53 protein-coding genes (2 of these 53 cut by a window edge) are annotated in these 57,671 nt (G+C 64.4%); 21 read left to right on the forward strand and 32 right to left on the reverse strand.

The features are described 5' to 3' along the window. From X728_RS150935 to X728_RS150925, 3 genes are all read left to right on the forward strand, one after another. Nucleotides 1-440 carry the 3' portion of a PspA/IM30 family protein gene (locus X728_RS150935; protein ID WP_023831826.1) on the forward strand. 247 nt of this gene lie to the left of the window's left edge, so the window shows 440 of its 687 coding nt (coding positions 248-687); the start codon falls outside the window, past its left edge; the stop codon is at nucleotides 438-440. Nucleotides 441-551: 111 nt separating this feature from the next. Continuing rightward, complete coding sequence (locus tag X728_RS150930) at nucleotides 552-839, forward strand: YiaA/YiaB family inner membrane protein (RefSeq protein WP_023668598.1); 288 nt, start codon at nucleotides 552-554, stop codon at nucleotides 837-839. 130 nt (nucleotides 840-969) lie between these two features. Beyond that, entirely contained in the window at nucleotides 970-4,353 is a 3,384-nt protein-coding gene (locus X728_RS150925; protein ID WP_032897890.1) for an acyl-[ACP]--phospholipid O-acyltransferase, read from the forward strand. 48 nt (nucleotides 4,354-4,401) lie between these two features. Here X728_RS150925 and X728_RS150920 read toward each other — a convergent pair whose 3' ends face one another. From X728_RS150920 to exbB, 12 genes are all read right to left on the reverse strand, one after another. Then, nucleotides 4,402-5,613 (reverse strand): hypothetical protein, encoded by a 1,212-nt coding sequence (locus tag X728_RS150920; RefSeq protein ID WP_023730197.1) that lies wholly within the window; start codon nucleotides 5,611-5,613, stop codon nucleotides 4,402-4,404. Between the two features lie 49 nt (nucleotides 5,614-5,662). Continuing rightward, complete coding sequence (locus X728_RS150915) at nucleotides 5,663-6,613, reverse strand: hypothetical protein (protein WP_031195590.1); 951 nt, start codon at nucleotides 6,611-6,613, stop codon at nucleotides 5,663-5,665. A gap of 128 nt (nucleotides 6,614-6,741) precedes the next feature. Beyond that, nucleotides 6,742-8,523: an ABC transporter ATP-binding protein gene (locus X728_RS150910; protein ID WP_023831829.1), complete on the reverse strand. Its 1,782-nt coding sequence runs from the start codon at nucleotides 8,521-8,523 to the stop codon at nucleotides 6,742-6,744. A gap of 187 nt (nucleotides 8,524-8,710) precedes the next feature. Continuing rightward, on the reverse strand, nucleotides 8,711-9,655 hold the full coding sequence (locus tag X728_RS150905; protein WP_023831830.1) for an acetamidase/formamidase family protein: 945 nt from the start codon (nucleotides 9,653-9,655) through the stop codon (nucleotides 8,711-8,713). Beyond that, nucleotides 9,645-11,288, reverse strand: a complete 1,644-nt coding sequence (locus X728_RS150900) for an ABC transporter substrate-binding protein (protein ID WP_023688825.1) — start codon at nucleotides 11,286-11,288, stop codon at nucleotides 9,645-9,647. The genes X728_RS150905 and X728_RS150900 overlap by 11 nt, the downstream gene beginning before the upstream one ends. Before the next feature lie 27 nt (nucleotides 11,289-11,315). Beyond that, nucleotides 11,316-12,236 (reverse strand): ABC transporter permease, encoded by a 921-nt coding sequence (locus X728_RS150895; protein ID WP_023815305.1) that lies wholly within the window; start codon nucleotides 12,234-12,236, stop codon nucleotides 11,316-11,318. 13 nt (nucleotides 12,237-12,249) lie between these two features. Beyond that, the gene (locus X728_RS150890; RefSeq protein ID WP_023668590.1) at nucleotides 12,250-13,152 is read right to left on the reverse strand and encodes an ABC transporter permease; all 903 of its coding nucleotides are present in this window, start codon (nucleotides 13,150-13,152) and stop codon (nucleotides 12,250-12,252) included. After that, nucleotides 13,130-13,744: an ANTAR domain-containing protein gene (locus X728_RS150885; RefSeq protein ID WP_023668589.1), complete on the reverse strand. Its 615-nt coding sequence runs from the start codon at nucleotides 13,742-13,744 to the stop codon at nucleotides 13,130-13,132. Before X728_RS150885 ends, X728_RS150890 begins: the two co-directional genes overlap by 23 nt. After that, entirely contained in the window at nucleotides 13,741-14,835 is a 1,095-nt protein-coding gene (locus tag X728_RS150880) for a transporter substrate-binding protein (RefSeq protein WP_023831831.1), read from the reverse strand. The genes X728_RS150885 and X728_RS150880 overlap by 4 nt, the downstream gene beginning before the upstream one ends. Nucleotides 14,836-15,006: 171 nt before the next feature. Beyond that, complete coding sequence (locus X728_RS150875) at nucleotides 15,007-15,969, reverse strand: energy transducer TonB (RefSeq protein ID WP_023831832.1); 963 nt, start codon at nucleotides 15,967-15,969, stop codon at nucleotides 15,007-15,009. After that, a complete protein-coding gene (exbD, locus tag X728_RS150870) occupies nucleotides 15,966-16,424 on the reverse strand; it encodes a TonB system transport protein ExbD (protein WP_023831833.1) in 459 nt (152 codons plus the stop codon). The genes X728_RS150875 and exbD overlap by 4 nt, the downstream gene beginning before the upstream one ends. Nucleotides 16,425-16,430: 6 nt before the next feature. Next, nucleotides 16,431-17,408, reverse strand: a complete 978-nt coding sequence (exbB, locus tag X728_RS150865; RefSeq protein WP_023824331.1) for a tonB-system energizer ExbB — start codon at nucleotides 17,406-17,408, stop codon at nucleotides 16,431-16,433. Between the two features lie 344 nt (nucleotides 17,409-17,752). Between exbB and X728_RS150860 the strand changes: the two genes are divergently transcribed. Then, complete coding sequence (locus X728_RS150860) at nucleotides 17,753-18,421, forward strand: isochorismatase family cysteine hydrolase (RefSeq protein ID WP_023831834.1); 669 nt, start codon at nucleotides 17,753-17,755, stop codon at nucleotides 18,419-18,421. A gap of 88 nt (nucleotides 18,422-18,509) precedes the next feature. Here X728_RS150860 and X728_RS150855 read toward each other — a convergent pair whose 3' ends face one another. Next, nucleotides 18,510-19,466, reverse strand: a complete 957-nt coding sequence (locus X728_RS150855; RefSeq protein ID WP_023726079.1) for an LLM class flavin-dependent oxidoreductase — start codon at nucleotides 19,464-19,466, stop codon at nucleotides 18,510-18,512. Between the two features lie 158 nt (nucleotides 19,467-19,624). Beyond that, nucleotides 19,625-19,780, reverse strand: a complete 156-nt coding sequence (locus tag X728_RS1000000169000; protein WP_023831835.1) for a hypothetical protein — start codon at nucleotides 19,778-19,780, stop codon at nucleotides 19,625-19,627. Between the two features lie 233 nt (nucleotides 19,781-20,013). On the opposite strand from X728_RS1000000169000, the gene X728_RS150850 reads away from it, so the two are divergent. Further along, complete coding sequence (locus X728_RS150850) at nucleotides 20,014-20,781, forward strand: SDR family oxidoreductase (RefSeq protein ID WP_023686096.1); 768 nt, start codon at nucleotides 20,014-20,016, stop codon at nucleotides 20,779-20,781. A 209-nt stretch (nucleotides 20,782-20,990) separates the two neighbouring features. Here X728_RS150850 and X728_RS150845 read toward each other — a convergent pair whose 3' ends face one another. The 8 genes from X728_RS150845 to X728_RS150810 all read right to left on the reverse strand — a co-directional run bounded on the left by X728_RS150845 (nucleotide 20,991) and on the right by X728_RS150810 (nucleotide 30,600). Further along, complete coding sequence (locus X728_RS150845) at nucleotides 20,991-21,935, reverse strand: ABC transporter permease (protein WP_023687753.1); 945 nt, start codon at nucleotides 21,933-21,935, stop codon at nucleotides 20,991-20,993. After that, nucleotides 21,932-22,987, reverse strand: coding sequence for an ABC transporter permease (locus X728_RS150840; RefSeq protein ID WP_023831836.1), 1,056 nt, complete (start codon nucleotides 22,985-22,987; stop codon nucleotides 21,932-21,934). The genes X728_RS150845 and X728_RS150840 overlap by 4 nt, the downstream gene beginning before the upstream one ends. A 272-nt stretch (nucleotides 22,988-23,259) precedes the next feature. After that, entirely contained in the window at nucleotides 23,260-24,771 is a 1,512-nt protein-coding gene (locus X728_RS150835) for an ABC transporter ATP-binding protein (RefSeq protein WP_023831837.1), read from the reverse strand. A gap of 172 nt (nucleotides 24,772-24,943) precedes the next feature. Then, nucleotides 24,944-25,969, reverse strand: coding sequence for a BMP family protein (locus X728_RS150830; RefSeq protein ID WP_023694458.1), 1,026 nt, complete (start codon nucleotides 25,967-25,969; stop codon nucleotides 24,944-24,946). A 128-nt stretch (nucleotides 25,970-26,097) separates the two neighbouring features. Beyond that, nucleotides 26,098-27,045: an ABC transporter permease gene (locus tag X728_RS150825; RefSeq protein WP_023704993.1), complete on the reverse strand. Its 948-nt coding sequence runs from the start codon at nucleotides 27,043-27,045 to the stop codon at nucleotides 26,098-26,100. A gap of 2 nt (nucleotides 27,046-27,047) precedes the next feature. Further along, the gene (locus X728_RS150820) at nucleotides 27,048-28,019 is read right to left on the reverse strand and encodes an ABC transporter permease (protein WP_023831838.1); all 972 of its coding nucleotides are present in this window, start codon (nucleotides 28,017-28,019) and stop codon (nucleotides 27,048-27,050) included. A 1-nt stretch (nucleotide 28,020) separates the two neighbouring features. Beyond that, nucleotides 28,021-29,538 (reverse strand): sugar ABC transporter ATP-binding protein, encoded by a 1,518-nt coding sequence (locus X728_RS150815; protein WP_023831839.1) that lies wholly within the window; start codon nucleotides 29,536-29,538, stop codon nucleotides 28,021-28,023. A gap of 48 nt (nucleotides 29,539-29,586) precedes the next feature. Further along, complete coding sequence (locus X728_RS150810) at nucleotides 29,587-30,600, reverse strand: ABC transporter substrate-binding protein (protein WP_023670464.1); 1,014 nt, start codon at nucleotides 30,598-30,600, stop codon at nucleotides 29,587-29,589. A gap of 213 nt (nucleotides 30,601-30,813) precedes the next feature. Between X728_RS150810 and X728_RS150805 the strand changes: the two genes are divergently transcribed. From X728_RS150805 to X728_RS150765, 9 genes are all read left to right on the forward strand, one after another. Further along, nucleotides 30,814-33,225, forward strand: a complete 2,412-nt coding sequence (locus X728_RS150805) for a glucan 1,4-alpha-glucosidase (RefSeq protein ID WP_023831840.1) — start codon at nucleotides 30,814-30,816, stop codon at nucleotides 33,223-33,225. 41 nt (nucleotides 33,226-33,266) lie between these two features. Continuing rightward, a complete protein-coding gene (gene gnd, locus X728_RS150800) occupies nucleotides 33,267-34,280 on the forward strand; it encodes a phosphogluconate dehydrogenase (NAD(+)-dependent, decarboxylating) (protein WP_023831841.1) in 1,014 nt (337 codons plus the stop codon). A 23-nt stretch (nucleotides 34,281-34,303) separates the two neighbouring features. Further along, a complete protein-coding gene (gene zwf, locus X728_RS150795; RefSeq protein WP_023831842.1) occupies nucleotides 34,304-35,677 on the forward strand; it encodes a glucose-6-phosphate dehydrogenase in 1,374 nt (457 codons plus the stop codon). 119 nt (nucleotides 35,678-35,796) lie between these two features. Continuing rightward, nucleotides 35,797-36,501, forward strand: a complete 705-nt coding sequence (locus X728_RS150790) for an ROK family protein (protein WP_023831843.1) — start codon at nucleotides 35,797-35,799, stop codon at nucleotides 36,499-36,501. Nucleotides 36,502-36,715: 214 nt separating this feature from the next. Beyond that, a complete protein-coding gene (locus X728_RS150785; RefSeq protein WP_023687743.1) occupies nucleotides 36,716-37,180 on the forward strand; it encodes a MucR family transcriptional regulator in 465 nt (154 codons plus the stop codon). A 133-nt stretch (nucleotides 37,181-37,313) separates the two neighbouring features. Beyond that, a complete protein-coding gene (locus X728_RS150780; protein WP_023745387.1) occupies nucleotides 37,314-38,414 on the forward strand; it encodes a pyridoxal phosphate-dependent aminotransferase in 1,101 nt (366 codons plus the stop codon). Between the two features lie 158 nt (nucleotides 38,415-38,572). Continuing rightward, nucleotides 38,573-39,814: an MFS transporter gene (locus X728_RS150775; RefSeq protein ID WP_023670472.1), complete on the forward strand. Its 1,242-nt coding sequence runs from the start codon at nucleotides 38,573-38,575 to the stop codon at nucleotides 39,812-39,814. Nucleotides 39,815-40,175: 361 nt separating this feature from the next. After that, nucleotides 40,176-41,282 (forward strand): efflux RND transporter periplasmic adaptor subunit, encoded by a 1,107-nt coding sequence (locus X728_RS150770; protein WP_023687741.1) that lies wholly within the window; start codon nucleotides 40,176-40,178, stop codon nucleotides 41,280-41,282. Then, nucleotides 41,279-44,482: a multidrug efflux RND transporter permease subunit gene (locus tag X728_RS150765; protein ID WP_023752682.1), complete on the forward strand. Its 3,204-nt coding sequence runs from the start codon at nucleotides 41,279-41,281 to the stop codon at nucleotides 44,480-44,482. The genes X728_RS150770 and X728_RS150765 overlap by 4 nt, the downstream gene beginning before the upstream one ends. A gap of 30 nt (nucleotides 44,483-44,512) precedes the next feature. On the opposite strand, the gene X728_RS150760 is transcribed toward X728_RS150765, so the two are convergent. The 8 genes from X728_RS150760 to hemC all read right to left on the reverse strand — a co-directional run bounded on the left by X728_RS150760 (nucleotide 44,513) and on the right by hemC (nucleotide 51,793). Further along, a complete protein-coding gene (locus tag X728_RS150760; RefSeq protein WP_023687739.1) occupies nucleotides 44,513-45,148 on the reverse strand; it encodes an outer membrane lipoprotein carrier protein LolA in 636 nt (211 codons plus the stop codon). 56 nt (nucleotides 45,149-45,204) lie between these two features. Then, nucleotides 45,205-45,468 carry a YMGG-like glycine zipper-containing protein gene (locus X728_RS150755; protein ID WP_023670477.1) on the reverse strand — a complete coding sequence of 88 codons (264 nt, stop codon included), beginning with the start codon at nucleotides 45,466-45,468 and terminating at the stop codon, nucleotides 45,205-45,207. Between the two features lie 188 nt (nucleotides 45,469-45,656). Further along, entirely contained in the window at nucleotides 45,657-46,373 is a 717-nt protein-coding gene (locus tag X728_RS150750) for a glutamine amidotransferase (protein WP_023831844.1), read from the reverse strand. Between the two features lie 14 nt (nucleotides 46,374-46,387). Beyond that, nucleotides 46,388-46,867, reverse strand: coding sequence for a TerB family tellurite resistance protein (locus X728_RS150745; RefSeq protein WP_023702389.1), 480 nt, complete (start codon nucleotides 46,865-46,867; stop codon nucleotides 46,388-46,390). 75 nt (nucleotides 46,868-46,942) lie between these two features. Beyond that, complete coding sequence (locus tag X728_RS150740; RefSeq protein WP_023831845.1) at nucleotides 46,943-48,541, reverse strand: heme biosynthesis protein HemY; 1,599 nt, start codon at nucleotides 48,539-48,541, stop codon at nucleotides 46,943-46,945. Between the two features lie 10 nt (nucleotides 48,542-48,551). After that, nucleotides 48,552-50,042: a COG4223 family protein gene (locus tag X728_RS150735; protein WP_023821973.1), complete on the reverse strand. Its 1,491-nt coding sequence runs from the start codon at nucleotides 50,040-50,042 to the stop codon at nucleotides 48,552-48,554. Nucleotides 50,043-50,154: 112 nt separating this feature from the next. After that, a complete protein-coding gene (locus X728_RS150730) occupies nucleotides 50,155-50,868 on the reverse strand; it encodes a uroporphyrinogen-III synthase (protein ID WP_023710201.1) in 714 nt (237 codons plus the stop codon). A gap of 1 nt (nucleotide 50,869) precedes the next feature. Continuing rightward, on the reverse strand, nucleotides 50,870-51,793 hold the full coding sequence (gene hemC / locus X728_RS150725) for a hydroxymethylbilane synthase (protein ID WP_023710202.1): 924 nt from the start codon (nucleotides 51,791-51,793) through the stop codon (nucleotides 50,870-50,872). Nucleotides 51,794-51,894: 101 nt separating this feature from the next. Here hemC and tsaD point away from each other — a divergent pair, with 101 nt between their 5' ends. From tsaD to X728_RS150695, 6 genes are all read left to right on the forward strand, one after another. After that, nucleotides 51,895-52,980, forward strand: coding sequence for a tRNA (adenosine(37)-N6)-threonylcarbamoyltransferase complex transferase subunit TsaD (gene tsaD, locus X728_RS150720; protein WP_196813837.1), 1,086 nt, complete (start codon nucleotides 51,895-51,897; stop codon nucleotides 52,978-52,980). Beyond that, a complete protein-coding gene (locus X728_RS150715; RefSeq protein ID WP_023831846.1) occupies nucleotides 52,977-53,993 on the forward strand; it encodes an NAD(P)H-dependent glycerol-3-phosphate dehydrogenase in 1,017 nt (338 codons plus the stop codon). Before tsaD ends, X728_RS150715 begins: the two co-directional genes overlap by 4 nt. A 24-nt stretch (nucleotides 53,994-54,017) precedes the next feature. Continuing rightward, on the forward strand, nucleotides 54,018-54,314 hold the full coding sequence (locus X728_RS150710) for a YciI-like protein (RefSeq protein WP_023831847.1): 297 nt from the start codon (nucleotides 54,018-54,020) through the stop codon (nucleotides 54,312-54,314). 89 nt (nucleotides 54,315-54,403) lie between these two features. After that, on the forward strand, nucleotides 54,404-54,829 hold the full coding sequence (locus tag X728_RS150705) for an EVE domain-containing protein (RefSeq protein ID WP_023683904.1): 426 nt from the start codon (nucleotides 54,404-54,406) through the stop codon (nucleotides 54,827-54,829). Further along, complete coding sequence (locus X728_RS150700; RefSeq protein ID WP_023702382.1) at nucleotides 54,784-55,482, forward strand: methyltransferase; 699 nt, start codon at nucleotides 54,784-54,786, stop codon at nucleotides 55,480-55,482. Before X728_RS150705 ends, X728_RS150700 begins: the two co-directional genes overlap by 46 nt. 102 nt (nucleotides 55,483-55,584) lie before the next feature. Further along, nucleotides 55,585-56,004: a DUF1761 domain-containing protein gene (locus X728_RS150695; protein WP_023831848.1), complete on the forward strand. Its 420-nt coding sequence runs from the start codon at nucleotides 55,585-55,587 to the stop codon at nucleotides 56,002-56,004. A 15-nt stretch (nucleotides 56,005-56,019) separates the two neighbouring features. On the opposite strand, the gene gcvA is transcribed toward X728_RS150695, so the two are convergent. Further along, a complete protein-coding gene (gene gcvA / locus X728_RS150690; RefSeq protein ID WP_023683901.1) occupies nucleotides 56,020-56,940 on the reverse strand; it encodes a transcriptional regulator GcvA in 921 nt (306 codons plus the stop codon). Between the two features lie 134 nt (nucleotides 56,941-57,074). Here gcvA and X728_RS150685 point away from each other — a divergent pair, with 134 nt between their 5' ends. Further along, a complete protein-coding gene (locus X728_RS150685; protein WP_023831849.1) occupies nucleotides 57,075-57,314 on the forward strand; it encodes a hypothetical protein in 240 nt (79 codons plus the stop codon). A gap of 146 nt (nucleotides 57,315-57,460) precedes the next feature. Here the strand turns inward: X728_RS150685 and X728_RS150680 are convergent, their stop codons facing one another. Next, nucleotides 57,461-57,671: the 3' end of a L,D-transpeptidase gene (locus X728_RS150680; RefSeq protein ID WP_196815082.1), read on the reverse strand. It continues 326 nt past the right edge of the window; only the last 211 of its 537 coding nucleotides appear in the window; its start codon lies off the right edge, out of view; its stop codon occupies nucleotides 57,461-57,463.

Consider the following 57,671-nt stretch of genomic DNA (forward strand, 5'->3'; position numbering starts at 1 on the left):
AGAATGAACTGGCCCGCGAAGCCGCCGAAACCATCGCCATGCTGGAAGCCGAACGCGACGCCTCCGCCGAGGCGCAGAAAAGCTTCGGCACCGAGATTGAGCGTCTCAAGCGGATTATCCGCGTCTCCGAAATGCGCCTGCGCGAATTGCAGCGCGGCCAGCGCATCGTTGCCGCGGTCGACTCGACCCAGCGCCTGCGAGAAAGCGCGCCCGGCTCCAGCCTGTCGGCGCTCAGGGACGCCGAGGAGACGCTGCTGCGCCTGCGCACCAGGCAAAAGCAGATCGACGACACCGCGGCCGCCATGGCCGAGATGGAACAGTCGGGCGATCCTGCCGCGGTCTCAGAGAAGCTTGCGGCCGCCGGCTGCGGTGCGCCGCTGAGAAGCAGCGCCGACGCCGTGCTCGAACGGCTCACGAAGACCATGACCAAGCCGGCCTGATCGTACCCGGCCTGATTGTTATCCAGTCTGATTGTATCCAGCCTGATTGTATCCAGCCTGAAACAGACCCACGCCCAACCAACCTAACCTTGAAACGAAAGGACCATATCGATGACCCCGAACACCTATTCCCCCAAGGACTCAAGCGCCTGGAAGACCTTCACCATGGCCAGTTTCGCCGTTGCCGCCACAATGATGGCCGGCGGCATCTACTTCATGGAGGCGAGCTTCGCCGCCAAGGGGTTTTATGCCATGGCCGCCATCATGCTCGTGCACACCTCGATCACCATCACCAAGACACTGCGCGACTCGGAAGAGGCAAGCCGCTTCATCAACCGGCTGGAAGACGCCAAGACCGAGAAGTTGCTGATGGAAGTCAGCCGCAGTAACGAAGTGTAACCGGGTTCCCGCTAAACAAGGCTCAACGCGCAAGACCGCTGATCAATCCAGTCAGGATTTTCACCGGTCTTGCCCAATGGAAGTCGCCGCTATGGAAATCGCCCCGATCAATCGTCCCACAGCTCATCTGATGACATCCAGGCGCTTTGCGCCCTTGTTCTGGACGCAGTTCCTGTCCGCCTTCAACGATAATTTCCTCAAGAACACGCTGGTGTTCCTTATTCTGTTCACGCTGGCGGCGGACCAGGCGGCATCACTGGTCACCTTGGCGGGCGCCGTCTTCATGGCTCCCTTCCTGCTCTTGTCGGCGCTCGGCGGCGAGCTCGCCGACCGCTTCGACAAGGCTCTCATAGCCAAGCTGAAATTCGCCGAGATCGCCGCGGCGGGTGTCTCCGTCGTCGGCATCGCCCTGTCGTCCATTCCCGTGCTGATGACGGCGCTGTTGATGTTCGGCATCATCTCGGCGCTGTTCGGACCGATCAAATACGGAATCCTGCCCGATCACCTCGAACGCAAGGAACTGCCCAAGGCCAACGCCTGGATCGAGTCAGCCACGTTTGCCGCGATTCTCGGCGGCACCATAGCCGGCGGCGTCGTTTCCGCCGATGGTATCGGCGTCGCGGTGTTCGGACCGATCATGATGGCGCTCGCCGTCGGTTGCTGGCTCGTCAGCCGCTATATCCCGTCCACCGGTTCGGCGGCGCCCGACCTTGTCATCGACAAGAACATCTTCCGCTCGACCTGGCGCCAGGTCACCGAATTGCGCACCGACACGCGCATCTGGCGCGCCGGCCTGATGACGTCTTGGTTCTGGCTGATCGGCGCCATCGTGCTCTCGCTCCTGCCGGTCCTGATCAAGGATTCGCTCGGCGGCAACGAAATGGCCGTCACCGTCTACCTCGCCGTGTTCGCCGTCTCGATCGCCATCGGTTCGGCCATCGCCGCCTGGATGTCGCAGGGCCGCATCGTGCTGTTGCCGGCACCGGTCGGCACGGCGCTGCTCGCCCTGTTCGGCCTGCATCTCGCCTGGACCATCTCCGGCATGACGCCGTCGCCCCAGGCGGAAACCCTTGGCGCATTCTTCGCCGGCCCAAACACGATCCGCGTCGCCATCGACCTCGCCGGCATGGCCATTGCAGCCGCTTTCCTGGTGGTGCCGACCTTCGCCGCCGTGCAGGCCTGGTCGCCCGAAGCGCGGCGCGCCCGGGTCGTCGCCGCCGTCAGTATCGTCAATGCCGGCTTCATGACTGGCGGCGGCATCATCATGGCCCTGATCCAGACGAAGGTCTCGACCGGCGGCATCCTGTTCGGCCTCGTCGCGGCCAATGCGATTGCCGCCTGGCTGATGCTGAAATATTTGCCGACGAACCCCTTCCGTGACTTCGTCTCCATCCTGTTCCGCGCTTTCCTGCGCCTCGAAGTCGAGGGTATGGAAAACCTCAAGGCGGCCGGCAAGGCGCCGATCCTGGCGCTCAACCATGTCAGCTTCCTCGACGGTCCGCTCGCCTTGACGCTGACCGATGAGGAACCGGTCTTCGCCATCGACTACACCATTGCCCAGGCTTGGTGGATGAAGCCGTTCATGAAACTTGCCCGCGCTTTGCCGCTCAACCCGGCCAAGCCGATGTCGACCCGCACGCTGATCAAGATCGTGCAGGGCGGCGACCCGCTGGTGATCTTCCCGGAGGGACGCATCACCGTGACCGGCGGCCTGATGAAGGTCTATGACGGCGCCGCCATGGTTGCCGACAAGACCGGCTCGATGGTTGTGCCGGTGCGCATCGACGGGCTGGAGAAGACCTACTTCTCGCGGCTGAGCTCGCAGCATGTGCGCCGCCGCCTGTTCCCGAAGGTCAAGGTGACCATTCTGGAACCGGTCAAGCTCGAGGTGCCGCAGGAGCTGAAGGGCCGCAAGCGCCGCGCCGCGGCGGGTTCCGCGCTCTACCAGGTGATGTCGGATCTCGTTTTCCGCACCCAGGACATCGACAAGACCGTACTGGAAAAGATCATCGAGACGGCGAACGAACGCGGCATGAAACAGCTCGCAGTTCAGGATCCGGTCACCGGTTCTCTCAGCTACAGCAAGCTGCTCACGGCTGCCGCCGTGCTTGGTGAGAAGTTCCAGAACCTTTATGCCGACCAGCAGACGCTGGGCATCATGCTGCCCAACGCCAACGGCTCTTGCGCGACACTGCTCGGCGTCATGTCCGCCGGCAAGGTTCCGGCGATGATGAACTTCACCGCAGGTGCTGCCAATATTCTGTCCGCCTGCAAGGCCGCCGAAGTCCGCACCGTGCTTACCTCCCGCGCGTTCGTCGAACAGGCAAAGCTCGGCGCTGTAGTCGAGGAACTCGGTCGCTCGGTCGACATCGTGTGGCTCGACGATCTCAGAAAGACCATCAGTCTCAAGGATAAGCTGCTCGGCTTGCTGCGCAAGTCGACGCCGCGCGCGAAACGCAAGCCCGGCGATGCGGCGGTGATCCTGTTCACCTCGGGTTCGGAAGGTACGCCGAAGGGCGTCGTTCTGACCCACCGCAACATCCTGGCCAACGCCGCCCAGGCGGCGTCGCGTATCGACTTCCATTCGGGCGACAAGCTGTTCAACGTGCTGCCGATCTTCCACTCCTTCGGCATGACCGCGGGCACGGTGCTGCCGTTGATCTCCGGCGTGCCGGTCTATTTCTACCCCTCGCCGCTGCACTACCGCCTCGTGCCGGAACTGATCTACGGCTCGAACGCGACGATCATCTTCGGCACCGACACCTTCCTCTCCGGCTATGCCCGCACCGCGCACCCCTACGACTTCCGCTCGATACGCTATTGTTTTGCCGGCGCGGAGCCGGTCAAGACAGCGACGCGCATGACCTATATGGAGAAGTTCGGCCTACGCATCCTCGAGGGCTACGGCGTCACCGAGACGGCGCCGGTGATCTCCATCAACACGCCGATGTACAATCGCTCTGGAACCGTCGGCAAGATCATGCCCGGCATGGAATACCGCCTCGATCCGGTCCCCGGCGTCGACGAAGGCGGCCGGCTGTTCGTGCGCGGTCCCAATGTCATGGCCGGTTATCTCCGGGCCGAGAAGCCCGGCGTGCTCGAACCGCTCGAGGACGGCTGGCATGACACGGGCGACGTCGTCGCTATCGACGAGGGTGGCTTCATCACCATTCGCGGCCGCGCCAAGCGCTTCGCCAAGATCGGCGGCGAGATGATCTCGCTGGCTGCTGTCGAAGCGCTGGCCGGCGAATTGTGGAAGGGCTCGCTGTCGGCGGTCGCTACGGTGCCCGACGCCCGCAAGGGCGAAAAGCTGATCCTCATCACTGAGGCATCCGGCGCCACACGAGCGGAATTCCTCGCCTACGCCAAGGCCAACGGCGCCATGGACCTGATGGTCCCGGCCGAAGTGCGGGTGGTCTCAAAGGTACCGGTCCTTGGCTCCGGCAAGCTCGACTTCGCCGCCGTGACAAAAATGGTGCGCGACGAAGAGACCTTGAAGACCAAGGCCGCCTGACCCGGCTACGGCAACGGGCCGACGCAAGAGCCGGCCCGTTCAGTATGATCAACCCTTCGCATGCCGCTGCGAGATCAGCATCGCCATGCGCTGGACTGCCCGCAGCTCCATTTCCACGCCCGGCGACGATGCCAGCGCCGGCATGTTGAGCGCCACCACGGTCAACGGCTCGAGCGTCGCCAGCAGCACATGGGTCGCCTCAAATTTCTCGAACAGCCAGGCCAGCTGCTCGCGTATATCCTGGTCGACTGGCGCCCCCGGCTGCGTATCGGCGAGCGAGCGCACGGGCTCCTGCTCTAGTGCACGGGCCAGCACCTTCAGGTCGAAATCACCGAGGTCGGCTGCCGGCAGGATCAGCGCACCGTCGACAAGAATATGGCTCTGCAGGCCGCGCAGGAAGCGCGCCGAATCGGTGAGGTCGCCCTCGGCCATATGCTTCAGCAACGAGTCGCGGCGCTTCTCCGCGGTGAGGCTGACGCTGTCATTGTAGATGACTGCCAGCAGCGTCGCCGACAGCACGATCACCACGCCCTGCACACTGCCGCGCCAGCCGAGATCGTCGATGCCGCCCAGCGCCAGCCCGGCGAAAACCGAGCTCAGCGTAATCACGGTAAAGGCGCCGATCGTGTCGCGATGGCCGAGGCTCGCGCGTCCAAGGCCGATCGTCAGCCAACACAGGAACAGGATGGCGATGCCGCCAAGCCGAACCGGCACTTCGAACAGGCCGGGCCGGTAGTCGGTGACCATGAACGGAATGATCAACAGCAGCGACAGCGCCATGCGCTCGACCGTGCGGTTTTCGGCCGCCGACAGGCTGTCGCGATCGCGCGTCATCACCAGCCAGCCGATGGCGAGAAAACCTCCGAACTGGAAGGCAAGTAGTACCGCCATCCGCCATGGCTCGGCAAAGCGTTCCGGGATCGGCGCCAGCAGTAGAAACAGCAGGGCGCCGCCGGCGGCAAAGAACTTTAGCGCAAACGGCGCATGCCGGCGCAACAGCCCCTCGGTCAGCAGCAGTGCGGCCAGCGGCAGCAGGCCCGCCGCCGCGATGGTGACGAAGCGGAAGAGTGCGAGGCCGGTAGTCCAGTCGAGGATGCGGCAGGCGAGCAGAACCGTCAGCACCCGCAAACCGAACAGAAAACGCCGCGACAGCGGATCGCCGGTGTCGCGCCCGCCGACGACCGATATCACGATCAGCAGCCCGAACAGCGCCGCCAGCGAGGTGATGGTGTCGGCCACGAGCGTGTCGTCGAGGTTCATCGGTCAGCGCCCATCAGCTCACACCCAGGCATCATCACGGATGAAGCCATCAGCGTGTCCATGGTCTCAGCACATTCCATTGGCGGCTGCTATCCGCCCAGTGTACCACCGGCAAAACCAGCCGCTGCAGCGTGGCCGCCGCACCTGCTACCGCAAGGGCGGCAAGCGAGCCGCGCGGAACCGCGTCGGCGAGATAGGTGCGCGCCGACTGAAAGCTCATCTGTCCGATCTGCAGCACATCATCGCCGCGCGTGTAGTCGAGTTCCTTGCGGCAGAACTCGTTAAAGGTCTCGACGCGGTGCTTGGCCGCCTCGTCGAAGGTCTTCTTCAGATCGTCCGAGCCGCCCGTATAGGCGTTGGTGATGACGAAGCGCTCTTCGTCGAAACCAGCTTCGGGGCCGACACCGAAGACATGGCGATGGCGCGCCATGATCTGCCGCGCCAGAAGCACATGGGTAAGCGAGCGGCGCGCGCCGGCATGCGGTCCTGGGAACACATTGCTGAACGCCTCCGCGACCATGCCGACGACAGCGGGTACCTGGGTGACATTGGAAATCCAGATCGGCCGCAGTTGATTGCGCAAAAACATCAGGAAGCAGGTCAGGCCGTAGAGGATCCAGCTCAGCCCGCGGCTGCGCTCGTCGGGATCGATCATGACCAAACCGAGGTGCAAGACTTCATAGGGCTTGCCGGCGAGCGATATCTCCATCAGCGCCAGCGAGTTGAAGGCGATCGGCTGCCGGTCGCTGCGCCGGTAGACAATGGTGATGATGGAATGTTCCAGCCGGCTGCGGTCGCCGGAAAACACGCCATAGGTCAGGCTGCCGAACTTCAGTGTCTTGGACGCTACCAGCCGCAGATCGCTGCTCAGCTGCTCCAGTTCGGCAGCCTTCATCCAGCGCCCGGGCCGCTCCACCACGCGCGTCTCGTAGCCCTCGGACACGCGCATGCGCACATCCATGAACCGACCCGGCAGCAGTTGCAGAACCGCCTTGAGCACTATTTTTCCCCGTGGCAAGAACGCCGACCGTATAGTGGCCGCCGTCCACCTAAGACGCGGTAAACCCGAGACGGCAGTTCTTGGGTGTACTCAACAAAGTAAAAGAACAGCTGCCAGCCAGTGCGGGCTCAGCTTTCCGCAGCAACCAGATGGCCGCCGCCGACATCGTTCAGCGCCAGCTTCAGCGGCGCCTCCCCGATCCTGCGGGTGGCGCTCGGGATTTCCTGGTCGAGGCGCGCGAAGCGCGTTCTGCGCTGCGCCGGATCGGGCACCGGCACGGCTTCGATCAGCCGCCTCGTATAGGGATGGAGCGGGTTGGAAAACACCTGGTCGCGCGTGCCCATCTCGACGATCTGGCCGAGATACATGACGGCAACGCGGTCGGAAATGTTCTCGACCACCGCCATGTCGTGCGAGATGAAGAGATAGGCGACGCCGAATTCGCGCTGCAATTCCTTCAGCAAATCGAGCACACGCGCCTGCACCGAGACGTCGAGCGCGGAGACGCTTTCGTCAGCGATGATCAGTTTTGGTCGGAGCGCCAGCGCTCGGGCGATGCAGACGCGCTGGCGCTGGCCACCGGAGAATTCGTGCGGGTAAAGCTCCATCTGTTCGGCCGACAGGCCGACACGCTCGAACAGCGCCGCCACCCGTTCCCGGCGCTCGTCCTTCGAAGCGATGCCATGGATCACCAGCGGCTCGGCAACGAGGTCGCCGACGCGCATGCGCGGATCGAGCGAGGCGAAGGGATCCTGGAAAATCATCTGGACGTCACGGCGCACCGCCTTGCGTTCGTCGCGGCCAAGACCGGAGAGATTGCGCCCGCCAATGACGATGTCGCCGCTATACGGCGCCAGTCCGGCCAGCGCCTTGGCGGTGGTCGACTTGCCGCAGCCGGATTCGCCGACCAGAGCGAGCGTTTCGTTGGGCGCGATCGAGAAGCTGACGCCCTCGACGGCGTGGACGCGGCGGGTGACCTGGCCAAAGATGCCGCCACGCAGATCGAAGCGGACATGCAGGTCGTTGACCTCGGCGACTTTGGCCGGTTTCAAGACGTCAATCGCATCCCTGGATTTCTGTCGACCGACACCACTGCCGATGCGCGGCACGGCAGCCAGCAGTTCGCGCGTATAGTCGGCCTGCGGGCGGGCAAAAATATCCGATGTCGTGCCTTCTTCGACCATGCGGCCGTCGCGCATGACGATGACCCGGTCGGCCATTTCGGCAACCACGCCCATATCGTGGGTGATCAGGATGACGCTGGTGCCATGCTGGCGCTGCAGGTCGCGCAACAGCTCCAGCACTTCGCCTTGCACGGTGACGTCGAGCGCCGTCGTCGGCTCATCGGCGATCAGCACGTCGGGCTCGAGCGCCAGCGCCATGGCGATCATCACCCGCTGGCGCATGCCGCCGGAGAATTCGTGCGGAAACTGCTTTAGCCGGCTTTCCGCCTCCGAAATGCGCACCGCCTTCAACGCCTCGATCGCGCGCTGGCGGGCTTGCGCCGACGACAGGCTGGTATGCGCTTCGATGGATTCGGTCAGTTGCCGGCCGATCGACAGCACCGGATTGAGCGAGGTCATCGGCTCCTGGAAGATCATGGCGATGCGGTCGCCGCGAATGCGCCGCATCTGGCGTTCGTCGAGGGTTGCTAGGTCGGTGTCGCCCCGATTCCCATCCCGAAGACGGATCATGCCTGACGATATGCGCGCCGCCGGCTGCGGCAAAAGCTGCATGATCGCCAGCGCGGTCATCGACTTGCCGGAGCCGGATTCGCCGGCAAAGCAAAGCGTCTCGCCGCGCGCCAGCGTCAGCGACAGGTTGGAGACAACCTGGCGTTCGCCGTCCTCGCCGCGCACGCTGACGCAGAGGTTGGCGATGGAGAGGACGGGGGTGTCGGCGAGGGTCATTGTAGGTGGAGCCCTGCGACGGATTGGTTCCGTCGCACCATTCGCACAGACCTTGGCGCTGACCCCCACCCGGACCTCCGGTCCGACCTCCCCACAAGGGGGAGGTAGGGCGGCAGCGCTTTACCCTCCCCCTTGTGGGGAGGGTCGCTGCGAAGCAGCGGGGTGGGGGTGCAGCGCCGACCTGACATCATTCGAACACGCAACGCGGAAAATAGAACGACACCACCCAATTCGGCATGTCGACGATCTCGCTGATGCGAAGATCGCCGCACACCGAAACCAGCATGTAGGCCTCGACCGGGTCGATCTTGTAGCGCCCAGCGAGCAGATCGACCATCTGCGTCACCGCCTCCTTGGCCCCGGCCATCAGGTCCGGCCCGATACCCGTCGTCACCTCATAGCCCTTGGCGTCGAGATGGCGCGTCACCGGACCGGCGGTGGTGAAGCGCGGCGTCTTCAGCCTGGCGTCCTTGACAAGGTCGAGCTTGAGCACGACGTCCATCGGGCTCTCGATCGCCGTGCCGCAGACCTCGCCATCGCCTTGTGCGGCGTGCGTATCGCCGACCGAGAACAGCGCGCCGGCCACCTCAACCGGCAGATAGAGCGTCGTGCCGGCAGCGAGATCGCGGATGTCGAGATTGCCGCCGACCCGCCGTGGCGGCACCACCGAGTGAAGCCCCATCTCAGCCGGCGCATTGCCGATGGTGCCGGCGAACGGCTTCAGTGGTACGCGCGCGTTTTTCCCGAACAGCGCCGGTTCGAGCGCGGCTGCATCGTATTTCCAGATGTTCAGCGCCGGTTCCGTGAAGTCGTCGGCGAGCAGGCCGAAACCCGGAATGTTCGCCGTCCAGCCGAAGCCGGACGGTTTGAACATCTCGATCGTCACTTTGAGCGCGTCACCCGGCTCGGCGCCCTCGACGAAGATCGGCCCGGTCACCGGGTTGACCCCGGCGAAGTCGAGCTTGGCGATTTCGGCAACCGTGCTGTCGGCGTTCAGCTGGCCGCCGGCGGCATCGAGGCACTGGAACTCGATGGTCGCGCCGGGCGCCACCCGCTCGGCCGGGACAAAGGAATTGTCCCAGCCGAAATGGTGGTGGCGCCCATGGATGGTGTAGTCGCAGTTATTGCACATCTTTTACGTACACATTGTCGTAGTTGATCGGGATATGGACCGGGTCGACATAGAGGTTGTCGGCGCCGCCCATGCGCGCGGATTTCATGGTGAAGCGCTGTTCGTTGAAGACCGGCGCCCAGGGCGCGTCTTCCATCACCTTGTCGTAGATGGCGCTCCACATCTTGTCGCGTTCGCCGGCCTTTGCCGGGTCGACCACCGAATCCGCCTCGGCCGCCTTGGCGTCGAGATCCTTGTTGCAATACCACGACCAGTTCCAGCCGCCGGGCACCGCGCCGGCGCAGCCGAGGATCGGGCCGTAGAAATTCGACGGATCGGGGAAGTCGGCGATCCAGGCCATGCCGCCCGACCAGATCATCGGCGCGCCGGCCTTGTCACCGCCGGCGGCGATGACATTGGCCTGCGCCAGCGACTGGATGCTGGCCTTGATGCCGATCGCCGCCAGGTCCTGCTGGATCGCTTGGGCAATGCGCGGGTTGGGATCGGTGTTCATGGCGAACAGCTGCGTGTCGAAACCATCGGCATGACCGGCCTCGGCCAGCAGCGCCTTGGCTTTGGCTACGTCATAGGGATAACCCTTGTAGTCCTTGTCGTAGCCCGGCATCGACGGCGGCAGCGGCTGGTTGGCCGGCACGGCGCGGCCGTTGATGATCTGGATGATGCGCGCCTTGTTGAGCGCCATGTTGACGGCCTGACGCACCTTAACATTGTCGAACGGCGCCATGGTGGTGTTCATGGTGACGTAGCCGGTGTGCAGCTGACCGCCTTCGACGACACGCGCCTTCTGCTCGGGATCGGCCATCACCTCCTGGAACTTGGCCGGCGGAATGCCGTCGCCGGGAACATCGATCTCGCCCTTCTGCAAGCGCAGCAGCGCCACGATCGGCTCCTGGCCGATCTCGAAAGTGATCTTGTCGAGATGCGGCAGGCCCTTGTGCCAATAGTCCGCATTGCGCTCGAAGACGATGCGCTGTCCCAGCGTCCACTCGGCGAGCTTGAAGGCGCCGGTGCCGACCGGATGCTTGCCGAAATCGGCGCCATATTTCTCGACCTCTTCCTTCGGCACGACATGGGCGAAATTGATGGCCATGACATGCAGGAAGGTGGCGTCGGGCCGGGTCAGTTCGAACTTGACCGTGTAGGGGTCGATGACGGTGACACCGGACAGGCCTTCGGCCTTGCCGGCGGCGACATCGTCATAGCCCTTGATCGAGCCGAAGAAGCCGGCGCCGGGGCTCTGCGTCTTCGGATTGGTGACTCGGTCGAGCGAATATTTCACGTCGTCGGCCGTCATCTCGCGGCCATTGTGGAATTTCACGCCATGGCGCAGCTTGAAGGTGAAGGTCTGGCCGTCGGGCGAAATCTCGTAGCTTTCTGCCAGATCGGGCTTCAAATTGGTGGTGCCCGGCTCGTAATCCATCAGCCCATCGAACAGGCTCTTGATCATCGACCAGTTCTGCCAGTCATAGCCGATCGCCGGATCGAGGGTCGCAACATCGTCCTTGTAGGTGATGGTGATGGCGCCGCCTTGCTTGGCGTTGGGATCGACCGTGTCTTCGGCGCGGACGCTTGTCATGCCGAGCATGAGGGCCAAGGCGGATGCCGCGACTGTGGATGCGAGAAACTTTTTCATTGTTGTGTTCCTTTCTCTGTTTCATTTTCATCTGAGCTTGATGCGGGGATCGATGAACGGCGCGATGATGTCGGCGAGCAGATTGCCGAGCACGATGGCGAAGGCCGAGACCAGCGTGACGCCCATGATGATCGGAATGTCGACGCGCTGGATGGCCTGCCACGCCAGTTGACCGATGCCGGGCCAGCCGAACACGCTTTCGACGACGACGATGCCGCCCATGAAGATGCCGATGTCGATACCGATCATGGCGATGACCGGCAGGATGGCGTTGGGCAATGCATGGCGAAAGATGATGGCGCTGCGCGCCAGGCCCTTGGCCCGCGCGGTGCGGACATAGTCCTGGCGCAGCACGTCGATCATCGAGGAGCGCATCATGCGCGCATACCAGCCGGCGCCGAGTATGCCCATGGTCAGCGACGGCAGCACCAGATGGCGCCATGTGCCGTAGCCGCCGATCGGAAACCAGCTCAGCCGCACGGCAAAGACGTAGAGCAGCAACAGGCCGACGACGAATTGCGGCGCCGAGACGCCAACGAAGGAGGCCACCATCAGGGTCTGGTCGGTGGCGGTGCCGCGCTTGACGGCGGCGATCAGGCCCATGGAGAGCCCGATCAGCAGTTCGCACAGGATGGCGCCTACCATCAAAAGCAGGCTGGCCGGCAGCCGCGAGACGATGAGCTCGGTAACCTCCGAGCGCTGTATGTAGGAGCGGCCAAGATCGCCGCTGACGAGCTTCGTCAGGTAGTGCCAATACTGGACCACGAAAGGCTGGTCCAGGCCGAGCTGCTGGCGGATGTTTTCCACCGTCTGCGGCGTAGCACTGCGGCCGGCGATCTGCCGCACCGGGTCGGCCGGCAAGAGGTAGAGCAGCGCAAAAGTGATCAGCGAGACGCCAAGCAGGATGAGCAGCGACTGGATCAGCCGGCGGCCGAGATAGGCGATCATGACCGGCCCTCCATTATTCCCGGCCCCTTTGCGTCGGATCGAGGATGTCGCGCAGCGCGTCGCCGATCAGATTGAAGGCCAGCGCCAACGCCAGGATTGCGGCGCCGGGGAAGAACACCAGCCAGGGCGCGGCCTGGAAATAGGTCTGGTTCTCGAAAATGATGTTGCCCCACGACGCCGTCGGCGGCTGCACGCCGATGCCGAGGAAGGAAAGCGTCGCCTCCAGCAGTACCGTGGTGGAGATGCCGAGCGTGCCCCAGACGATGATGGTGGGCAGGAGATGCGGCAGGATGTGGCGAAACAGGATGCGCGGCGCACTCGCCCCGATGCTGCGCTCGGCATCGATGAACTCGCGTTCGGCCAGCGACGATGTCTCGGTGTAGATGACACGCGCCGTCTGCACCCAGTTGACCAGCGCGATGACCATGGCGACGATCCACAGGCTGGGCTGAAACACTGCCGCCAGGCAGATGGCGAGCAGCAGCGCCGGGAACGCCATCATCAGATCGGTGAAGCGCATCAGCGCGCTGCCGATCCAGCCGCGGAAATAGCCTGCGGTGACGCCCACCAAAGTGCCGATCAAAAGCGCCACGCCATTGGCGACGATGCCGATGATCAGCGAGGTGCGGGCGCCGTAGAGGATGCGGGTCAAGAGGTCACGTCCGAGCAGGTCGGTGCCGAGCCAGTACTGGGCGCTGGGCGGCAGCGGCGAGCCCTCGATGGTCAGGCCGTCGAACATCTGCTCGTTGGGGTCATAGCCGGTCAGCCGGGGCGCCAGCACAGCGCCGGCAAGGACAATGGCGACGATGACCAGGCCGAGCAGCGCGAGGCGGCGTTTCACCAGCCGGCGCCAGACACCGGCGCGCGGTTTTGCCGGCATGCGCACCGGTAGATCAGGCGCGATGGGACTGGTCATCGCCGCCTTCTTCCCCCGTCGCTTCCTCGCTTGTCATTGCCACGATCCGACGCGCGGCATCCTCGACGCTGATCTGCCAGCTCATCGCCAGCGAACGCAGCTGCGCATAGGCGCGCTCGTCGTCGCTGCCTTTCGACAAGGCCGTCACCGCGCGCACGATGGTCTGGCGCTCGGCGACGCGCTGGCGCAGCGACGCTATCTCGCCGGCTAAATGTTTTCGGGCCTCGAAACTCTGTCTCGCGATCAACAGAGCGCTGTAGACGCCGGCATTGCCGACCGGCTTCAGCAGCTGCGCATCGGCCTTGTGCGACAGCGCCCATTCGATACGCCCCGGCGCCTCGGAACCGATCAGCGCCACCAGCGGCATCGGCGCCTCGCCCGGCTTCCACGGGAATTGCTCGTCGAAACCGAGATCGGCATCGAAGAAGACGAAATCGGCGGCGAGAGCTTCCGGCGGCAATTCCGGCCAGCAGTCGATCGTAGCCAGGCCGATGGCCGACAATTGCCTGGTGATTGCCTGCACCGTCGGATGCGGGCGATGCAGGATGAAAGCCCGCGCGCCGCCGAGATTGGGGATGCGCGTCCGGGTCATGACACCACTCTCAGACGCGGACGGCCGAACGTGTTGGCGGGGTCGTAGCGCGACAGATATGGATCCGGCGCGACCTCATCCTCCTGGCTGACGACCTCGAAGAAGCCATCGGCGATCCGGCCGATGATCACCGGCAGCGTCGCGTGCTGGGAGTGGGCGTCGATGGCGATCGGCCCGAGCCGGGTGGAGAAGCGCCGCTCGGCGAAGGCTTTGGAAAATTCCGCCGGGCCGGCATCAGTGTCGCGCGACAGCACGTCGGCCATCACCTGCACCGAGGCATAGGCGGAGGCCTCGAAGGACGAAGCGAAGGCAGCCGGCCGGGGCGCGAAATAGGGCCCGACCGACAGATGCCCTTTCCCTGTATCGCCGATCGCCGGCAACTCGCCTTCGGTGAGGTTGCAGGAGATGACGGGGCAGTTTTCCGGCCTGAATGCCGCATCCTCATCGCCCAACTCGCGGTAAGCCGCCAGGAAGGCATACGACGAGGTGCCGATCAGATTGTTGAGGATGAAGCTCGGCCTCGTCGCCCGGATTTCCGCGATCAACCGCGACACGTCGGTCTCGCCGATGCGCAGATAGCGCTCGCCCAGCACTTTGCCGCCGGCATCCGCGATCAGGTCGCGCGCCACGCGGTTCATCTCCCAGCCCCAAATGTAGTTCGAGCCGAGCAGGAAGCCGTTGGCGCCGAAACGCGGCACGACATGCGCCATCAGCGGAACCAGATGCTGGTTGGGGCAGGCGTGCATGTAGACGACATGCTCGTTGGCCTCGAACCCTTCATAGGGGCAGGCATACCAGAGCATGCCGCCGGCCTTCTCCAGCACCGGGATGGTTTCCTTGCGGCTCCACGAGGTGACGCAACCGACGACATGGCGCGCGCTGCTGGTCCTGAAAATGTCATCGCACAAAGTCGCGTAGCGATCGGCATTACTTTGCGGATCGCGCTCGACCGGAACCAGTTCGATGCCATAGCTCCGATCGGCATTGATGTCGGCGATGGCGCGCATGGCGCCCATCCGGCACGCATCGGAGACCAGCTGGTAGCTGCCCGAGCGGGAATACAGGATGCCGATCTCGATACGCCGTTTCAAACCGATCCTCAGAAATGACAATGCCCCGCAGCCAGCGCCGGAGGGCGAGGCATACGAGGCATATTTGCCGCCCGGCGACCAAGGCCGGTATTTTGCGCTAGCGTATTCGGTCCGGCGGGTCAGTCAAGCGGGAAAGTACGTGGTCATGGGATCGGCCTTGTCCGGCTGCTTCTAGTTCCGCAGCGTGAACATCAAAGGCGCCACGACAGCCGTACCGGCCTTCTCAGGCGGTGGCGCGGGCACCGTCGCACCCTGCAGAATGCTGAGCGCGGCGCGATCGAGATCGGCGTCCCCCGAAGATCGTGTCAGCCGGACGGAGGTCACCTTGCCCGAAGCGCTGACGACGAAGGTCACATTTGCGGTACCCACGGCGCGCCGCGACCTTGCCGCGCTCGGGTAGCGCTTGTGCCGATTGATCCATCCGATCAGCTGGGAGTTCCATTTGCTTGCACTGACTGATGATCCTCTCGATTGCGAAGCCTTCGGCGCCGACGCCTTCGCCGCTGCCTTTTGATCGACACTGGCGGTCACGACCGCTTTCGCCGGCGCGGCCTTTTCCTTCTTCTCTTTCGGTTTCGGCTTGGGTTTTTCGGCAGCCTTCTTCGCCTTCTCGATCGGCTTGGCCTCCACCGGCTTGGTCTCCGCCGGCTTGGTCTGGGGCAGCGGAATGACCACATCCGGCGCTATGGTCGGGACGATGTCGGGCACCACCTCATCCAGCGGCGGCGATTGATCGGGCTGCTCGGCCGCTGCCGTCTCGATCGGAGCGGTCTTATCGAGTTGAGCCGCTTCCCTCTTCTCGGTGACCGGCTCCGGCTTACCGGGCTCGGGCTCTACGACGGGCTTCAGTTCGGCAACCGCCTCCTCAATCTGGTTCGGCGGCTCGGGCGTCACCACGTCGGCCGCTGAGTCCACCCGCACCGCCGGCGCCACCATCATCGGCGACAGCTCGATAGCCACAGCCGGCGGCGGGCTGCCATCGGCCATGTTGGCCAGGCTGAAGCTCTGGACGGCATAGACGATCGCGACATGCGCGCCGACAATGACAATGGCCGCAGCCGCCCACAAGCCAATTTCGCGCACGCCGGCGCGCGGCGGGTCGGCCGCGGGGGCGGCGGCGGCCAGTTGCGTCACGGGACGGCGCCCGGGTGCGCCGCGGATGCGTCCGCCGGCACCGTCTCCAGCCCCACCAGCGCGATCTTCAGATAACCGGCGCCGCGCAGCAGGTTCATCACCTCCATCAGCTCGCCATAACCGACCGCCTTGTCGGCACGCAGGAAGATGCGGGTCTGCTTGTCGCCCTTGGTTCTGCCGTCGAGCACCGCGGCGAAAGCCTGGCGCGACACGCTGTCATTGCCGATCGCCAGCGTCAGATCGTCCTTCAGCGTCAGGAACAGCGGCGTTTCCGGCCGGGGCGCCGGTGTCGCGGTCGAACCCGGCAGATCGACATTGACGTCGACTGTCGCCAAGGGGGCAGCGACCATGAAGATGATCAGCAGCACCAGGATGACGTCGATGAACGGCGTCACGTTGATCTCGTGGTTTTCCTCGAGATCGCCGTCGATAGTTTCGCGAATTCTAGCCGCCATGGCCCATCACTCCGCCGCCAGCGCGGGCGCCTGCGGCACCGTGCGGAAATCGAGATCGCGGCTGACCAGCCGTTCGACCCCGGCCGAGGCATCGGCAAGAAGCTGCCGGTAGCCGGCTATCGACCGCGCAAAGACGTTGTAGATGACCACCGCGGGAATGGCCGCGACCAGGCCCATCGCCGTGGCGAGCAGCGCCTCGGCGATGCCGGGCGCGACGACCGCGAGGTTGGTGGTCTGCGCCTGCGAGATGCCGATGAAGGCGTTCATGATGCCCCAGACGGTGCCGAACAAGCCCACGAAGGGCGCCGTCGAGCCGATCGTCGCCAGCACGCCGGTGCCGCGCGACACGCGCCGCGCCGCCGCCGCCTCGATGCGCGACAGGCGCGACGTCACGCGTTCCTTCAGCCCGTCGCCGGTAACATGGCCGAGCGCACCGGCCGAAAGGGCAGTCTCTTCCTCGGCTGCCCGCACCAAAAGCGCACCGGGGCCGCCACTGTTGCCAAGCGAGCGCCCGGCCTGGCGCAGTGTGGCGGCATTGCCGATGGCGCGCGCAGCGCGCCGGGCGCCGAGCTTGCCGAAGAGAATCTCCAGCGATTTGGCCAGCCACACCGTCCAGGTGACGAGCGAGGCGAAGGCCAACCCGATCATCACCGCCTTGACGATGATGTCGGCGGCCATGAACATGCCCCAGGGCGACAGATCGTGCGGCAGCGTCAGCGATATTGCCGAAGCCTCGGCCTGCGCGGATGCACCGGGCTGGGTTGCCGGCTGTGGCGCGGTCGGCGCCGCCTGCCCGGCAGTTGGCGAAGCCGGCGCGACAGGCGCAGCCGGTGCGGGCTGTTCGACTACGGTTGGCGCCGACTGGGGATCTGCAGCGGGCACAGTCGTCACCCTGGGCTGCGTGTTTGGCTGCTCTTGCGCAGCAGCGCTGCCGGCCGACAGCATGACCGCGGCCAGCGCCGCCAACAAACCATTTCTGGACACGCTTCGTCCTCGCTTCGTCATTGCACGTAACCGATCGGCTGGCCGGTGACGGGATGCGGGAACACCCCCATCTCGACCCCGAAAACTCCAGCCACGGATTCTGGCTTCTCTCAAACGCGGCACCGCCGCTGGAAAACAATTCAGGCGGCCGAGTGCCCCTGCTTGACTATAAAACATGAGCTTTGTAGTCAACAAACAAGATGGCTTTTTGGCCGACGATTGTGGGCGCGATGTCTCAACGGCACATCGTCCTGGCATCGGTCTACCTGGGGTCGTCGCACCGAGGGATGGACGGCCCAGGGTTGCTGGGCCACGATGCCGAGCAGCAATTGAGGCAGGCTGCGATGATCAAGGCGATACCGTTCGATTTCCCCTATGACGGCCGGCTGGTGCCGGCAAACACCGCGCTGCTGGTCATCGACCTGCAGGAGGATTTCCTCTCGCCGACCGGCTATTTCGCCAGGAAGGGTTATGACCCCGCGCCGCTGCGCGCCATCCTGCCTACGGTCAACCGACTGATATCAGCGGCACGCGCGGCCGGCCTTACCATCATTCACACCAGGCAGGGATATCGCGGCGACATGGCCGACATGACGCCGTACGAGAGATGGCGCCGCAAGCGGGCGGGTCTAGAAGGCACCGACGTGCTGCTGCGCTCCGGCCCCGGCTTTCAGATCGTCGCCGAGATCGACGTCGCGCCGCACGACATCATCGTCGACAAGACCTGCAACAGCGCCTTCACCTATACGGATCTGGAGCTTGTGCTGCGCGCACGCGGCATCACCCATCTGATCTTTTCCGGCTGCACGACCGATGTCTGCGTGCACACGACGCTGCGCGAGGCCTGCGACCTCAATTTCCAGTGCCTGACCATCGCCGACGCCTGCGCCAGCGGCGACCAATACGCGCATGACGCGGCGCTGCATATGGTGACGGTGGAGGACGGGGTGTTTGGTGCGCTGACGGAATCTGGCGCGGTGCTGGAGGCGCTGGCAGTGCTGAGTGGTGATTAGACGCTGGCGGGACAGCACCCCTCTGCCCTGCCGGGCAGAGGGGGGTGTGACGGAACGCTACGAAATAGCTTTCATTCCACCCGCAAATTCACCCTGCGTGAATATCCGACCCGCCCCGCGAGGCAAACGCGCCGGGCTGCGGCACCTCCGCCTCCCGGCGTGCCAGCGAGTTGCGCAAGAGCGCGATCGTCTCGCGGCCGACGCTGGCGATCTCGCGCGGCCGGTCGACACCGACGATCATGAACTCGCTGATGCCCAGCGCCGCATAGGGCAGCAGCGACAGGGCGATCTGCGCCGGTGGTCCGGAAAGTTCGACCGCCTTGTGGCCGACGGTAGAGGCGCCACCCTCCGAGCGGACCCGGACCGGAAGCGCAAAACGCAGCTTGCCGGCGCGGCCATGCTCGGCGGCGGCGCTGCGCGCCCGTTCCATCAGCTGGCGGATCTCGTCGAGCGAACCAGCCGTGAGTTCAAACACGTCGGCATGGCGGCCGGCGACCTTGAGCGCGGTGCCGGACTGGCCACCCATGCGGATGATCACGTCGACGCCATGCGGCCCCTTGCGCGGCACATAGCCACCCTTGATGCTGTAGAATGCACCTTCATGGTCGAAGGGCCGGTCGTTCGACCACAGCCGCTTCAGCAGCACCAGATATTCGTCGATGCGCTGCCAGACCACGGTGTGGCCGACCGGACGCGTCTCGGCATCGTCGTCATCCAGCGGCTCGCTCAGCATCCTCAGCGCCAGCCGGCCGCCGCTCCTGGCGTCGAGCGCCGCCAGTTGCCGCGCCGCAACGGCTGGCGCGATCACGCCGGCCCAGTGCGTCAGCACCACTTCCAGCGACGAGGTGCGGTCCAGCGCCTGGGCGGCGATGTCCATATTGGTCAACAGCCCGGCCGGGTCGTCGACGACGATGTTCTGGAAGCCGGAATCCTCGATCAGCGACAGCTTGGTCGCCGTCTCGACGAAATCATAGAAGAACGGTACGGCCGAACCGGCATCGGCGGCGTGCGTTTTACCGGGAACATGCGTGAACTCGATCGGCATTGCCATCTCCTCCATCACGTTGGATGTATGTCGCCCCCGGTTTTGAGACGACGACATGCGTAAAAACAAGCATCAGCGCCAAAGCGCGTCCGCGTTCGGTTCATCAACTCCGGTCACTCACTGAAAGCGCTAGGTCGCCACCCTTTCGGCCTGATCGGTCAGGGAATCAAGCCGAGCACGACTGCCCCGGTGAACACGAACGCAAGGGCAAAGACGAGATAGGCGAAAGCGCCGGCATAGGCCGGGCGGAAAGCCTGGCTATCGGCCAGCCTCTGGCTGGTGCGGTCCGTCTCGGCGTTCTGGATATAGGACATATCGACCTCCGTCTTGCGGATTAATCTATAAAATCAGTAGACTTTGTCGAGTGCTATTTTTTGGAGATATGTAGAATGATTTTCTCAGTATTCCTTATTATTTGGTTTGGCATTGCTGGGAGACCCCTGTTGGAGACAAGCGAGCGACAAGCTTGGCCGACGTCTGCATAGGCGATAGCATCGCCATTCCGGCGTAAATGCGGATCATTTCGATCGGGAACGGGGAACAGAACATGGGTACAAGACTAGCCGGCAAGATTGCAATCATCTCGGGCGGCGCGACCGGAATGGGCGGAGCGGCCTCGGAATTGTTCGCCGCCGAAGGCGCCAAGGTGGCGATCATCGACCGCAATGGCGAGGCGGCGGCAGCCACTGCGGCGGCGATACGCGCGCGGGGACATATCGCCGAACACTGGGTGGCCGACGTCTCGGACGAGGCGCAGGTCGAGGCCGCAGTGAAGGCGGCGACTGCCAGGCTCGGCCCGGCCACGGTGTTGTTCAACCATGCCGGCACCATCGTGATAAAGCCGTTCCTGGAGACGACAGTGCAGGAATGGGACTGGCTGCATGCGGTCAATGTCCGCTCGATGTTCCTGATGACGCGCGCCGTGTTGCCGGGCATGATCGCTGCCGGTGGCGGTTCGATCGTCTGCACCTCGTCGATCTCGGCTGTGGCGGCCACACCCATGGAGGTGCTCTACGACACCACCAAGGGCGCCTGCCACATGTTCGCGCGCGCCATCGCAGTCGAATTCCGCGACCGCAACATACGCTGCAACGCCGTCTGTCCCGGCTTCATCCGCACGCCGCACGGCCTGCGCGAGGTCGCCGATCTCGGCAAGCTCGGCGTCGACGTGTCGGACGCCGCATTGGCCGCGCAGCAGGGCCGCATCGGTGAGCCGGAGGAAGTGGCCAAGGCAGCGCTGTACCTCGCCAGCGATGAGTCCAGCTTCGTTAACGGGACGCATCTGTTTGTCGATAATGGTTTTACGGCGATGTGAGTATCCCAGGCTTGGCGCCCTTCCTCTCCCCCGTCGATCGGGGGAGAGGTGTCGAGCGCAGATCGACGGAGTGGGGGTCGACCCTTGGCGCAAGGAAGATTCATGCGCACCCGTTGGCAACAGTGGCGAGGTGGTTCCCCGCTCCGTCGCTGCTTCGCAGCGCCACCTCTTCCCCCGGAGGGAGAGGAAGGGCGCCAAGTCCTACTCGCTTACCGTTCTTCTCGTCGAAACGGCTTCAGCAGCGCCGACGGCGCAACCGCGTTGCGTGACATCACGGCCATCGCGACGATGGTGAAAATGAACGGCAGCATCAAGAACGCCTCATAGGGAATATGCCCGAGGCCGCTCGCCTGCATGCGCAATTGTAGCGCATCGACGAAGGCGAACAGCAGCGCCGCGCCCGCAGAGCGCCACGGGTCCCAGCGGCCGAACACGACCAGCGCGATCGCCACCCAGCCACGGCCCGACACGACACCAAAGGTGAAGGCGTTGAACTGTGCCATGGTGAGGAAGGCGCCCGCAAGCCCCATCAGCGCACCGCCGAGGATGACCGCCTGGAAGCGCGTGGCGATGACGCTGACCCCAGCGGAATCAGCGGCGCGCGGGTTCTCGCCGACCATCCGCACCGACAGCCCCCAAGGCGTGCGGTAGAGCACGAAAGCAGCGAGCGGGATGGCAATGATTGCCAAGTAGACCAGCGCAAACTGGTTGAAAACCGCTGACCCCAGAACCGGAATATCCGACAGCAGCGGGATCGGCACCGTCTGAAAACCCTTGATGCTGGGCGGCACCGATTGCTGGCCGAAGGTCAGACGGTAGAGGAAATAGGCAAGGCCGGACGAGAACAAAGTAACGCCGATGCCGCAGACATGCTGGCTGAGGCCGAGCGCCACGGTGAACAGCGCATGCAGCGCGCTCATCGCCATGCCGGTCAACACCGCGGCCAGCACGCCGAGCCACAGGCTGCCGCTGAGGCTGGCGGCGGTGAAGCCGGTCATCGCGCAGAGCAGCATGATGCCTTCGATACCGAGATTGAGCACGCCGGCCCGCTCGGAGAACATCTCGCCCAGCGTGGCAAATGCCAGCGGCGTGGCGATGCGGATAATGGCGGCGAGGAAGCCGACCTGAAAGATCTGTTCGAACACCGCGCTCATAAGGCGGCACCGACGCGGCGGATGCGATAGGCCGTGAACAGCAGCGCCACCAGCATGGCGAGCAGCGCCGTGCCCTGGATGACATCGCTGAGGAACGCCGGCACGCCGGTGGCGCGCGACATCGCTTCGGCGCCGGTCATCACGGCGGCCAGGAAGATCGCCGCCGGTACGACGCCGAGCGGATTGAGCCTGGCCAGCATGGCAACGACGATGCCGGAATAGCCATAGCCCGGCGAAATGTCGCTCATCACCTGGAAATGCACGCCGCCGACCTCGCCGACGCCGGCAAGCCCGGCCAGCGCGCCCGACAGCAGCGCCGTCGAGATCAGCACCCGCTCGACATGTATGCCGCCATAGCGGGCGGCTTCCGGGCTTTCGCCGGTGACCCTGATCCGGAAGCCGAGCGTGGTGCGCACGATCAGGAACCAGATCAACGGGGCCCCGATCAACGCGGCGATGACACCCAGATGCAGCCTTGTGCCTTCGAGCAGCACCGGAAAATTCGCCGAATCCTCGATCGGCGGCGAGATCGGATAGCCGCTGAACGAGTCCTTCCACGGCCCCTCGATCAGCGCCATCAGCGCATAGTAGATGACCGAGTTGAGCAGCAGCGAGCTGACGACGTCATCCACCTTGAATTTGACCCTGAGCGTCGCGGGCACCAGCGCTACCGCGGCACCGGCAGCAGCGCCCGCCAGCGCCATCGACAGGATCGCCAGCGCGCCCGGCATTGGGATGGCGCCGACGAAGCAGCTGGCCACGGCGCCGGCCAGCAATTGGCCCTCGGCGCCGATGTTCCAGAATTTGGCCCGGAAGGCGACGGCCACAGCCAGCCCGGTGAAGATCATCGGGGCGGCGCGAACCAGCGTTTCGGTGATGGCATAGCTGTCGCCGAACGAGGCCGACAGCATCACGCCATAGGCCTCAAGCACGCCGGCGCCGGCCAGCGCGATGAGGCCGCTGCACAGGACCAGCGCTGCGCCGATGGCCAGCAGCGGCAAAGCGAGATTGAACCAGGCGGGGGTGGAACTGCGGGCTTCGAGGCGGAACATCAGCTATGCCCCTCCGCCGCCCAGACGGTCGCGCCGCCCCTCATCCGCCTGCCGGCACCTTCTCCCCGTATAGACACGGATCTGGGCCCTATGGCAGCTCCCCTTTGCAGCTGTGGCGATTGGCGAAACCATGGGTGAGAGCCCCTCTCCCCGTCTCTATGCGGGGAGAGGATGCCGGCAGGCAGGTGAGGGGCAGCGCTGACGCTTAAAGTCAGCCAAAAGCGGGCAGTATTATTTGAGGTTTCTGCGAGGAACCGAGTGAGAAAGTCCATCTAGGCTCTGCCCTCCGCCCCGGTCATCAGCAGCCCAAGCCGCGCGATGGTCGCATCGGCGCTGTCCAGCGTGCCGGCGATGCGGCCCTCATACATCACCGCGATGCGGTCGCAGAGCACCAGCAGCTCTTCGAGATCCTCGCCGATGACGATGATGCCGCAGCCCTTGGCGCGCATGGCGAGGAATTTTTCGTGGATGAAGCGGGCGGCGCCGATGTCGAGGCCGCGCGTCGGCTGCGAGACGATCAGCACCTTCGGGTCGAAAGCCAGTTCGCGCGCCAGCAGCGCCTTCTGCAGATTGCCGCCCGACAGCGCGCCGGCGCGGGTCATCGGCCCGGGGCACCTGATATCATAAGCCTTGATCTGTTCTTCGGCGAAAGCGCGGATAGCGTCGGGCTTGAGCAGGCCTTTGCTGCTGAACGCCTCGGTGCCGATGCGCGGCAACACCATGGAATCGGCGAGCGGCAGATTGGTGACCAGCCCGGTCGTCATACGGTCTTCCGGGATGCGGCCAAGGCCGAGCGCCTGCACCTCGCGCGGCGAGAACCGCGTAACAGGTTTGCCGGCTATCGTCATCGCGCCGGCGTCGGGCGCGTGCGTGCCGGAAATCACCTCGGCCAGCGCCCGCTGGCCATTGCCGGAGACCCCGGCAATGCCGAGGATTTCGCCCGCGCGAACGGCAAGCGATACATCGCGCAGCGGCGTCCCCGAATGCCGTGAGGTGGAAATACCGTCGAGCGTCAGCACCGCCGCGCCTGGGGTCGAAGGTCCTCTTGCCGGCGGCACTATCTCATGGCCGCACATCAGCTGCGCCATTTCTGCCGATGTCGTGTTCGCCGGATCGTCGACACGGCCGGCGACGCGGCCATGCCGCAATACGGTGCAGCGATGGGTGAGCGCCCGCACCTCGTTTAATTTGTGCGAGATGAAGATGATGCCGAGCCCCTGCGCCGCCATCGAGCGCAGCGCCGAAAACAGCCCGTCGACCTCGCCCGGCGCCAACACCGCGGTTGGCTCATCAAGGATCAACAGCCTGGCGCCGCGAAACAGCGCCTTGACGATTTCGAGCCGCTGCTGCTCGCCGACCGACAGCGCGGAGACAGGCAGGTTGGGGTCCAGCGTCAGCCCATGCTGACGGCTGATGTCGGACAACCGGGCAAGTCCGCCGGCGCGGTCGATGCGGCCGGATTTGCCGGGAATGCCAATCAGAAGGTTTTCCAGGACCGTCAGCCTTGGCGCCAAATGAAAATGCTGGTGCACCATGCCGATGCCGGCGGCCAGCGCATCGGCCGAACTGGTGATCCGCACGGTCTTGCCCTGGATAAGAATTTCGCCGGCATCGGGCGCATAGGCGCCGAACAGCACATTCATCAGCGTCGTCTTGCCGGCGCCGTTTTCGCCCAGCAGGCCGAGGATCTCACCTGGGGCGACGCTTAGATCGACAGCCTCATTCGCCTTGACGGCGCCGAAGCTCTTGGTGATGCCGCGCATTTCGATGAGAGGGGCGGACAAGGATGCTCCTGCGGGATACCCCTCCCCCTCGAGGGGAGGGTGCCGAGCGAAGCGAGGCGGGTGGGGTCACCTCAACTGCCTCAACCCATGACTTAGCAGGATGGAGCACTTCGCGGAGGACCCCACCCGGCCCTGCGGGCCACCCTCCCCTCAAGGGGGAGGGTACGCCGAGCTAATCCGAAACCGGCGTGTTCTCATCCACATCCACCCGGAAATTGCCTTCCAGGATCTCGGCCTTCTTCTTCTCGACCAGATCCTTCACATCCGCCGGCAGCGTCTTGTCGAATTTATGGTAGGGCGCCAGGAACGACCCGCCCTTGGCCATGCGCGAGAAATCGCCATAATCCTGCGCGGTGAAGACACCGGCCTTGACCAGCTTGATCGCCTGCTCGACCGTCGGATACATGTCCCAGACCGGCCCGGTTATGACCGTGTCGGGGCCGAGGCTCGACTGGTCGGACATGTTGGAGATGGCGAGGATCTTCTTGTCCACCGCCGCCTCGATGACGCCGAAGCGCTCGGCATAGATGACATCGACGCCGGCATCGATCTGGGCGACCGCCGCTTCCTTGGCCTTGGGCGGATCGAAGAACGAGCCAATGAAGGCGACCTTCTTCTTGATGTTGGGATTGACCTCCTTGGCGCCGGCAAAGAAGGCGTTGACCAGCCGGTTCACTTCCGGAATGCCCATGGCCGCCACCGCGCCGATCGTGCCCGACTTCGACATCTTGCCGGCGATCATGCCGGACAGATAGGCCGGCTCGTGGATCCAGTTGTCGAAGACGCCGAAATTGGGCTCGGCCGGGCCGGCGCCCGAGCCGAACAGCCATGCCGTCTTCGGGAACTGCTTTGCCGTGCGGCGCGATTCACGCTCGGCGGCGAAGGCGTCGCCCAGCACCAGCTGGTACCCGCCTTGCGCATATTCGCGCATGACGCGGCTGAAATCGGCGGTCTGCACCTTTTCCGACCATTTGTATTCGATGCCGAGTTCCTTCTCGGCCTTCTGCAGGGCGACGTGGATCTGGTTGTCCCACGGCTCCTCGATCGGCGTGGCGAAGATCGCCGCCACCTTCAGCTTCTTGTCCTTGGCGAGGGCTGCACCCGGCAGCATGGCTGCGGCCAGGCCAAGTGCGCCGAGTTCCAGCACGTCGCGCCGCGACAGGCCGGTCGATTGCGATTTGTTTTTCCGGTTTTCCATCTAGTGCCCCTCTGTTTGACAGCCGTGTCGAGCCGACTGTTCCGAAATCAGACGCGGAACTATGGAACGGGTGCGGACTTTTGTCCACATGGTCAAATTTGGCGGGACTGCTGCCGGGCTCACGCCTTTTAGCGCAGCGCTTTCTCGCCGCCGGCTACGGTGATGACGCCGACGATGATCAGCCCGGTCAGCAACAGCCGAACGCCGGCGCTGACGCCGAACGTGTTGAGCATGGTCAGAAGCAGCACCAGGAACAGCGCCGCGCCCCAGACACCGGGAACATTGGCCTTGCCACCGGCGACCGAGGTGCCGCCGATGACGACGACGGCGATCGAGGCCAGCAGGTACTCGTTGCCGATATCAACATTGGCGCCGCGGAAATAGCCGGCGAGCAGCGCCCCGTCCATGCCGCCGAGCGCGCCCGACAGCGTGTAAGTCAGGAAGCGGGTGCGGCCGACATTGACGCCGGCAAGCCACGCGGCGCGGATGTTCTGGCCGATCGCCAGCACCGAGCGGCCATAGATCATGCGCTGCAAGGCGATGGCCGCACCGATGCTGAACAATACGGTAAGGATCGCCAGCACTGGAATGCCCAGGATTTGCCAGTTCGCAAAATCGGCAAAGCCGGGCGGCGGCTTGATCTGCAGGCCACGCCCATAGCTGATGTCGATCGACTGGATGATGAAGCTGGCCGACAGAGTGGCGATGATCGGCGGGATCCTCAGCGCCCAGATCAGGAGATAGTTGACGGCACCGATGGCGGCGCCGCAGGCGAGCGCGGCGAGCAGCCCGACCACGATCATGGAATCGCTGCCGCCCATGACCTTCATGGCGACGGCACTGGCGAGCCCGATATTGGCCGGCAGCGACAGGTCGACATTGCCTGGCCCGAGCGTGATGACGAACATTTGGCCGACGCCGACGATCACGGTGAACACGGCAAGCGAAAGTGCCGCCGTGATCATGCCGCCGCCGCCATAGCCGCCGGTGAAAGCGATGGTCGCCAGCCAGACGAACATCGCGCCGATGAACGACCAGATCCAGGGTTTGGCGACAAGCGATTTAACCAGCGTCATCGCTACCTCTCCCTGCGGCTGATCAGGACGCGGGCTGCCAGCACGATGATCAGGATGGCGCCGTTGGCCGCGACCTGCCAGTCCGGCGGAATGTGCATGAAGGTGAGCAGAGGCGATGCCGCCAGCGCCAGTGTCAGCGCGCCGAGCACGGCGCCGATCGGCGACACCCGGCCGCCGACGAACTCGCCGCCGCCGAGAATGACGCCGGCGATCGCCAGCAGCGTGTAGCCATTGCCGATATTGGCGTCGGCCGAGGTGGTGATGCCGATCAGCGCCATGCCGGACAGAACGCCGAATAGGCCGGTCAGCGCAAACAGCACGATCTTGGTTCGAAGCAGCGACCAGCCAGCGCGCCTGAGCGCCGCCGGATTGCCGCCGGATCCCCGCAGGATGACGCCACAGGAGGTGCGCATCAGCCCAAAATGCACCACCGCTGCGATCGCCAGCGCGGCGATGATAGGGAACGGAATGAAGGGCGGCTTGAAGGCCATCAGCGACAAGAGCCAGTCCGGCGCCTTGCCACCGGGCTTGGGCAGCACCAGAATGGCAAGCCCCTGCCAGACGAAGCTCATGCCCAGCGTTACCACGATCGACGGCAGATTGCGCAGATGGATCAATGCGCCCAGCAGTGCATAGACCCCGATGGCGCCGAGCAGGATGACCACGCCGAGCAGCGGCGCGTCCTTCAGCCAGGTCGCGGTGACGCAGCCGACAAAGCCGACAAAAGTGCCGATCGACAGATCGAGCTCATTGCCGGCGATGACGAACATCTGGGCGATCGTCGCCAGCGCGATCGGGATAGCCAGGTTCAACATCAGGCTGAAGCCGAAATAGCTGATGGCGCGTGGGTTGAGCCAGGCGATGGCGATAACCACCAGCGCCAGCGACAGCGCCGGCAACAGGCTGCGCAACAGGCGCGCGCGGGCGGCACTGCTGCGCGGCGAGGTCGTCGGGCCGGGAGCGATTGCCGTCATCTCAGGCCGCGTCGCCGAATGAGGACTGGATGATCTTTTCCTCGGTCAGCTCGTCGCGCGTGAGATTGGCGACGATGCGGCCGTTCTTGAAGACATGGATGTGGTCGCAATTGTCGAGCTCTTCGGTCTCGGTGGTGTACCAGAGGAAGGTCCGGCCCTTGGCCGCCTCCTCGCGCACGAGATCGTAGACCTCAAGCTTGGTGCCGATGTCCACGCCGCGCATCGGATCGTCCATCAGCACGATCTGCGCATCGGAACCCAGTGCGCGGGCAAACAGCGCCTTCTGCTGGTTGCCGCCGGACAGCGAGAAGATGTTGTTGGTCATGTCAGGCGTGCGGATGCCGATCTTCTGCTTCCAAAACTCAGCAAGCTCGGCCTCGCGCTGCGGCGAGATCAGCAGCCCTTTGCGCAGCCGCGCCAGCGAGCGGATGCCGATGTTTTCCGAGATCGACCATTGCGGAAAGATGCCTTCCGATTGGCGGTCTCCGGCCACCAGCGCCACCGGGGCGGTCACCTCGATATCAAGCCTTCTACGCGTCGCGGCGGCAAAGATCGCCAGCAACAGGTCGGTCTGGCCATGGCCGGCAAGCCCGGCAAGCCCGATGATCTCGCCGGCGCGGGCGACAAGCTCCTTGCCGTCCTGCTGCCGCTCGGGCCGCGCCCGCACCCTGACCGGGCCACCCGCCGGCCTGGCGGCGATCTCCGCCGCGATCTTCTCGCGCGCTTCCGCGCCACCCATGGTGGCCACCAGCCGGTCGCGGTCGAACGCTTTTGCAACGTCCGTGGCGACCACCTTGCCGTCGCGCATCACCACGATGCGGTCGGCATTTTGCAGCACCTCGCCCAGCACATGCGAGATCAGGATGCAGCTGCCCCCGGTGGCTACGAAACGGCGCACGAAGGCAAGCAGCTGGCCCGCAGTATGCGCGTCCAGCGAAGAGGTCGGCTCGTCGAGAATGACCAGGTCGAGCGGATCGCGCGTCACCGTGAAGGCGCGCGCCACCTCGACCATCTGCCGCCGGCCGATGGAGAGATCGCCGGCAATGTCGTCCGCCGAGATGCCGTGATCCGGAAAGATTTCGTCCAGCTTGGCGGCAATGAGAGCAGCCGCCTTGCGTCGCCAGCCGAAGCCGGTGAGCGCCGGATGGTTGATGCGCGTATTCTCCGCGATACTGAGGTTAGGGCAGAGCGACAGTTCCTGGAACACGCAGCGTATGCCGAGTTTCAGCGCGCGCGCCACCGAGTAGTCGGTTTCGGCATTGCTACGCACCGCGATCTCACCGCCATCGGGCTGCAGCGTACCGGCCACCATGTGCATCAGCGTCGATTTGCCGGCTCCGTTGTGGCCGACCAGCCCGACGCATTCGCCTGATACAACATGGAAGTCGACGCCGTTAAGCGCCCGAACGGCGCCGAAATGTTTTTCGGCGCCGTTCAGCCTGATGATGTCCAAATGGGCGGCGCCGAAATGTTTTTCGGCGCCGCCCAGTCTGATGATGTCCGTATTGGCCTCAGGCATGCTCAACGATATCCGGTCGGTCATGCCGCTGGCAATGAATGCAATGCATCACTTGATATTGGCTTTGATCGCCGCGATTGCGTCTTCCTGGCTGTATTCGTGGGTGGCGACGCCGCCCTCCTTGATTTTCGGCAGCTCGGTCTCGAAATTGTCCTGGGTAAAGGCGAGATACGGCACCAAAAGGTCATGCGGAATGTCCGTGCGGCCGTCGAGCACCTGCTGCGCCACCCAGAAGGCCAGCGACGACACGCCGGGCGCTATCGAGGCCGACCAGGTCTGGTAGCCGTCCTTGTCCTTCTGCTCCTTCCACCATTTCAGCTCGTCCTGGCGGTTGCCCATGATGATGGTCGGACGCGGCTTGCCTGCGGCGGCAAAGGCTTGTGCCGCGCCATAACCGTCACCGCCCTGGTCGACGATGCCGACGATGTCGGGCAGCGAAGGCAGGATCGTCGCGACTGCCTTCTGCGCCGTCGTCTGGTCCCAGTCGCCGGTCACCGAACCGACGATCTTGAACTCGGGATGGGCGGCGACGCCTTCGAGGATGCCGGCATGGATGGCATCGTCGATCGAGGTGCCGGCAAGGCCGCGGATTTCCAGGAGATTGCCGCCCTTGGGCTGGAATTTGGCCATCTGCTCGACTTCCTGCTTGCCCATGTCCTTGAAGTCGACGACGACGCGGTAGGCGCAAGGTTCGGTGACGGTCCCGTCGAAGGAGACGACGACGATGCCGGCATCGCAGGCCTGCTTGATGGCGCCGTTCAGCGCATCCGGCGATGCGGCGTTGATGACGATGGCGTCATAACCCTGCAGGATCAGGTTCTGCACCTGGGCAGCCTGGGTCGGCACTTCCTTGTCGGCGGTGGTGAAGATGTCGGCGGCGCCGACGATCTTATCCTCCACCGCCTTCTTGGTGACGATGCCGTAGCTGTCGAGCATCGCCTGGCGCCACGAATTGCCGGCGTAATTGTTGGAGAAGGCGATCTTCTTGCCGCTGGTGTCGGCAAGCGCCGTGCCCGAGGCGAGCATCGCCGCCAGAGCGCTCAGGACGAGCAGTGTCTTCATGTCATAATCCTCCCATAGATTGTCGGCCCCGCCGACTGTTGCAGATGGTTTTGGCGTTGTCTGCCTGTTTTTTATCTATTGTCAGACAAATTCAGATACGCCCGCTTGTCAACTGCGATCGATCACGCTTGGACGATCAACTTCAGGTGCGGCGGTTGAAAAGCCTTCGCGTGCTGGTCTAGGGAAGGGTCCAGGAGACCATGCATGGCAGCGATGCCGCCGACCCTTCCCCCCAGTGCACCCAAAAGAATGGGCGCCCCCGGAATTCCGGCGCGCTGGACGTCAAGCGCCAAGAGCGGCGTAGGTGCCGCGCTTTCGCCGGCGAGCCGCGTCTGGTTCACGCTCAGCCATGGCATCGTCAACGAGGTCTACTATCCCGGCCTCGACAGCGCCTGCACGCGCGACATGGGACTGCTGGTCACCGGCCTCGGCGGCTGGTTTTCCGAGGAGAAGCGTGACGCTACGCATGCCATCGAGCCGTTCGAGGAAGGCGTGCCCGCCTACCGGCTGGTCAACGCGACGGCGCGTTACCGGATCGAAAAGCGCATCCTGGCGGATCCGGCGCGCCCGGCCCTGCTGCAGGAAACCAGCTTCACGGCACTCGAGGGCGTGGCCACGGACTACCGCGTCTACGCCCTGCTGGCGCCGCATCTGGTCAATGCCGGCATGGGCAACACCGCTTGGATCGGCGAGCACAAGGGCAAGCCGATGCTGTTTGCGTCCGGGCGCGGCGCCTGCCTGGCGCTTGCCTCGTCGTTGCCTTGGGGCGACTGCTCGGCCGGCTATGCAGGCTTTTCCGACGGCTGGCAGCAACTCAGCCGCGCCGGCCGGCTCGATCCTGCCTGCCAAAGCGCGGAGGACGGCAATGTCGCGCTGACCGGTGAGATCGGCTTTTCCTTAGCCAACAGCAAAGCCTTGCTTGCGCTTGGGTTTGGGGCAACGCCGGATGAAGCGGCCGAAAACGCCGCCGCCAGCCTGAAACGCGGTTTTGAGCCGGCGGCAAAGGCCTATGTCGCGAAATGGCGGAAATGGCAGGCAGGCCTGACGCCGCTCGACCACCATGATGCATCCGGCCTCAACACCTACCGCGTCAGCACAGCGGTGCTGGCGACGCACCTGTCGCTGGCGAGGCCCGGCGCGGCCGTTGCCAGCCTGTCGATCCCGTGGGGAGCGAGCAAGGGCGACGACGACCTTGGCGGCTATCATCTGGTCTGGCCGCGCGACCTTGTGGAAACCGCGGGCGGCTTCCTCGCCGCCGGCGATCCGGCGCAGGCGCTTGAGATCCTCGCCTATCTCCGTTCCATCCAGCGGCCGGACGGCCACTGGCCACAAAATGTGTGGCTCGACGGCTCGCTCTATTGGCCGGGCATCCAGATGGACGAATGCGCCTTCCCGCTGCTGCTTGCCGATGCGCTGCACCGCGCCGGCCACCTGCCGCGCGCAAAGCTCGCCGCCTTCATGCCGATGGTCGAGAAAGCAGCATCCTATGTCGTGCGCAACGGCCCCGTCACCGGGCAGGACCGCTGGGAGGAGGATGCCGGCTACAGCCCATTCACGCTCGCCGTCGAAATATCGGCACTGCTTGGCGCCGCCGATCTGTTCGACGTTGACGGAAAACCGGAGCCGGCTAACTATTTGCGCGAGGTCGCAGATTGCTGGAACGACCAGATCGAGCGCTGGACCTATGTCAGCGGCACACCGGAGTGCCACGAGGCTGGCGTCGACGGGTACTACATCCGCATCGCGCCGGCCGACGCTTCAGGCGCCGCATCGCCGAAGGACGGCTTCGTACCGATCAAGAACCGTCCGCCGGGCGATACCGACAAGCCGGCCGAAGCGATTGTCAGCCCGGACGCGCTGGCGCTGGTCCGCTTCGGCCTCAGGGCCGCGGACGATCCGCGCATCGTCGGCACGGTCAAGATCATCGACGCGCAACTGCGCTGCGACCTGCCGCAAGGGCCTCTATGGTACCGCTACACCAGCGACGGTTATGGCGAACACGCCGACGGCGCCCCCTTCGACGGCAACGGCCAGGGCCGACCCTGGCCGTTGCTGGCCGGCGAACGCGCCCACTACGAGCTGGCCGCCGGTAACAAGGACAAGGCGGCAAGCCTGCTCAGGACATTCGAGGCTTCGGCTGGTGTGGGCGGTCTGCTGCCGGAACAGGTCTGGGACGGCGCCGACATACCGGAGCGCGAATTGTGGCTGGGCAGGCCGTCGGGCAGCGCCATGCCGCTGGTCTGGGCGCATTCGGAACACATCAAGCTGTTGCGCTCGCTCCGCGACGGCGCCGTCTTCGACATGCCGCCGCAAGGCGTCAAGCGCTATGTCAGGGACAAGACCGGCTCGCCGCTGAGGATATGGCGCTTCAACAACAGGCTGCGCACCATGGAAGCCGGCAAGACGCTGCGGGTTGAACTGCTGCAGCCGGCACTGATCCGCTGGAGCGGCGACCAGTGGCAGACCAGCCATGAAATCAACACGTCCGTGAATGTCTTTGGCGTCCATATGGCGGATCTGCCGGTGACCGATATTCCGCGAGGTAATACGATCGTCTTCACTTTTTTCTGGCCCGACGGCGACCGTTGGGAGAATGTCGACTTCACCGTCGGCATTGAGAACTAACTCGCCAGCAATTTCTTTCCTCAAGCGACTAGGACAAGACCATGCAGATCGGAATGATGGGACTGGGCAGGATGGGCGCCAACATGGTGCGCCGCCTGATGCGCGACGGCCATGAATGCGTCGTCTACGACATCAACCCGGCAAGCGTTGCCGCCCTGGTTGCCGATGGCGCCATCGGCGCCGCATCGATGGAGGAGTTCGTCGGCAAGCTTTCCAAGCCGCGCAGCGCCTGGCTGATGCTGCCGGCGGCGATCACCGGCAAGATCGCCGACCAGGTGGCGGCGCTGATGGAGCCCGGCGACATCATTATCGACGGCGGCAATTCCTATTATCACGACGCTGTCGACCAGGCGGCCGAGCTTGCGGCCAAGGGCCTGCACTATGTCGATGTCGGGACCAGCGGCGGCGTCTGGGGCTTGGAGCGCGGCTATTGCCTGATGATCGGCGGCCCCGATACGGCGGTTAAACACCTCGATCCGATCTTCGCCACGCTGGCGCCCGGCGCCGATGCCGGCGCCACGCCCGACAAGGCGGGCGGAACCGCACCCTTTGGCTACCTGCATTGCGGACCGAGCGGCGCCGGTCATTTCGTCAAGATGATCCACAACGGCATCGAATATGGCGTCATGGCCGCCTACGCCGAAGGCATGAACATCCTGAAATCGGCCAATGCCGGCAAAAGACAGCGCACGGCGGACGCCGAGACCAGCCCTTTGGAAAACCCGCAATACTATCAGTTCGACATCGACCTGCCGCAAGTGGCCGAGGTCTGGCGCCATGGCAGTGTGATCGGCTCGTGGCTGCTCGACCTCACCGCCGGCGCACTGAAGAGCGACCCGGCATTGACCCAGTTCGGCGGCCGCGTCTCCGATTCCGGCGAAGGACGCTGGACGCTGAAGGCGGCGATCGACACCGGGGTGCCGGCGCCGGTTCTGTCCTCGGCTTTGTTCGACCGCTTCTCCTCGCAGGGCGAATCCGAATTCGCCGACAAGCTGCTGTCGGCCATGCGCTATGCCTTTGGCGGCCATGTCGAAAAGCCGAAGGCCGGCAAGTGAAGGCCGCAGGGGAGACGCGCAAGATGAACCCGGAACGGTCCGACACGCTGGTGCTCTTCGGAGCAACCGGCGACCTTGCCCACAAGAAGATATTTCCGGCCCTCTACCAGATGGTAGCCAAGGGGACGCTGACCGAGCCGGTGATCGGCGTCGCCTTCGATGCCTGGGACATCAACCAATTGCAGGCGCGGGCCCGCGACGGCATCGTCAACGCTGTCGGCAAGATCGACGAAAAGATCTTCGCCAAATTCGCCAGTCTGCTGCGCTATGTCAGCGGCGACTACCGCGACGGCGCGACCTTCGAGAAGCTGAAGACGGCGCTCGGCTCGGCGCAGCGGCCGCTGCACTATATGGCGGTGCCGCCGACCATGTTCGAGACCGTTGTCCAGGGGCTGGAGCAATCCGGTACCGCGCATGGCGCGCGGCTGATGGTGGAAAAGCCGTTCGGCCACGATCTCCAATCAGCGCGCTGGCTGAACCGCGTGCTGCATCTGGTGTTCGAAGAGCAGTCGATCTTCCGCATCGACCACTATCTCGGCAAGGAGGCGATCCAGAACCTGCTCTATTTCCGCTTTGCCAATTCCTTTCTCGAGCCGATCTGGAACCGCAACTTCGTCGAAAGCGTACAGATCACCATGGCCGAGGACTTCGGCGTCGAAGGCCGTGGCAAATTCTATGACGATGTCGGCGCTATCCGCGATGTGATCGAGAACCATCTGCTCAACATCCTTTTGCTGCTCGCCATGGAACCGCCGGTCGGCCGCTCGGCCGACGATCTGATCGACGAGAAGGTGCAGGTGCTGCGCGCCATCCGCACGCTGACCAAGGACGACGTCGTGCGCGGCCAGTTCACCGGCTACCTCGCTGAACCCGGCGTGAAGCCGAACTCGCCGGTCGAAACCTTTGCCGCGGTGCGCTTCATGGTCGACACCTGGCGCTGGCAGGACGTGCCCTTCTTCATCCGCACCGGCAAGAACATGCCGGTGCATGTGACCGAAGTGATCGTGCGGCTGAAGCGGCCGCCGCTCGACGTCTTCGATCCGATCAAGCCCAGCGACGCCAATTACGTGCGCTTCCGCATCGACCCGCAGGTGGCGATCTCGATCGGCGCGCAGCGCAAGGCGCCCGGCGACGACATGGTCGGCGAGCAGGTCGAGCTCACCGCGCTCGACGATTCGAAGGGCGACATGCCGCCCTATGAGCGGCTGATCGGCGATGCCATGAACGGCAATGGCCAATTGTTCACCCGCCAGGATGCCAGCGAGCTTGCCTGGCGCATTGTCGGCCCGGTGCTCGGCGACACCACGCCGCCGCATATCTATGAGCCGAAGACCTGGGGGCCGGCCGACGCCATGGTCAGCTTCGGGCCGCCCAACGGCTGGATCAATCCGAGTTGAGCAATTCCAGGAAAAGTGCGAGCGGTCTTTCCGTCCGAAATTGGGTAAAAACAAAGAGTTGGAGCATTCCCCCGTTTCCCTGAAACGCGGGAATGCGCCAAGTGAGCGGAGGAAACGACATGGCCAAGGCAGCCAGGCCCGCGAAGGCCAAGGCCGAACCGATCGTGCTGACGATCGATGTCGGCGGCTCGCATGTGAAAATCCTCACCAGCGCAGGCGGCGAGATGCGCCGCGCCGATTCCGGACCGGACCTGACGCCGCAGCAGATGGTCGCCACGGTGAAGACGCTGGCCGAAGGGCTGGCCTATGACCTGATCTCGATGGGCTATCCCGGCCCGGTCAGGCACAACAGGCCTTCGCTCGATCCCGCCAATCTCGGCAAGGGCTGGGACGGCTACGATTTTGCCGCCGCCTTCGGCAAGCCGGTCAAGGTCGTCAACGACGCGCTGCTGCAGGCGATCGGCAGCTACGATGGCGGGCGCATGCTGTTCCTCGGCCTCGGCACCGGCCTGGGCGCGGCGATGATCCTCAACAATGTCGGCCAGCCAATGGAACTGGCGCATCTGCCGTACCGCAAGGGCGGCAGTTTCGAAGATTATGTCGGTGAGCGCGGCCTGGAGAAATACGGCAAGAAAAAATGGCGCAAATACGTTGTCGACGTCGTCGAGCGGCTGCGTGCGGCGCTGCAGCCGGATTATGTCGTCATCGGCGGCGGCAATGTCGACAGACTGGATGAATTGCCCGCCACATCCAGGCGCGGCGACAATACGCGCGCTTTCGAGGGCGGTTTTCGACTATGGCGCGACAAGGCGCTGATCGTCTGATAGTATTAAAATTCAGTATAGTTGTTGAAAATGACGTGTGGCGCGATACGAAGTCATTGCGTTACGCAGATTTGGCGATTAGATCGGTGGCACCGGATGGAATCATCTGGCGCAACCGCACATATGCGGCAAGACAAATGACTAGAGCGGATTTCCGGCTCCGCTGGGACCACTCTGGGAGTTTCCGCCACCCCCCTAGCGACGGAGAGATAAATTGGCCGACGACAGCAACGACTCTGACAAGGACATCGACCTGCTCGAGCTTACCGCCCATATCGTGTCCGCTTACGTCGAGAAGAACCGCTTGCCCGTTGCCGGCCTGAGCGATCTCATCGCCAGCGTTGCGGCGTCGATCGGCGGGCTCAGCCAGCCGCCGGCCCCAGTGGCGGCGCCGCAGATCCCGGCCGTCAATCCCAAGCGGTCGGTGACGCCGGATTACATCATCTGCCTCGAGGACGGCAAAAAATTCAAATCGCTGAAGCGCCATCTCGGCGTCCATTTCAACCTGACGCCGGAAGCCTATCGTACCAAATGGGGCCTGCCGGCCGACTATCCGATGGTTGCCCCCAACTACGCGGCGTCGCGCTCCGAGCTGGCCAAGTCGATCGGCCTCGGCCGCAAGGCTGCAGTGGCCGCGCCGGCGAAAGCCAAGGGTCGGAAGGCCAAAGTTCCGGCCTGAGTGGGATCAGCGCCTCGGCCCTGAGCCAATCGTTTGGACGACTGGAACAGAAGCCTGCCGGCGAATGAGCCTTGGCAGGCTTCGTGCTTTTGTGGCTTGGATACACCACAGAGATTGCTTTGGGGGAGCAGCGATGAACTACGCCAGAATGGTGATCGAGAAAGAGGCGCCGGAGGAATACGGCTACGATCGCATTCGGTTCAATCTCTCCGAAAGCTCGATCGCCGATCAGAAACTCTCCGACGTCGGCCTGTCGCTGCCGGATCTCACGCTGTTCTACGGCGAGCATCGCGGCGACAAGGAGTTGCGGGCGCTGATCGCGGCGCAAGACAAAGGCATCTCCGCTGACGATGTTCTGGTGACCGCCGGTGCGGCGGGCGCGCTCTTCATCATTTCGACCTCGCTTCTGTCGGAGCGCGACCATCTTGTCGTCGTCCGGCCGAACTACGCCACCAACATCGAGACCCCCAAGGCGATCGGCTGCGCCATCTCCTATGTCGATCTCGATTTCGACGCAGGCTTTGCCATCGATTTCGGCCGCGTCGCCGCCAGCATGCAACCGAACACCAAGCTGATCAGCGTCACCTGCCCGCACAACCCGACCGGCACGATGATGGGCCGGGCCGATCTCGACGCGCTGATTGCGCTGGCCGAAGCGAGCGGCTGCCATCTGCTGGTCGACGAGACCTATCGCGACCTCTCCTATGGACAGCGCCTGCCGGCGGCGGCTTCTCTCAGCCCCAAGGCGATCAGTGTCTCGTCGCTGTCGAAAGCCTTCGGCATTCCCGGCATCCGCATTGGCTGGCTGATCACCAGCGATGCTGAACTGCAGGAGCGCTTCCTCGCCGCCAAGGAGCAGATCGGCATTTGCGGCAGCGTGATCGACGAAGGAATTGCGCGCGGCATGCTGGAGCGCCGCGACGCTTTCTTGGCCGCGCTGCTGCCCGAGATGGCGAAACGCCGCGACATCGTGCAAGCCTGGATTGACCGCGAGCCGCTGGTCGACTGGGTGCGGCCACAAGGCGGCGTCGTTGGATTTCCAAGGCTCGTTGTCAGTCCAGACTTCGACCTCGACCGTTTCTACGTCAATCTGCTGGAAAGCCACGGCACCTATGTCGGTCCCGGCCACTGGTTTGATATGCCCAAGCGCTTCTTCCGCGTCGGTTTCGGCTGGCCGAAAGAGGCGGAATTACAGGGCGGCCTCGACGCCATCACCGCCGCGCTGAGGCAGTAACGTCCGCGTGCAATCGGGCGAGCGGCTGGAAAACCGCTTGATCCAGGCCCGATTTTCACGCATACGCGCCCCGAACTTTGATAAGTTTCATTGGCCGGAACAGCGCCCATTTCCGGGAAGTGCCCCGCCGGCCAATGCAAGCAACGGGGCCTGTATCCATGACATCCCATTCCCATACACCGCCTGACCGGCGTTACGCCGCCTTCCGCCATCGCTCCTTCCTGAGCTATTGGGCGGCGCGTTTCCTGACCACCTTCGCCACCATGATCGTGTCCGTCGCCGTCGGCTGGCAGATCTATGATCTGACGCGCGATCCCTTCGATCTCGGCATTGTCGGCATCGTCCAGTTCCTGCCGTCGCTGCTGCTGGTGCTGGTCACCGGCGTTGTCGCCGACCGTTTCGGCCGCCGCCTGATCATGGCGCTGGCGACGGTAGTCGAGGCAGGTTGTGCGCTTGTCCTGTTGTACTTCACGCTGCGCGGTCTCGTCAGCCCGCTGCCGATCTTCATCGTGCTGGCTATGTTCGGCCTGGCGCGCGCTTTTTATGGGCCGGCCTCGTCGTCGCTGTTCGCCAACCTTGTTCCGCCGGAAGATTTCGGCAATGCGATCGCCTGGAACTCGTCCGCCTGGCAAACGGCGACCATTGTCGGCCCGGTCGCCGGCGGCCTGCTCTATGGCGTCTCGGCCGAAGCCGCTTACGCCGTTGCCTCCGTGCTGATGCTGGTGGCCGGTCTGCTGATCTTCACCATTCCGAAACCGGCCCAGCAGAGCGCCACCGACAAGCCGACGATGGAGACGCTGTTTGCCGGCTTCCGATACATCTGGAGCGAGAAGATCGTCTTGGGCGCCATCTCGCTCGACCTCTTCGCCGTGCTTCTGTCCGGTGCCTCGGCGCTGCTGCCGGTCTATGCCCGCGATATTCTGGAACTCGGCCCGTGGGGCCTCGGCCTGCTGCGCTCGGCGCCCGGCATCGGCGCCATCTGTGTCGCGGTCTGGCTTGCCGGGCATCCGCTGCGCGACAGTGCCGGCAAGATCATGCTCGGCTTCGTCGCCGGGTTCGGCGCCTTCACCGTGCTGTTCGGCGTCTCGACCATCACCTGGCTGTCGATCCTGGCCCTTGCCGGCCTCGGCGCCACCGACATGTTCAGCGTCTATATCAGGGAGACGCTGATCCAGCTGTGGACACCCGACGAGGTGCGCGGCCGCGTCAACGCCGTCAACCAGGTCTTCGTCGGCGCCTCCAACGAAGTCGGCGAGTTCCGCGCCGGCACCATGGCGGCGCTGATCGGCACCGTGCCGGCGGTGGTGATCGGCGGCGTCGGTGCGATTGCCGTCGCCGGACTGTGGGCGGTGCTGTTTCCGCAACTGCGAAGGGTGCGGCATCTCAACAGCCGCAACTGATCGAGTAAGCCGCAGGATCCGGCGCTCGGTCCAAATCAGCTTGCGCCGATGACGGCTTAGATGGGCCGGAAGCGGATGGGCCGGTTCTGGGCGAACTAGCCAGATGGCGGGGCAGCCACAGGGTGGACATTTCAGTCCATATGGAAAATGATTATGTTGCCATGCACAATACTGCAGTGCTCTGGTCTCGACGAGAAACCTTAAATATAGAAGAGAACCACCCGACCTCCGGGTCCAGCTAGCGGGGACGCAAATGGACACTTCAGGGAATCGGCAATCGCATCGCGACGCAAGCGGGCGACCCAGCCGATCGGTCGGCTGGCTGGCCCGCTCCGCCGTCCCAGTGGCATTCCTGCTCGGCATGGCTTTCAGCAGCAACGCGTTTGCGCAGGACCAGCAACTGCCGGTGGTGACGGCGGCCAAGCCGGTGGTGCGTGAAATCGTCGAAGACGATGAGTTCGTCGGGCGCTTCGAAGCCGTCGACGAGGTTGCCATCCGTTCGCGCGTCAGCGGCTATCTGGACAAGATCAGCTTCCAGGACGGCGCACTGGTCAACAAGGGCGACCTGCTCTTCACCATCGACCAGCGTCCGTACCAGGCGGCCTACGATGCCGCCAAGTCGCAAGTAGACGTCGCCAAGTCCCTGCTCGAATTCTCCAAGATGCAGCTGGATCGCGCCGATGAACTCGCCAAGACCGGCAATATCTCGGCCGCGACGGTCGACGACCGTCGGCGGGAATACCTTTCGGCGCAGGCGCAGATGCAAGGCGCGACGGCTGCGCTGACGACGGCCAACCTGAATCTGGAGTTCACCGAGATCAAGGCGCCCTTGTCCGGCCGCATCGACCGCCGGCTGGTGTCGGTCGGCAACCTCGTGCAGCCGGATTCCACCTTGCTGACGACCATCGTCACGCGCGATCCGATCGACTTCTATTTCGACGTCGATGAGCGCCTGTATTTCAGCTACGCCCGCGACGCGAAGGAGCGCGGCGGCAGCATGCAGGAAGGCGCCGGCGGGCTCGAGGTGGTGGTTCGCGTCGCTGACCGCGCGGAGGCGGTATTCAAGGGCAAGCTCGATTTTGCCGAGAACCGGATCGACAACGCGACCGGCACCATGCGGGTGCGTGCAAGGTTTGCCAACGCCGACGGCGTTCTCCAGCCAGGCATGTTCGGGCGCATCAACGTGCCGGGGTCGCTGCCGCATAGCGGCGTCCTGGTGCCCGACGAGGCGGTCGGCGCCGATCAGGATCGCCGCATCGTGTACCTGGTGGATGAGGCCGGGATGGTGTCGGCGAAGCCCGTGCGCACCGGCCCGCTTCTCGACGGCTACCGGGTGATCCGCGCGGGCCTGACCGGCGACGAGACGATCATCGTCAACGGGCTGATGCACGCCAGGCCCGGCACCAAGGTGAAAGTCGAGATGGTGACGTTGCCGCCCAAGGTCGAGACCGCCGGGTTGCAGCAATGAGGTTCGCCCATTTCTTCGTCGACCGTCCGATCTTCGCATCGGTGGTTTCGATCGTCCTCCTGATCCTCGGCGGGATTGCTTATACCCAGCTGCCGATCGCGCAATATCCCGAGATCGCGCCGCCGACCATCGTCGTTCGCGCCCAGTACCCGGGCGCCGACGCCGAGACGGTCGCAGCGACGGTGGCAACGCCGATCGAGCAGGAGATCAACGGCGTCGAGGGCATGCTTTACATGTCGTCCTATTCGTCCGGCGACGGGGCGATGGCGCTGACCATCACCTTCAAGCTAGGCACCGATCTCGACCAGGCGCAGGTGCTGGTACAGAACCGCGTGTCGGTCGCCGAGCCGCGCCTGCCCGAAGAAGTCCGCCGCCTCGGCATCACCACCATCAAGAGCTCGCCCGACCTGATGATGGTCGTGCACATGCTGTCGCCCGACAATACCTACGACCAGCTCTACGTCTCGAACTACGCCCGCTCGCGGGTGCGCGACATACTGCTCAGGTTGGACGGCGTCGGCGACCTCATCATCTTCGGCGAACGCGAATATTCGCTGCGCATCTGGCTCGATCCGGAAAAACTGTCCGCCCTGGGGATGACCTCGGGCGATGTGGTGCAGGCGCTGCGCGACCAGAACGTCCAGGTGTCGGGCGGCTCCATCGGCGCGCCGCCGACCAATACCGGCACGGCGTTTCAGTACACGGTCACCACGCAAGGCCGCTTCAACGACGCACGCGACTTCCGATACGTGATCGTCAAATCGGCCGAAGACGGCCGCCTGATCCAGCTGCAGGACGTGGCGCGCATCGAGCTCGGCGCCAAGGATTACGTCACCAACTCCTATCTCAACGGCAAACCGGCGGTGGCGCTCGCCATCTTCCAGCGGCCAGGCACCAATGCGCTCGCCGCAGCCGCGGAGATCCAGGACAAGATGAAGGAGCTTTCCCAGGACTTCCCGAAGGGATTGAGCTACGACATCGTCTACAATCCGACCGAGTTCGTCGCCGAGTCGATCCAGGAGGTCTACAAGACGATCCTCGAGGCGATGGTGCTGGTCATCATCGTCATCATCGTCTTCCTGCAATCGTGGCGCATGGCGATCGTGCCGATCGTGGCGATCCCGGTGTCGCTGATCGGCACGCTGGCGGTGCTTTACGCCGCCGGCTTCTCCCTCAACATGCTGACGCTGTTCGGCCTCGTTCTGGCCATCGGCATCGTCGTCGACGATGCGATCGTCGTGGTCGAGAACGTCGAGCGAAATATCGCCAGGGGGTTGGCGCCCAATCCGGCGTCGCATCTGACCATGGACGAAGTCGGAACGGCGGTCATCGCGATCTCGCTGGTGCTGATAGCGGTGTTCGTGCCGACAGCCTTCATTCCCGGCATTTCCGGGCAGTTCTACCTGCAGTTTGCGATCACCATCGCGGTGTCGACGGCGATCTCGGCATTCAATTCGCTGACGCTCTCGCCGGCCTTGGCCGCGCTGCTGTTCAAGCCGCACCACACTGCTGCGGCGCCGCCGCGCTTTTTCCTGGCGCGGTTCGGACGGGCGCTCGCCGACGGCTTCAATGGCGGCTTCGACAAGGTCGCCCATTGGTATTCGAGCATCGTGCGCGTGCTGGTCGGCTCGCGGATAGCGATGGCCGCCACGCTGGCCGTTTTCGCGGCCCTCATCTACGCCACGGTCTATATGGTTCAGACGGTGCCGCGCGGTTTCATTCCGTCGCTCGACCAGGGGTATGCGATCGTCGTCGTCCAGTTGCCGGACGGCGCCTCGCTATCGCGGACCGATGCCGTCATCCAGCAGGCGTCGCAGATCATCCAGAAAACGCCGGGCGTCGACTACGCGGTCGCCTTCGCCGGCTTCTCCGGTGCCACCTTTACCAATGCCAGCAACGCGGGCGTGATCTTCGCCAGGTTCAAGCCGTTTGACGAGCGACTGGAAGCCGGCCAGTCCGCGACCCAGGTCATCGGCAATTTGTTCGGCAGCCTGCAAAGCATCAAGGAAGCCTTCATTATCGCACTGCCGCCGCCGCCGATCCGCGGCGTCGGCAATGCCGGCGGCTTCAAGCTGCAGATCCAGGAGCGCAACAGCGCCGACATGCGGCAGATCCTGGCGCTTGCCTATGAAATTGCCGGCAAGGCCAACAAGACGGCGGGGCTGACCGGCGTGTTCACCACCTTCTCCGCGTCCAGCCCGCAATTCTTCCTGGCGATCGATCGCGACAAGGCGCGCATCCTGAACGTGCCGATCCCCAACATCTTCGAGACGCTGTCGATCAATCTGGGCACCGCCTACGTCAACGACTTCAACGCTTTCGGGCGCGTCTACCAGGTGCGCGCGCAGGCCGACCAGGCGTTCCGCCTCGATCGCGCCGACATCTTGAAACTGAAGGTGCGCTCGGCGACCGGCGCGCTGGTTCCGCTGGGCACGTTGATCGAGATCCGCGACGTCACCGGCCCGGCGCTGGTCCAGCGCTACAACATGTACGTCTCCGTGCCGCTGCAGGGCAACGCCGCGCCCGGTGTTTCCACCGGCGATGCGCTTGCCAAGATGGAAGCGATCACGGCACAGACGTTGCCGGCCGGTACCTCCTACGAATGGACCGAACTCGCCTATCAGGAGCGCAACACCGGCAATGCCGCTGTCTATATCTTCGGACTGTCGGTGCTGTTCGTGTTCCTGGCGCTGGCGGCGCAATATGAAAGCTGGGTGCTGCCGTTCGCCATCGTGCTGGTGGTGCCGCTCGGCGTGCTCGCGGCGTTGCTCGGCGTGTCGTTCCGAGGGCTGGACAACAACATCCTCGTGCAAATCGGCCTCATCGTGCTGATCGGACTTGCCGCCAAGAACGCGATCCTCATCGTCGAATTCGCGCGGCAGGCGCAGGAACGCGGCCTGTCGGCCGCCGAGGCTGCCGTCGAAGCCTGCCGGCTCAGGCTGCGGCCGATCCTGATGACCGCCTTCTCGTTCATCCTCGGCGTCGTGCCGCTGATGATCGCGACAGGCCCGGGCGCGGAAATGCGCCAGTCGCTCGGCACCGCGGTGTTCTCCGGCATGCTCGGCGTCACCTTCGTCGGCCTGTTCCTGACGCCGGTGTTCTACGTCACGCTAAGGTCGCTGTTTTCACGGCGCAAGCCGCATGCCGAGGCCGAGCCTTCGGCACCGGCAGAGGTGCCGTCGGAGACGGCCGCCGAGTAGTGTTACACGGGCAGTTCGTGGCGCTGCCGACTATTTCGTTTTGGTGTTGAATTCACGGTTTGCGGCATAGTCGATAGTGAAGGTGCCCGCAGGAGCGCGAACGCCCTGCTTCACGTTGGATATGGTGACTGTCGAGGTAAGGCCCCTCTCGTCAGTCAGGGTCCATCTGCGTAGATCGAGCGATTCCCTGTCAAACACCATAGTGATATTCGAATTGCCGAAGGCCGACTTGTCGGCCAGCCTGATGATCACCTGGGCGCCATCGTCCTTGATACTTTTGAGGCGATTGCCGGAAAAGTTGACCTGATTGTCGAGGAGCAGCTTGAGCGGCGTCTTCGAGAGAGCATAAAGCCGCGATGTCTTGAGCTTCTTGTTATAGACCACCAAGGATTTTCCATCTGCAATTACGCTGACCCCTGATTGGCCTGCATAGTTGAACCGGATCTTGCCCGGCCGCTGGAGGAAAAATTTCCCTTTGGTCCTTTCCGCTCTTGGGCCCGACTGGACAAAGTCCCCGGACATGGACTTTACCGATGAGAAGTGATCGGCAATCGTCTTCGCTTCTACAGGTGCGGCCAAGGCCGCGGTCGAAAGTTCGGCGTTTATCGCGACAGCGCTGACAACGGCGAACCAGAAAGCCCGCAGTCTTTTGCTGTTATATGCCATTCAGTTATCCTACCCCGAAAAGACGCGTGATCGAAAGAGATCACGCGTCTTTGAGATCAGTAGCCGTCCGGGCACTGAGCAACGTAAACTCGACCGTTCCGACCGCGATATCTGCACTGGCCGGCTTCGCTGGCGTGCCCGATGACCGCCCCGGCCAGCGCTCCGACCGCCCCGCCAACAACCGCCCCTTTTACCGGGTCGCCGGCCACTGCTGCGCCTACAGCTGCGCCACCCAAACCACCGACGGCAGCGCCTTGTTCGGTGCGGGAGCATGCCGCGAGCGGAATGAGTAGGCTCAAAATGAGCAGCGTCTTCTTCATTGGTTCTCTCCTGGGGCCGTTATTAGCCGAAGCTTAAATGCGCCACGGAGTTTTTCGATCCATCGGAGTGTTTGGGGCGCAATCCAAATCTGCGGGAACGGGCTAAGGTCCCGGATCCATCGTACACGCCTCCCAGAGGTAAGTCGTCTTTGGGCAAGCTCGGCCGTTCAGAGTAGTTGGATTTTGCTCTATCCCTCAGTAGGCTTGCCGAAGATCAGGCTCAAAAATTCGCTCAGCCAGCGCTTGAGGTGCATATCCCAGATCAGCCGGCCGCCGAGATGGTCGCGGCCGGGCTGCGCGCCGGGCAATTCGAAACGGTGTGCGCCGCGCACCACCCAGCGCTGCATCATCAACTGGGTCAGTTCGCCATGGAACTGGATGCCCCAGGCATTGTCGCCATAGCGAAAAGCCTGGTTGGGGTAGGTTTCCGCCGTGGCCAGCAGCGTCGCATCCCTGGGCAGCGAAAAGCCTTCGCGGTGAAACTGGTAAACCATGTCGGGCCAGGGCAGCAGCTTTTTGCCGGCTTCGGTCGGCTGCAGCGGATACCAGCCGATCTCGACCAGCCCCTCGCCATGCCCCTCGACCTTGCCGCCGAGATGATTGGCCAGCATCTGCGCGCCAAGGCAGATGCCGAGGAAGGGCCGGTTCTCCTTTAGCGGAACATTGAGCCAGTTGGTCTCGCGGCGGACGAACTCATCTTCGTCATTGGCGCTCATCGGCCCGCCGAACACCACGGCGCCGGCGTGTCCCTCCAGCGTCTCCGGCAGGCTGTCGCCGAGAGGCGGCCGGCGGATGTCGAGGTCGAAACCTTCCTCGAGCAGCATGTGGCCAACCCGGCCGGGGCTCGAAGTCTCCTGATGCAGCACGATCAGGATTTTTGGTTTCGAGCTCGGTCTGGGCGGCATGGAAAGGCGGAATCCTATTCGTCGCTCGACGTTCCGCTGGCGCCGGGCGCGGCGGCCGCCGCCTTGCGGCGCGCCTCGACGCGATCCTGGCGCTCGACGCCGATTAGCTCGGCGACGCGCCAGACGGTGTTGTCCTCCAGTTCATGCAGTTCGCCGTCGGCATAGACGATTTCCCACATCAGGCCGATGAAAGCCTTGCGCGCCTCGGCGTCGAGATGGCGCTTCAAGACGCTGGTGAAGGCATAGAGGTCGATCGCCTCATTGTCGGCGCGCTCGCCGGCGGCAGCCAGTGCATCGAGCTCGTCGCCGCTGATCGAATAGCTCTGCGCCAGCACCTGCTTGAACCGCTCCCACTCGACATCCTGGCGCACGCCGTCGGCATTCATCACATGATAGAGCAAAGCCGACGCCGCAACGCGCGGATCGTCCGCATTGGCGCGAGCCCCAGCCCCGGAGGGCAGGTCTTTCAGAAAGGCCAGGACGCGTTCGAACATGGTGCTAACTTCACTTTATTGGAGCATGATCTTTTCCAAAACCGCTATCGACTTTTTGGGATCATGCTTCAGGGATCAAAACAGGCGGAAGCGGCGCGGTGACTTCTCCGCTTCGTCGTCGGGGTCGACGCCAGGGTCGTCGGGCAGCCGAGCCAGTTCCTCGGCAGGTTCGACGGGTTCGGCATCGGGCGGTATTGCGGCGAAAGCGGCGGAAGTGACCGGTGTGACCTGCTCATCGCCCACAGCGGGCTTCGACTCGGTCGGCGCCTCGCTGCTCCTGGCAACGGCGGGATGATCGACCACTTCGGCTTCCTTTGTCGGCTTGGCGGGTGCCGCAAGCACCGGCACATCGGCTTCGTCTTCATGGCTGTCGATGAGCTGGCCCAGCCGCTCCATCGGTGCGCGCCAGGCGAAAGCGTCGAGCTTGCCGCTGACCGGCGATACCGGCGCCCAGCGTTCGGAGACGACGCCGTCGGCGACCCAGGCCGGATCGCGCGGCGCCCTGACCGCCTTGGACAGCAATTGCCTGATCTTGCCCTGGTCGCCGGTCTCTGCCTCCTCGATATCGGCCAGCAGCAGGTAAGCGCCTTCCCGGCGATCCATGCGGATCGCCGCTTCCGCCTCGCGGCGGGCGGTGGAAAAATCCTGCGCATCGAGCGCGGCGCGCGCCACCGTCATCGACGATTCGGCATTGTTGCGCTTCAGCTCCTGCAGCTTCTTCGCCCGGTTGAGACGATCGACCACGGCATCTCCCGGCCTTGCGTGGGTGTAGAGCTCGGCGATCTCGGGATGCGGCTCAGCCTTCCAGGCTGCCTCAAGGATCTTCGAGCCTTTGCGCACATCGTTCTGTTTGAACAGAAGATTGGCGGCTGCAACCGCGGCCGGCGCGAAATCGGGCGCGAGCTTGTTTGCCTCGAGTGCCGCTGCCTTGGCTGCATTGGGGTCGCTGTCGGTCAGCGCCTGCGCCTTGGCGGTCAACAGCACGGCGCGGCGGCGATTGGCGGCGTCGCGTTCGATCTGCCTGGTCGACTTCTGCGCCTCCACCAGCTTCAGCGCGCCGTCCCAGTCGCCGCGCCCGGTCAGATCTTCCAGCGTCGATTCGGCGGCCCAAGCCAGTTGCGGCGCGACGGAAGCGGCGCGGCCGGCATAGTGACGCGCCGCGTTGCGGTCGCCGAGCCGTTCGGCTTCGAGATAGAGCCCGCGCAGGCCAAGCAGCCGCATTTCGGGGTCGTCGAGCATGGCCTCGAATTTTTCGCGCGCGCCCTCATGGTCGCCTTCGAGCAGCGAGGCTTGCGCTTCGAGCAGCTGGATCAGCGGCTCCTGGTCGGAGCGGATCAGTTTGGCGGCTTCCTTGGACTTCTTGCGGGCCAGCGCGCCGTCGCCGGCGCCGGCTGCGATCATGCCGGTCGACAGCGCCTGGTAGCCGCGGTCGCGGCGGCGGACGCGGAAATAGCGCGAGATCGTGTATGGGCTGTTCCACAGCGACTTGATCAGCCACCAGACGATCATCACCGCTGCGACGACGGCAACGATCGCCACCGCCGCCACCATCAGGCTGACCTGGTATTGGTAACCGTTGAAGGTAACGACCATCTCGCCGGGACGATCGGCCAGCCAGGCAAAGCCCAGACCGAGGGCGAAGACGGCGGCGAGAAAGATGAGAATGCGGATCATCGTGTCGTCCTCATGCCTTCATCGCTCCTGCAATCAGCGCGTCGACCTGCGTCTCGACGTCGATGCGCGCCTTCAGTTTGCCGGCAAAGTCGGCGCCGGCAGCCTTGACCGCATCCGGCAGCGTTGCGTATTCGCTGAGCGCCTTGGCGTAGTCGCCCTGGTTGACCGCCACTTCGATGCGCGCCACGGTTTCCGGCGCGCCGGCGCCTTCGACGGCGCCGATCGGCCGGACCTTGACCAGCGATTCGGCGCTCGACAAAAGGTTCTGGAAGAAGCCGGCATTTTCATCGACCGGCGTCGCCGCCGCGACCATCGCATTGGCCGCGGCGTCGGCCTCGCCGGCGATCTCGGTGCGGGTCGGGACGCCCTTTTCAGCGTAGGGGCGCAGCGCTGCAATCTGCGGTGCATCGGGCGAGATCGCCGCGAAGGTCTCCAACTCGGCGGCGAACGGCGCGCCGCGGTCAAGCGCCGCCTTCAAGGCCGAAGCGGCGATGGCCATCGCGATCTTTGGCTGCGAGGCCTGCGCATCGACCTTGCCGGCGAGCTGCATCACCGACTGCTCCAGCGCGGCGATCTTGCCTTCCTGCGCCTTGGCTGCCTCGCCGGCCGATTTCACCAGTGCGTCGAGGCCCGCCAGTCTTTCATTGAGCGGCGCGAGATCGACGGGCGCTGCACCACCGGCCTGGCCAAGGGCGGCGACCGCGGTCTCGATCTGCTTGACCTTGTCGCCAAGCGCGGCAAGCCCGGCATTGTCGCCGGCGCCGCCCTTTTCGACCGCCGATTTCAGCGATGCGACATCGGCCTTGACCTGATCCAGCGCCGAAGACAGCCCGTCGACCTTGGCCGTTGCGGCGCCATTGCCGCTGGCTTCCCTGAGGTCGGCGATTTCGCGCTTCAGCGAAGCGATCTCGCCATTGACGCCGTCGAGCGAGACCGTGCCCGCCCCTGAGCCCGGAGCGCCAAGCACGCCGGCAAACTGCAGCCCGCCGGCGGCAGCCAGCGCGATGACACCGCCGATGATGCCGGCGGCAATGCCGCTCGTGCGCTTCGGTTGCGCGGCCATGGGCTGGTTCCCGGCTGTCCTTGGGGTTTCCTTGGGTGCACCCGGCTTGGGCGAGGCATCCTCGAAACTGTAGTCGGAGGTTCTGGCGCGCGGTGGCGCATCCGAAGCGGTGGGGTAAGGCTGCTCCGCCTGGGTGGACGCCTTGGCATCGGCGCTTTCGGGAGCGGCCTGCGCCGCGGCGTCGGAGTGCTCCCACGGCTCGAGATCGGCTTGATCGGCATGAACGGGCTCGTCAGGCGTCTCCGGCTGCGCATTGGCCATGGCAGCCGCATCCTCGGCCGCAACCGATTCTGCCGGGGCCCCGACGTCATCCGAGTTGGCGACATCCGTCTTGGCGGCATCCGCATCGGCAATGCGCGAGACAGCGCCGGGTTCGAGTTCGATGGTCACCGGCTCGCGGCGGCTTTTCGAATGTCGCATCTTCGGCGTCTTGACCATGCCTGGGCTCCGCAATCCTGCTTCGTCTGGGCGCCCGACGGCGCGTGATGGTTTGAAAAATGGTCTAGCACATCATCATCAGGTGAAAAGGGGCGGCGTGATGACACGGGGCTCAGTCGCCGCGGTGCAACAGCTCAAGCAGCGCCTCCTCCTGCGGTTCCCGCGCCATGCGTATTTTTTTGCCGGCGGCATTGTCAAATGCCGCTGCCACGCGCTCGGAGAGCGCAAAAGCCTGCATGTTTTCAAAGAGATCGCGCAGCCCCGCCCTGTTGGTCAAGGCCTGCAACGCTGCCGCCGCCTTGGCTGAATAGAGCAGCACCGCGTCGACCGCCTTGTCGGACAGGCGTGTACGGGTTTCAGCATCGGAATAATCGAGCGAAATCGTGTCGTAAGTTTCGACGGTGCGGACCTCGACGCCGGCATTTCGCAGCCGCGCCTCGAAGGGCGGAAACCGCACGCGCCCTGTGAGATAGACGACCGCCTTGCCGGAAAGGCCGGCGGCAATCGCCTCGGCCAGCCGCTCGGCGTCGCCCGCCCCTTCGCTGACCGACAAGAACCCTGCCGAACGTGCCGCTTCAGCCGTCCTGCGTCCGACGGCATGGCAAGGCAAGGCGGCGAGCGCACGAATGAGTTCTTTCGGCGCATGCCGCACGGCATTGGCGCTGGTCACAGCGACGGCCACGGCATTGTCGCACGCAGCATCGGCGCCAACCGGCAGTGTCACCGTTTCGGTCAGTGGCAGAAGGAGAGGCTCAAATCCCAATTCCTGCAGCCGCCGCATGGTTCGCGACGCCCCGGGCTGCGGTCGCGTCACCAGGACACGCATGTCAGACCCAGCCGTCGAAGAAGGTTTCGCCCGCTTTGACCCGCACCATCCTGGCCGCGTCCGTGCCGATGTCAGCGGCATCCAGCGCCAAGCCTTCGGCCTTGACCTCATGCGATTGCGTGCCATCGGGCGAAATGATCAGCCCGGCGAAAACCAGCCTGCCGCCCGAGATCGTCGCATAGCCGGCGATCGGCGTGCGGCAGGAGCCGTCGAGCGCCGCCAGGAAGGCGCGCTCACAGGCCAGCGCCTGGCCTGTCGGCACATCATGGATGGCCACCAGCATCTTTTCGACCTCGCTGTCGCCGATGCGGGTTTCGATGCCGATTGCGCCTTGTCCCGGCGCCGGCGGAAAAGCATCGAGCGGCATCAGATCGGTGACGACATGGCCGAGCCCGAGCCGCTTCAGCCCGGCATAAGCGAGGATCGTGCCTTCGGCGACGCCTTCCTCCAGCTTGCGCAGCCTGGTCTGCACATTGCCGCGGAACATGACCACGCCTAGGTCCGGCCGCATGCGCCGGATCAGCGCCTGGCGCCTGAGCGAAGACGACCCGACCTTGGCGCCTTGCGGCAAATCAACAATGCGCTTCACCGCCTTTCCGATGAAGGCGTCCCGCGCATCCTCGCGCGGCAGGAAGGCGGACAGCTCCAGCCCGTCCGGCAGCACTGTCGGCATATCCTTGGAGGAATGCACGGCGATATCGATCGTGCCGGCCAGCAGCGCCTCTTCGATTTCCTTGGTGAACAGGCCCTTGCCGCCGGCTTCCGACAGCGGCCGGTCCTGGATGCGGTCGCCGCTGGTCGAAATGACGACGACCTCGAAGGCTTCCGCCGGCATGCCGTGCGCTTCCATCAGCCGCGCCTGCGTTTCATGCGCCTGGGCGAGCGCCAGCGGGCTGCCGCGTGTTCCGATTTTCAAAGTTTGCATGGCGCGCGGTCCGTGATAACCCCCGGCTGGCTTTGCGTTTCCGGCACTCCCTCTAACTAGGAAAGTCCGGCGACACAATCTCTGGAGACAGCGACGAATTGATCCGCGTTCTGGGCATTGAGACGAGTTGCGACGAGACCGCCGCCAGCGTGGTGACGCTGGAAGGCGATTCCGTGCCGGTGATTGCGTCCAACATCGTGCTCAGCCAGATCGAGGAGCACGCCGCCTTCGGCGGCGTCGTGCCGGAGATCGCCGCGCGCGCCCATGTCGAGGCGCTGGACGGCATTGTCGAGGCCGCTCTTGCGGATTCGGGCGTAGCCCTGGCCGACATCGACGCCATTGCCGCCACTGGCGGCCCCGGCCTGGTCGGCGGGCTGATCGTCGGCCTGATGACGGCCAAGGCGATTGCAGCGGCCGCCGGCAAGCCGCTGATCGCCATCAACCATCTCGAAGGCCACGCACTGACCGCAAGGCTGACCGACGGGCTCGACTTTCCCTATTTGCTGCTGCTGGTTTCCGGCGGCCACACCCAGATCGTCGCCGTGCGCGGCGTTGGCGACTACCAGCGCTGGGCGACGACCATCGACGACGCGCTCGGCGAAGCTTTCGACAAGACGGCCAAAATGCTCGGCCTGCCCTATCCCGGCGGCCCGAACGTCGAAAAGGCGGCAATGTCGGGCGATGCGACGCGCTTTGCCTTTCCGCGGCCGATGAGGGGCTCGGCGCAGCCCGATTTCTCCTTCTCCGGCCTCAAGACCGCCGTGCGCCAGGCGGCGACCGCCATCCAGCCGCTAAGCGAGCAGGATGTCGCCGACATCTGCGCCTCGTTCCAGGCGGCGGTAGCCGACGCACTTGGCGACCGCGTGGCCCGCGCGCTGGCCCGCTTCCGTGACGAATTTCCGGACAAGGCCGAGCCGGCGCTGGTCGTTGCCGGTGGCGTCGCCGCCAACAGAGCGATCAAGGCGACGCTGCAGAAGCAGTGCGCCGAGGCCGGCTTCGCCTTTGTCGCGCCGCCGCTGAAGCTTTGCACCGACAATGCGGCGATGATCGCCTGGGCCGGGATCGAGCGGTTGCGGGCAGGCTTGTCGCAAGAGAACGGCTTCGATTTCGTGCCGCGTTCGCGCTGGCCGCTGGACAGCATTTCGGCCCCGATGGTCGGCTCCGGCCGGCGCGGAGCAAAAGCATGAGCGCCGGCAACACAAGCGGCAGGGACAGAACCGGCTGGCGCGTCGCCGTGCTCGGCGGCGGCGCCTGGGGCACGGCGCTAGCGCTGGCGATGCTGCGCGCCGGTCACGATGTCCGGCTCTACGCCCGCGACGAAGAGACGGTTTCCGCGATCCGCCGCGGCGAGAACCCGCGTTATCTCCCCGGCATCGCCATTGAAACAGGCATTGCGGCGACGAGCGATATCGGCACGGCCCTGACCGATGCCGATTGCGCGCTGGCCGTGGCGCCGGCGCAGGCGCTGCGCGCCATGCTGACGACGGCAAAGCCCCATATGCCGAAAGGCATCCCGCTGGTTCTCTGCGCCAAAGGCATCGAGCGCGACACCGGCGCGCTGCTGTCGGCGATCGTTGGTGAGATTCTGCCCGAAACTCCGGTTTCGGCCCTGTCCGGTCCGAGCTTTGCCGCCGACGTCGCCAGGGGTCTGCCGACCGCTGTCGTGGTTGCTGCACGCGACGACGCCTTGGCGGCCGAGCTTGCCTCGCGCTTTTCGGCGCAGAATCTGCGCTGCTATTCCAGCGACGATTTGATCGGCGTCGAGATCGGCGGCGCTTTGAAGAATGTGTTCGCCATTGCCGCTGGCGCCGTCACCGGCGCTGGGCTCGGCGCCAGCGCGCAGGCCGCCATGGTGACACGCGGCTTCGTCGAACTGCGCCGCATCGGCGCGTCCTTCGGCGCCAAGCCGGAGACGCTGATGGGGCTTTCCGGCCTCGGCGACCTTTTGCTCACCTGCTCTTCGGCCCAGTCGCGCAATTTCGCCTATGGGCTGGCGCTGGGGCAAGGTAAGCCCTTGTCCGGACTGCCGCTCGCCGAAGGCGTGCCGACGGCGGCGATCGCCGCCCGCATCGCCACCGAGCGCCACATCGACGCGCCGATCATCGCTGCGGTGTCGGCGATACTGGACGGCACGATCACCATTCGGCAGGCTGTGTCCGCGCTGATGACGCGACCCCTGAAAACCGAAACCGACATCTGATCCCCAAACAAACCGGAGTTTAACATGCTGTTTGCGTTGATTTGCAAGGACAAGCCGGGCAGCCTGCAGGTGCGGGTCGATACGCGGCCGGTCCATGTCGCCTTTCTCGAACGCCTGAACGCCGACAACAAACTGGCCTTTGCCGGCGCGTTCCTCGACGCCGAGGGCAAGCCCAATGGCAGCCTCGTCGTCGTGGAAGCGCCCGACCTCGCCGGTGCGCAGGCGCTGTCGGCTGCCGACCCCTATGCCAAGGCCGGGCTGTTCGAAAGTGTCGAAATCCGCCAGTGGAACTGGACCTTCAACAAGCCGGCGGCTAGTTAGTTCCGGCGGCGCCTAGAGCGATCCCAGGAAAAATTGTGTAACGGTTTCCCGTCCGGAATTGCGCAAAAAATAGTAGTTGGAGCAAAGACATGAACTACTGGCTGTTCAAATCCGAACCTTCGGTCTTCTCCTTCGAGGCGCTGAAGGCCAAGGGCAAGGCCGGCACGCAGTGGGACGGCGTGCGCAACTATGCAGCGCGCAACAACATGAAGGCGATGCAGATCGGCGATCTCGGCTTCTTCTATCACTCCAATGAAGGGCTGAACGTCGTCGGCATTGCCGAGGTCTGCGGGCTTGCCCACCCCGACAGCACCACCGACGATCCGCGCTGGGAATGCGTCGACATCCGCGCCTTCAAGGACGTGCCGAACCCGCCGACGCTGGAGCAGGTCAAGGCCAATCCGAAGCTTGCCGAGATGGCGCTGGTGCGGCTTGGACGGCTTTCCGTACAGCCGGTGACGCCGGCCGAATGGAAGGAAGTCTGCCGCATGGGCGGCCTGACGCCGGCTCCGTGACGGTCCTCACGCCGAACAGCGCGAAAAAGTTCATTCTCGACAACACGGCGCTTATGTCGCCGCCGCATGTGCCGGAGATTGTCCTCAATCTTGCCGACGAAGCGCATGACCTCTGGCAGCGCACGGAGAACGAGCTGATCGAAATCGGCCTGCCGCCGCCGTTTTGGGCCTTTGCCTGGGCCGGCGGTCAGGGCCTTGCCCGCTACGTGCTGGACAATCCGTCGGATGTGCGGGGCAAACGCGTGCTCGACTTCGCCTCCGGCTCCGGCCTTGTCGCCATCGCCGCCGCCAAGGCGGGTGCGGCGCACGTGATCGCCGCCGACATCGACCCGTTCTGCGAAACGGCGATCCGCCTCAACGCAGAGGCCAATGGCGTTGCCATAGACTTTTGCGGCACGGACTGCATCGGCACCGACGCGGGCTGGGACGTGGTGCTGGCCGGCGACGTCTTCTACGACAAATCCTTCGCCGACACGCTGATGCCGTGGTTTTCGACACTGAAGGCGCGCGGCGCTGACATCCTCGTCGGCGATCCGGGCCGCTCCTACATGCCGAAGGCGGGACTGGAGCCGCTCGCCGTCTACGAAGTGGCGGTGACGCGGGCGCTGGAGGACGCCCTGGTCAAGCGCACCACGGTGTGGCGCTTCGCTTGACGGCATTGCCGAACAGGCGTTCCATCGCGCATTTTGAAGAATACGCATGTTGTTATCCCAGAACCGCCAGGCTTTGGGCGGCATGCTTGAGGGGAGGACTTTATGGATTTTTCAGTGGTGAACTGGCTGGCGGTGGTTGTCGCGGCCGTCGCGGCGTGGCTGTTTGGCGCGGTCTGGTACACGGCCCTCAGCAGGCCTTGGATAAGGGCGGCCAGGATCGATCCGTCAACGTCAAAGAAATCGATATTGCCCTTCATCATCTCCTTCATCGCCGAGCTGATCATGGCGCTGGTCTTAGCCTTGGTCGTCGGCGCGATGACCGGCGGCGAGCCGGTCCTTGTCGCAGGGCTGGTCTTCGGCTTCGTCCTCTGGCTGGGTTTCGTCGCCACGACGCTGACGGCCAACCATCGCTATGAGAATTTCGGCTGGGACCTGACCCTGATCGACGGCGGCCACTGGCTCGGCGTGCTGTTGCTCATCGGCGCGGTGATCGGCTGGTTCGGGGCGCCGGTCGCCGGCTGAGGCCTGCTGAAGTCGTCAGGTCTGCGTCCTGGCGACTTCGTCGAGGATCCATTCACGGAAAGCGATGATGCGCGGATCGTTGGCAGTGCTCTCGGGATAGACCAGGAAGTAGCCGAACTCCGGCCCCACGCGCAGACCGAGTTCAAAGGGCTGCACCAGCCTTCCCTGGGAAAGGTCGTTTGCCACCATGGCGAACTCGGCGAGCGCCACGGCATTGCCGTCGAGCGCCGCCTGCACGGCATCGGTAGAGGTTCCAAACACGATAGTCCGACTGTCGTCGAAATCGTTGATGCCGGCCGCCGCCATCCACATGCGCCAGTTCGGCCATGTCACGCCTTGGCGCGACCATTCGATATGGGCAAGCGTGTGGTTGAAGAGGTCGCGCGGTTCGCGCAGCGGCGGGCCGGAGGTCAGCAGGCTCGGGCTGCACACCGGAATGAGGATGTTGTCGAACAGGCGATGGGCGCGAAGCCCCGGATACTTGCCAACCCCGAACCGGATGCCGACATCGACGTCGTCGAGTTCGAAATCGCGCACTTCGTAGCCGATGTCGAACCTCAGCTCGATACTGGGCTGAAGTTTGCGAAAATCGTCGACGCGCCGCATCAGCCATTTTGACGCGAACTGCGCGTCGAGCGTCACCTTCAGCAATGCCGTGCCGCGCGTCAGCTTGCGCGCCCGCGACACCGCCCGGTTGAGCAGGTCGAGCGCATCGATCGAGGCCTCGAACAGCACCGTACCTGCCTCGGTCAACCGGATGGTACGACTGGTTCGCGTGAACAGCACCAGCCCGAGCTGATCCTCGATTTCCTTGATCTGGTGGCTGACCGCCGCCGGCGTCAGCCCGAGCTCGTCGGCAGCGCGGGTGAAATTGAGGTGGCGGGCGGCGGCTTCCAGAGTCCTCAGCGCGCGCGTTCCGGGCAACAGACGGGACATCACCGTATCCTCAAATAAAACTTGGCGATCCGAAAAGAACTACTCGTTTCTCGCATGGATTTCAATGCGGCATGATGCATCCATCGAAACACCATCAAGCCGGATTTGATATCCGGCGGAACACGGAGCGCATCATGTCCATCTTCGTTTTGAACCCGCCAGCAGCTCGCTCGAACTGGTTGCATGCCGTAACGGACTGGCTTCGCCAGGCGAAAGTCGCCATCAACCTGCCGCGCCAGGACGTGGAGGATCTGTCGGATCGCCAGTTGCGCGACGTCGGCGCGCAGCGCAAGGACGTGACGCGGGCCGTGGACCGGGAAATCGGCCGGCTTGGATTGCTGGACACTGGGTGGCAGAAGCCGAGAAGGCGTTAGGCAATGGTGAGTAGTGAGTAGTGAAGGATTGAAACGACGCCGACACTATCCTACCCTACTCCCTACTCCCTACTCCCTACTCCCTACTCCCTACTCCCTACTCCCTACTCCCTACTCCCTACTCCCTACTCCCTACTCCCTACTCCCTACCTCACCACCCTCACCACCGTCCGGTCCGACACCAGCGGCAACAGCCGCGCCATTGTCCGCGCTGTCACCGCCACGCAGCCTTGCGTCGGTGTGAAGCCTGGGCGCGCCAGATGGAAGAAGATGGCGCTGCCGCGGCCGCGCCGGCGCGGCGCCATGTTCCAGTCCAGCACAAGGCAGGCGTCATAGAGGCGGTCGTCGCGCCGCATT

Origin of the sequence: Mesorhizobium sp. L103C119B0 (assembly GCF_000502235.1) — a bacterium.
GTDB lineage: Bacteria > Pseudomonadota > Alphaproteobacteria > Rhizobiales > Rhizobiaceae > Mesorhizobium.

Coding starts and splice junctions, on each gene's coding strand:
- X728_RS150810 (WP_023670464.1), bottom strand. CDS start 30,600: ATGAAGACACTGCTCGTCCTGAGCGCTCTGGCGGCGATGCTCGCCTCG.
- X728_RS150685 (WP_023831849.1), top strand. CDS start 57,075: ATGTCCATCTTCGTTTTGAACCCGCCAGCAGCTCGCTCGAACTGGTTG.
- X728_RS150925 (WP_032897890.1), top strand. CDS start 970: ATGACATCCAGGCGCTTTGCGCCCTTGTTCTGGACGCAGTTCCTGTCC.
- X728_RS150815 (WP_023831839.1), bottom strand. CDS start 29,538: ATGCCTGAGGCCAATACGGACATCATCAGACTGGGCGGCGCCGAAAAA.
- X728_RS150855 (WP_023726079.1), bottom strand. CDS start 19,466: ATGCCGATCGAGTTCACGCATGTTCCCGGTAAAACGCACGCCGCCGAT.
- X728_RS150905 (WP_023831830.1), bottom strand. CDS start 9,655: ATGTGCAATAACTGCGACTACACCATCCATGGGCGCCACCACCATTTC.
- X728_RS150755 (WP_023670477.1), bottom strand. CDS start 45,468: ATGAAGAAGACGCTGCTCATTTTGAGCCTACTCATTCCGCTCGCGGCA.
- X728_RS150860 (WP_023831834.1), top strand. CDS start 17,753: ATGATCAAGGCGATACCGTTCGATTTCCCCTATGACGGCCGGCTGGTG.
- X728_RS150780 (WP_023745387.1), top strand. CDS start 37,314: ATGAACTACGCCAGAATGGTGATCGAGAAAGAGGCGCCGGAGGAATAC.
- X728_RS150920 (WP_023730197.1), bottom strand. CDS start 5,613: ATGAACCTCGACGACACGCTCGTGGCCGACACCATCACCTCGCTGGCG.
- X728_RS150735 (WP_023821973.1), bottom strand. CDS start 50,042: ATGGTCAAGACGCCGAAGATGCGACATTCGAAAAGCCGCCGCGAGCCG.
- X728_RS150750 (WP_023831844.1), bottom strand. CDS start 46,373: ATGCCGCCCAGACCGAGCTCGAAACCAAAAATCCTGATCGTGCTGCAT.
- X728_RS150765 (WP_023752682.1), top strand. CDS start 41,279: ATGAGGTTCGCCCATTTCTTCGTCGACCGTCCGATCTTCGCATCGGTG.
- X728_RS150825 (WP_023704993.1), bottom strand. CDS start 27,045: ATGACGCTGGTTAAATCGCTTGTCGCCAAACCCTGGATCTGGTCGTTC.
- X728_RS150730 (WP_023710201.1), bottom strand. CDS start 50,868: ATGCGTGTCCTGGTGACGCGACCGCAGCCCGGGGCGTCGCGAACCATG.
- X728_RS150895 (WP_023815305.1), bottom strand. CDS start 12,236: ATGATCGCCTATCTCGGCCGCCGGCTGATCCAGTCGCTGCTCATCCTG.
- X728_RS150700 (WP_023702382.1), top strand. CDS start 54,784: ATGGAAGGAAGTCTGCCGCATGGGCGGCCTGACGCCGGCTCCGTGACG.
- X728_RS150775 (WP_023670472.1), top strand. CDS start 38,573: ATGACATCCCATTCCCATACACCGCCTGACCGGCGTTACGCCGCCTTC.
- X728_RS150705 (WP_023683904.1), top strand. CDS start 54,404: ATGAACTACTGGCTGTTCAAATCCGAACCTTCGGTCTTCTCCTTCGAG.
- X728_RS150760 (WP_023687739.1), bottom strand. CDS start 45,148: ATGGCATATAACAGCAAAAGACTGCGGGCTTTCTGGTTCGCCGTTGTC.
- X728_RS150695 (WP_023831848.1), top strand. CDS start 55,585: ATGGATTTTTCAGTGGTGAACTGGCTGGCGGTGGTTGTCGCGGCCGTC.
- X728_RS150890 (WP_023668590.1), bottom strand. CDS start 13,152: ATGACCAGTCCCATCGCGCCTGATCTACCGGTGCGCATGCCGGCAAAA.
- X728_RS150845 (WP_023687753.1), bottom strand. CDS start 21,935: ATGAGCGCGGTGTTCGAACAGATCTTTCAGGTCGGCTTCCTCGCCGCC.
- X728_RS150850 (WP_023686096.1), top strand. CDS start 20,014: ATGGGTACAAGACTAGCCGGCAAGATTGCAATCATCTCGGGCGGCGCG.
- X728_RS150910 (WP_023831829.1), bottom strand. CDS start 8,523: ATGACCCTCGCCGACACCCCCGTCCTCTCCATCGCCAACCTCTGCGTC.
- hemC (WP_023710202.1), bottom strand. CDS start 51,793: ATGCAAACTTTGAAAATCGGAACACGCGGCAGCCCGCTGGCGCTCGCC.
- X728_RS150740 (WP_023831845.1), bottom strand. CDS start 48,541: ATGATCCGCATTCTCATCTTTCTCGCCGCCGTCTTCGCCCTCGGTCTG.
- gnd (WP_023831841.1), top strand. CDS start 33,267: ATGCAGATCGGAATGATGGGACTGGGCAGGATGGGCGCCAACATGGTG.
- X728_RS1000000169000 (WP_023831835.1), bottom strand. CDS start 19,780: ATGTCCTATATCCAGAACGCCGAGACGGACCGCACCAGCCAGAGGCTG.
- zwf (WP_023831842.1), top strand. CDS start 34,304: ATGAACCCGGAACGGTCCGACACGCTGGTGCTCTTCGGAGCAACCGGC.
- X728_RS150900 (WP_023688825.1), bottom strand. CDS start 11,288: ATGAAAAAGTTTCTCGCATCCACAGTCGCGGCATCCGCCTTGGCCCTC.
- X728_RS150770 (WP_023687741.1), top strand. CDS start 40,176: ATGGCTTTCAGCAGCAACGCGTTTGCGCAGGACCAGCAACTGCCGGTG.
- X728_RS150805 (WP_023831840.1), top strand. CDS start 30,814: ATGCCGCCGACCCTTCCCCCCAGTGCACCCAAAAGAATGGGCGCCCCC.
- exbD (WP_023831833.1), bottom strand. CDS start 16,424: ATGGCGGCTAGAATTCGCGAAACTATCGACGGCGATCTCGAGGAAAAC.
- X728_RS150710 (WP_023831847.1), top strand. CDS start 54,018: ATGCTGTTTGCGTTGATTTGCAAGGACAAGCCGGGCAGCCTGCAGGTG.
- X728_RS150745 (WP_023702389.1), bottom strand. CDS start 46,867: ATGTTCGAACGCGTCCTGGCCTTTCTGAAAGACCTGCCCTCCGGGGCT.
- gcvA (WP_023683901.1), bottom strand. CDS start 56,940: ATGTCCCGTCTGTTGCCCGGAACGCGCGCGCTGAGGACTCTGGAAGCC.
- X728_RS150715 (WP_023831846.1), top strand. CDS start 52,977: ATGAGCGCCGGCAACACAAGCGGCAGGGACAGAACCGGCTGGCGCGTC.
- X728_RS150930 (WP_023668598.1), top strand. CDS start 552: ATGACCCCGAACACCTATTCCCCCAAGGACTCAAGCGCCTGGAAGACC.
- X728_RS150820 (WP_023831838.1), bottom strand. CDS start 28,019: ATGACGGCAATCGCTCCCGGCCCGACGACCTCGCCGCGCAGCAGTGCC.
- X728_RS150830 (WP_023694458.1), bottom strand. CDS start 25,969: ATGGAAAACCGGAAAAACAAATCGCAATCGACCGGCCTGTCGCGGCGC.
- X728_RS150790 (WP_023831843.1), top strand. CDS start 35,797: ATGGCCAAGGCAGCCAGGCCCGCGAAGGCCAAGGCCGAACCGATCGTG.
- X728_RS150840 (WP_023831836.1), bottom strand. CDS start 22,987: ATGTTCCGCCTCGAAGCCCGCAGTTCCACCCCCGCCTGGTTCAATCTC.
- X728_RS150885 (WP_023668589.1), bottom strand. CDS start 13,744: ATGACCCGGACGCGCATCCCCAATCTCGGCGGCGCGCGGGCTTTCATC.